This is a genomic window from Ereboglobus sp. PH5-10, assembly GCF_029504735.1.
Taxonomy (GTDB): Bacteria; Verrucomicrobiota; Verrucomicrobiia; order Opitutales; family Opitutaceae; genus Ereboglobus.
Genome location: NZ_JAQFIP010000005.1, coordinates 172,074 through 229,744 on the forward strand (window position 1 = coordinate 172,074; position 57,671 = coordinate 229,744).

The 57,671-nt window shown below is 62.3% G+C and carries 45 protein-coding genes and 1 tRNA gene (2 of these 46 cut by a window edge); 16 read left to right on the top strand and 30 right to left on the bottom strand.

The genetic code is table 11. From position 1 onward, the window contains the following. On the top strand, positions 1–591 hold the 3' portion of the coding sequence (locus M2447_RS06160) for a tRNA-dihydrouridine synthase family protein (RefSeq protein WP_343215378.1). 399 nt of this gene lie to the left of the window's left edge; 591 of the gene's 990 nt are visible here — the last part of the coding sequence; the start codon falls outside the window, past its left edge; the stop codon is at positions 589–591. An 18-nt stretch (positions 592–609) separates the two neighbouring features. On the opposite strand, the gene M2447_RS06165 is transcribed toward M2447_RS06160, so the two are convergent. Continuing rightward, a complete protein-coding gene (locus tag M2447_RS06165) occupies positions 610–1,134 on the bottom strand; it encodes a hypothetical protein (protein WP_277508867.1) in 525 nt (174 codons plus the stop codon). Positions 1,135–1,264: 130 nt separating this feature from the next. Here M2447_RS06165 and M2447_RS06170 point away from each other — a divergent pair, with 130 nt between their 5' ends. The 5 genes from M2447_RS06170 (at position 1,265) to M2447_RS06190 (ending at position 6,646) form a co-directional block, all read left to right on the top strand. Beyond that, on the top strand, positions 1,265–1,765 hold the full coding sequence (locus tag M2447_RS06170; protein WP_277557844.1) for a YhcH/YjgK/YiaL family protein: 501 nt from the start codon (positions 1,265–1,267) through the stop codon (positions 1,763–1,765). Positions 1,766–1,822: 57 nt separating this feature from the next. Next, the gene (gene rlmJ, locus M2447_RS06175) at positions 1,823–2,683 is read left to right on the top strand and encodes a 23S rRNA (adenine(2030)-N(6))-methyltransferase RlmJ (protein WP_277557845.1); all 861 of its coding nucleotides are present in this window, start codon (positions 1,823–1,825) and stop codon (positions 2,681–2,683) included. A 148-nt stretch (positions 2,684–2,831) separates the two neighbouring features. Then, on the top strand, positions 2,832–3,704 hold the full coding sequence (locus M2447_RS06180; RefSeq protein ID WP_277557846.1) for a hypothetical protein: 873 nt from the start codon (positions 2,832–2,834) through the stop codon (positions 3,702–3,704). A gap of 61 nt (positions 3,705–3,765) precedes the next feature. Next, positions 3,766–5,742, top strand: a complete 1,977-nt coding sequence (locus M2447_RS06185; RefSeq protein WP_277557847.1) for a metallophosphoesterase — start codon at positions 3,766–3,768, stop codon at positions 5,740–5,742. 97 nt (positions 5,743–5,839) lie between these two features. Beyond that, positions 5,840–6,646, top strand: coding sequence for a Cof-type HAD-IIB family hydrolase (locus M2447_RS06190; protein WP_277557848.1), 807 nt, complete (start codon positions 5,840–5,842; stop codon positions 6,644–6,646). 119 nt (positions 6,647–6,765) lie between these two features. Here M2447_RS06190 and M2447_RS06195 read toward each other — a convergent pair whose 3' ends face one another. Both M2447_RS06195 and M2447_RS06200 read right to left on the bottom strand, forming a co-directional pair. After that, the gene (locus M2447_RS06195) at positions 6,766–7,701 is read right to left on the bottom strand and encodes a DMT family transporter (protein WP_277557849.1); all 936 of its coding nucleotides are present in this window, start codon (positions 7,699–7,701) and stop codon (positions 6,766–6,768) included. A gap of 10 nt (positions 7,702–7,711) precedes the next feature. Beyond that, on the bottom strand, positions 7,712–9,487 hold the full coding sequence (locus M2447_RS06200; protein ID WP_277557850.1) for a proline--tRNA ligase: 1,776 nt from the start codon (positions 9,485–9,487) through the stop codon (positions 7,712–7,714). A 222-nt stretch (positions 9,488–9,709) separates the two neighbouring features. On the opposite strand from M2447_RS06200, the gene nrfH reads away from it, so the two are divergent. The 4 genes from nrfH to ccsA are packed head-to-tail and all read left to right on the top strand — an operon-like array spanning position 9,710 to position 13,973. Beyond that, entirely contained in the window at positions 9,710–10,366 is a 657-nt protein-coding gene (gene nrfH / locus M2447_RS06205) for a cytochrome c nitrite reductase small subunit (RefSeq protein ID WP_277508876.1), read from the top strand. A gap of 4 nt (positions 10,367–10,370) precedes the next feature. After that, positions 10,371–11,879 (top strand): ammonia-forming cytochrome c nitrite reductase, encoded by a 1,509-nt coding sequence (nrfA, locus tag M2447_RS06210; RefSeq protein ID WP_277557851.1) that lies wholly within the window; start codon positions 10,371–10,373, stop codon positions 11,877–11,879. A gap of 1 nt (position 11,880) precedes the next feature. Continuing rightward, positions 11,881–13,158, top strand: coding sequence for a cytochrome c biogenesis protein ResB (locus M2447_RS06215; RefSeq protein ID WP_277557852.1), 1,278 nt, complete (start codon positions 11,881–11,883; stop codon positions 13,156–13,158). Next, the gene (ccsA, locus tag M2447_RS06220) at positions 13,155–13,973 is read left to right on the top strand and encodes a cytochrome c biogenesis protein CcsA (RefSeq protein WP_277557853.1); all 819 of its coding nucleotides are present in this window, start codon (positions 13,155–13,157) and stop codon (positions 13,971–13,973) included. The genes M2447_RS06215 and ccsA overlap by 4 nt, the downstream gene beginning before the upstream one ends. A gap of 57 nt (positions 13,974–14,030) precedes the next feature. Here the strand turns inward: ccsA and M2447_RS06225 are convergent, their stop codons facing one another. Next, complete coding sequence (locus M2447_RS06225; protein ID WP_277557854.1) at positions 14,031–15,377, bottom strand: acetylxylan esterase; 1,347 nt, start codon at positions 15,375–15,377, stop codon at positions 14,031–14,033. A 268-nt stretch (positions 15,378–15,645) separates the two neighbouring features. Between M2447_RS06225 and M2447_RS06230 the strand changes: the two genes are divergently transcribed. The 4 genes from M2447_RS06230 to M2447_RS06245 all read left to right on the top strand — a co-directional run bounded on the left by M2447_RS06230 (position 15,646) and on the right by M2447_RS06245 (position 21,731). Continuing rightward, positions 15,646–17,622: a hypothetical protein gene (locus tag M2447_RS06230; RefSeq protein ID WP_277557855.1), complete on the top strand. Its 1,977-nt coding sequence runs from the start codon at positions 15,646–15,648 to the stop codon at positions 17,620–17,622. Positions 17,623–17,772: 150 nt separating this feature from the next. Further along, positions 17,773–18,348, top strand: a complete 576-nt coding sequence (locus M2447_RS06235) for an RsmD family RNA methyltransferase (protein WP_277557856.1) — start codon at positions 17,773–17,775, stop codon at positions 18,346–18,348. A 270-nt stretch (positions 18,349–18,618) separates the two neighbouring features. Next, positions 18,619–19,944 (top strand): class I SAM-dependent RNA methyltransferase, encoded by a 1,326-nt coding sequence (locus M2447_RS06240; RefSeq protein WP_277557857.1) that lies wholly within the window; start codon positions 18,619–18,621, stop codon positions 19,942–19,944. A gap of 146 nt (positions 19,945–20,090) precedes the next feature. Then, positions 20,091–21,731 (top strand): peptide chain release factor 3, encoded by a 1,641-nt coding sequence (locus M2447_RS06245; protein ID WP_277557858.1) that lies wholly within the window; start codon positions 20,091–20,093, stop codon positions 21,729–21,731. A 124-nt stretch (positions 21,732–21,855) separates the two neighbouring features. On the opposite strand, the gene M2447_RS06250 is transcribed toward M2447_RS06245, so the two are convergent. The 4 genes from M2447_RS06250 to M2447_RS06265 all read right to left on the bottom strand — a co-directional run bounded on the left by M2447_RS06250 (position 21,856) and on the right by M2447_RS06265 (position 25,455). Further along, complete coding sequence (locus tag M2447_RS06250; protein WP_277508895.1) at positions 21,856–22,392, bottom strand: bifunctional adenosylcobinamide kinase/adenosylcobinamide-phosphate guanylyltransferase; 537 nt, start codon at positions 22,390–22,392, stop codon at positions 21,856–21,858. A 127-nt stretch (positions 22,393–22,519) separates the two neighbouring features. Continuing rightward, positions 22,520–23,536 (bottom strand): adenosylcobinamide-phosphate synthase CbiB, encoded by a 1,017-nt coding sequence (gene cbiB, locus M2447_RS06255; protein ID WP_277557859.1) that lies wholly within the window; start codon positions 23,534–23,536, stop codon positions 22,520–22,522. A 115-nt stretch (positions 23,537–23,651) separates the two neighbouring features. After that, positions 23,652–24,677 carry an aminotransferase class I/II-fold pyridoxal phosphate-dependent enzyme gene (locus tag M2447_RS06260; protein WP_277508896.1) on the bottom strand — a complete coding sequence of 342 codons (1,026 nt, stop codon included), beginning with the start codon at positions 24,675–24,677 and terminating at the stop codon, positions 23,652–23,654. Positions 24,678–25,188: 511 nt separating this feature from the next. Next, complete coding sequence (locus tag M2447_RS06265; protein ID WP_277508897.1) at positions 25,189–25,455, bottom strand: GlsB/YeaQ/YmgE family stress response membrane protein; 267 nt, start codon at positions 25,453–25,455, stop codon at positions 25,189–25,191. A 209-nt stretch (positions 25,456–25,664) separates the two neighbouring features. Here M2447_RS06265 and M2447_RS06270 point away from each other — a divergent pair. Then, positions 25,665–25,754: transfer RNA gene (locus M2447_RS06270), tRNA-Ser, on the top strand. A gap of 161 nt (positions 25,755–25,915) precedes the next feature. After that, a complete protein-coding gene (locus tag M2447_RS06275; protein ID WP_277557860.1) occupies positions 25,916–26,983 on the top strand; it encodes a LacI family DNA-binding transcriptional regulator in 1,068 nt (355 codons plus the stop codon). A 108-nt stretch (positions 26,984–27,091) separates the two neighbouring features. Here M2447_RS06275 and M2447_RS06280 read toward each other — a convergent pair whose 3' ends face one another. The 22 genes from M2447_RS06280 to M2447_RS06385 form a co-directional block, all read right to left on the bottom strand. Then, positions 27,092–28,051, bottom strand: coding sequence for a hypothetical protein (locus M2447_RS06280; RefSeq protein WP_277557861.1), 960 nt, complete (start codon positions 28,049–28,051; stop codon positions 27,092–27,094). Continuing rightward, the gene (locus M2447_RS06285) at positions 27,933–29,330 is read right to left on the bottom strand and encodes a sialate O-acetylesterase (RefSeq protein ID WP_277557862.1); all 1,398 of its coding nucleotides are present in this window, start codon (positions 29,328–29,330) and stop codon (positions 27,933–27,935) included. Before M2447_RS06285 ends, M2447_RS06280 begins: the two co-directional genes overlap by 119 nt. 96 nt (positions 29,331–29,426) lie before the next feature. After that, positions 29,427–30,767, bottom strand: coding sequence for an exodeoxyribonuclease VII large subunit (gene xseA, locus M2447_RS06290; protein ID WP_277557863.1), 1,341 nt, complete (start codon positions 30,765–30,767; stop codon positions 29,427–29,429). Continuing rightward, positions 30,760–31,572, bottom strand: coding sequence for a VTT domain-containing protein (locus M2447_RS06295; protein WP_277557864.1), 813 nt, complete (start codon positions 31,570–31,572; stop codon positions 30,760–30,762). Before M2447_RS06295 ends, xseA begins: the two co-directional genes overlap by 8 nt. A 110-nt stretch (positions 31,573–31,682) precedes the next feature. Next, positions 31,683–32,396 (bottom strand): HAD family hydrolase, encoded by a 714-nt coding sequence (locus M2447_RS06300; protein ID WP_277557865.1) that lies wholly within the window; start codon positions 32,394–32,396, stop codon positions 31,683–31,685. Positions 32,397–32,488: 92 nt separating this feature from the next. Further along, positions 32,489–34,237, bottom strand: coding sequence for a YgiQ family radical SAM protein (locus M2447_RS06305; protein WP_343215379.1), 1,749 nt, complete (start codon positions 34,235–34,237; stop codon positions 32,489–32,491). A gap of 315 nt (positions 34,238–34,552) precedes the next feature. Beyond that, a complete protein-coding gene (locus M2447_RS06310) occupies positions 34,553–37,333 on the bottom strand; it encodes a TonB-dependent receptor (protein ID WP_277557867.1) in 2,781 nt (926 codons plus the stop codon). Between the two features lie 128 nt (positions 37,334–37,461). Then, the gene (locus tag M2447_RS06315; RefSeq protein WP_277508907.1) at positions 37,462–38,802 is read right to left on the bottom strand and encodes an MFS transporter; all 1,341 of its coding nucleotides are present in this window, start codon (positions 38,800–38,802) and stop codon (positions 37,462–37,464) included. Between the two features lie 191 nt (positions 38,803–38,993). Continuing rightward, entirely contained in the window at positions 38,994–39,860 is an 867-nt protein-coding gene (locus M2447_RS06320; protein WP_277557868.1) for a hypothetical protein, read from the bottom strand. Positions 39,861–39,964: 104 nt separating this feature from the next. After that, the gene (locus M2447_RS06325) at positions 39,965–40,825 is read right to left on the bottom strand and encodes a hypothetical protein (RefSeq protein ID WP_277557869.1); all 861 of its coding nucleotides are present in this window, start codon (positions 40,823–40,825) and stop codon (positions 39,965–39,967) included. Positions 40,826–41,211: 386 nt separating this feature from the next. Then, complete coding sequence (locus M2447_RS06330; RefSeq protein WP_277557870.1) at positions 41,212–42,549, bottom strand: sn-glycerol-1-phosphate dehydrogenase; 1,338 nt, start codon at positions 42,547–42,549, stop codon at positions 41,212–41,214. 331 nt (positions 42,550–42,880) lie between these two features. Further along, positions 42,881–44,134, bottom strand: coding sequence for an MBL fold metallo-hydrolase (locus tag M2447_RS06335; protein ID WP_277508913.1), 1,254 nt, complete (start codon positions 44,132–44,134; stop codon positions 42,881–42,883). 33 nt (positions 44,135–44,167) lie between these two features. Continuing rightward, entirely contained in the window at positions 44,168–45,385 is a 1,218-nt protein-coding gene (locus tag M2447_RS06340; RefSeq protein ID WP_277557871.1) for an MBL fold metallo-hydrolase, read from the bottom strand. A gap of 182 nt (positions 45,386–45,567) precedes the next feature. Next, a complete protein-coding gene (locus M2447_RS06345) occupies positions 45,568–46,821 on the bottom strand; it encodes an MBL fold metallo-hydrolase (RefSeq protein ID WP_277557872.1) in 1,254 nt (417 codons plus the stop codon). Positions 46,822–47,168: 347 nt separating this feature from the next. Then, positions 47,169–48,428, bottom strand: a complete 1,260-nt coding sequence (locus M2447_RS06350; protein WP_277557873.1) for an MBL fold metallo-hydrolase — start codon at positions 48,426–48,428, stop codon at positions 47,169–47,171. Positions 48,429–48,468: 40 nt separating this feature from the next. Next, the gene (locus tag M2447_RS06355; RefSeq protein WP_277557874.1) at positions 48,469–49,710 is read right to left on the bottom strand and encodes an MBL fold metallo-hydrolase; all 1,242 of its coding nucleotides are present in this window, start codon (positions 49,708–49,710) and stop codon (positions 48,469–48,471) included. 151 nt (positions 49,711–49,861) lie between these two features. Then, positions 49,862–51,823, bottom strand: a complete 1,962-nt coding sequence (locus M2447_RS06360) for an FAD-dependent oxidoreductase (RefSeq protein WP_277557875.1) — start codon at positions 51,821–51,823, stop codon at positions 49,862–49,864. A 42-nt stretch (positions 51,824–51,865) separates the two neighbouring features. Beyond that, complete coding sequence (locus M2447_RS06365; RefSeq protein WP_277557876.1) at positions 51,866–52,729, bottom strand: hypothetical protein; 864 nt, start codon at positions 52,727–52,729, stop codon at positions 51,866–51,868. Then, complete coding sequence (locus tag M2447_RS06370) at positions 52,726–54,159, bottom strand: FAD-dependent oxidoreductase (RefSeq protein WP_277557877.1); 1,434 nt, start codon at positions 54,157–54,159, stop codon at positions 52,726–52,728. The genes M2447_RS06365 and M2447_RS06370 overlap by 4 nt, the downstream gene beginning before the upstream one ends. 38 nt (positions 54,160–54,197) lie before the next feature. Next, positions 54,198–55,745, bottom strand: coding sequence for a calcineurin-like phosphoesterase family protein (locus M2447_RS06375; RefSeq protein WP_277557878.1), 1,548 nt, complete (start codon positions 55,743–55,745; stop codon positions 54,198–54,200). A gap of 49 nt (positions 55,746–55,794) precedes the next feature. Beyond that, positions 55,795–57,336 (bottom strand): calcineurin-like phosphoesterase family protein, encoded by a 1,542-nt coding sequence (locus M2447_RS06380; protein ID WP_277557879.1) that lies wholly within the window; start codon positions 57,334–57,336, stop codon positions 55,795–55,797. A 20-nt stretch (positions 57,337–57,356) separates the two neighbouring features. Continuing rightward, positions 57,357–57,671, bottom strand: the 3' end of a protein-coding gene (locus M2447_RS06385) for a calcineurin-like phosphoesterase family protein (protein ID WP_277508922.1). 1,242 nt of this gene lie beyond the right edge of the window; only the last 315 of its 1,557 coding nucleotides appear in the window; its start codon lies off the right edge, out of view — the gene reads right to left on this strand; the stop codon is at positions 57,357–57,359.

The following is a 57,671-nucleotide window of genomic DNA, read 5'->3' on the forward strand; positions in this document are numbered from 1 at the left end:
CACTACGAACAAATCCTCGACCTGATCAACGAGCACCGCGTGGACCTGCTCAGCGTGCACGGGCGCACCGTGCGCGAACTTTACCGCGGCGATGTGCACTACGACGAAATCGCGCGCGCCGTCGCCCGCGTGCGCTGCCCCGTGCTCGCCAACGGCAACATCACCTCCGCCGCAAAAGCCGTCTCCGTGCTCGGCGAAACCCGCGCCGCCGGCGTGATGATCGGCCGCCACGCCATCCGCAACCCGTGGATTTTTCGCCAATGCCGCGAACGCTTCGCGGGCAAACCCGTCGCGCCGGTCACGCTCGCCGACGTGCGCGACTACATCCAGCGCCTCTGCGAAGCCACGCAACGCGACGCCACGACCGACGCCCCCATTCCCGAAGCCGCGCATATTGGACGCATGAAAAAATTCCTCAATTTCATCGGCCCGTCCGTCGATCCCGAAGGCGCGTTCCTGCGCGACATGCGCCGCGCCATGACCGCCGCCGAGCTCTTCGGTGTTTGCGACCGCCACCTCCTCGCCGAGCCGACGCGCGTCTTTTCCGACGAACCCCACCCCGGCATCATCGCCCGCCCGAATTGCGAGTGAGCGGTTGAAACGGGATGTTTAAAACGGCCACGAAAACGACCTTTGCCGTCTTGCGCCGTAGCGTTTCGCATCGAACTCCGCCTGCTCGATTCGCACGATGTGCCACGACCACGGAAACGAATCGCCCTGCTTCAAGCGAAGCACAAACGGCTCGGTTAATCCATTAACCTGCCGCGCGGCGTCGCTCACGTAACCGTGGCCGCTCGCGGTCATTTTCACCCGCACCGAAACCTCCGCATCCCGCCCGGTGCGCGTGACCGAGACATCGTGCAGCGCGAGTTCGAGTTTTTCAAACGAAGCCATCATGCGCCGCAAATCCACCGACAGCGTTTGCTGCGTGTATCCCCACGAGTCGGAATAATCGTCGGCCAGGCAGTCCGCGGTCGAGCCCGCGTCGAGCGATTCGATGCTCGCGATGAAGCCCGTCCACGCGCTGTCGAGACGTTTGTCCGCATCGAGCAGGCCCCTGAACACAAGCCCGCCGACAATCAACAGCAACCCGACGCCCGCCCCGATCAATATGCGCTTGTGTGAGACTTTCATGATGGCGCCAATCTTGCGCGAATTCCGCGCGAATGGGGAGAACGAAAAACACGCCTCGCGCCACTGGCTCCCCGCGTCCACCGCATAAATAGCATTGCCCAACAACCCGCCGAAACACGAAACTTCGGGCATGGCAATTTTTGGCTCCCTAAAAACCGTCCGCGCCCAAACCTCGGGCCGAAACGAAAACTACAAGACCGCGTTCGACTACATCGACGACTGCCTCAAGCCCGGCACCGACGCGCACAAACTCATCCACAACCTTGCCGCCGGCGACAGCGACCGCGTGGAACTCGGCAACGGCGCCTTCGCACTCCCCCAAGCCTACCTGAGCAAGGCGCCGCGCGAGACCGGTTTTTTCGAATCACACCTCGCCTACGTCGATGTGCAGGCGATCATTTCCGGGGAGGAAATTGTCGAGGTCACCGATGTCGCCAACCTCAAGGTAAAGGAAGACCGCACTCCCGCGCAGGACGCCATCATTTACGAAATGCATGACGAAGCATCGCCCGTCCGCCTGCGCGCCGGCGAAGTCGCCGTGCTCGATCCGGTCGACGGCCACATGCCCTGCATCGCCATCAAGGAACCCGCGCTCATCCGCAAAATCGTGGTCAAAATTCCGGTCGCCTGAACCGCATCGAAATTGAATTACAGGCATCATTACCACGCGGGCAATTTTGCCGATGTCATGAAGCACGCCGTGCTCGTGCAGCTCGTGCGCGGCATGCAGCGAAAGGAAAAGGGATTCCTCTACCTCGACACGCACGCCGGGCGCGGCGCGTATGACCTCGCCGCCGCCGACCACGGCGACACCCTCGAACGCAAACCCGAACACCCCGACGGCATCGGACGCCTGCTCGGCGAAAAAACCGACGCGCAAAACAACCCGTCCGGCGACGCCACACAGGAAACCGATCCGCTTCGCGAATACATCCAACTCGTCCGCGCCTTCGACCGCCGCTGTGGAAATCTCGAACCGGACGTCCTTCGTTTTTATCCCGGCTCGCCCTCGCTCGTTCGCGCCCTGATGCGTCCGCGGGATCGCATGGCGCTCTGCGAAAAACATCCCGACGAGTTTGCATCCCTGCGCGGCAAATTTCAAAGGGAGCCCCGCGTCTCCGTGCACGAAATCGACGGCTACACGGCCATCCGCGCCATGCTTCCCCCGCCCGAAAAACGCGCGCTCGTCCTGATCGACCCTCCTTTTGAAGCGCAGGATGAATACGAGGCAATCACCCGCGCCCTTCGCGAAGGCCTGCGCCGCATGCCCGCTGCGACCTTCGCCGTTTGGTATCCGCTCACCGAGCGCGCCCGCGCGGACGATTTTTTGAACCGGCTCGCCATGCTCGGCCCGCCGCCAACCTTTGCCGCCGAGCTCACAATCGCCGGCGAAACGTCGTCATTAAAAATGCGCGGTTGCGGCATGGCAGTCATAAACCCGCCGTGGCAAATCGACCAAACACTCGCGCCCATGCTCGACACGCTTTCTCAAACCCTCGCCCAATCCCCCGGCGGCAAAGCCACTCTCGACTGGATCGTGCGCGAGTAGTTTCTCCCGTTTCAAAACGCGCTTCCGAAAAAGATTTAACATTGTCCTGACGCCCTTTCTTGCGACATCACTTGGGGCGTGATTTTCGAGTCCCGTCGGACGCCCCTCCCCCACCCTGCCAAATATCAAAAGCCCTGCCACGTTTTCCATGAGCCTCCACCGCATACGCATTCTCCTTTCGATTCTCCTCATCTGCCTGTGCGCCGACCTCCCCGCGCAAACCAAAACCGTCCAGACCGCCGTGCTCACATACGACTTTCCCGGCAGATACGAAAGGCAGGCCGCGCAGGGCATGGCCATCCATGACGAGCTCGCCCTCTTGTTTAACAACGGCGGCCGCTGCCGAATCTACAACTTAAAAACAAAAAAGAAGCTCATCGAGTTCGACCTCGCGTGCGCGGCCGAAACCACCCACGCCAACAGCGCCAGCTTCGGCATTGAGCAACCGAAGGGCGCCTATTTTCCGGCGCTCTATGTTTCCGAGTGCTTCGGCGAAGGCAACCGGCGCTGCTTCGTCGAAAGCATCACCCCGCGCGGCTCGCGCATCATCCAAACATTGGAAATCAAAACCGGCGGCACCGAGGAGCGCAGCAACAACTGGATGGTCGATCGCGAAAACAAAGTCATCTACTCGATCGCCTCGTTCAGGAAAGACTCAAAGCTATACGGCCTGCTCACCAAGTGGCCGCTGCCCCCGCTCGGCAAAAAGAAAATCGTCTTCAAAAAATCCGACATCCTCGACCAGTTCACAGTCCCCTTCCCGAATGTTTACGTCCAGGACACATGCATCCGCAACGGCTACCTCTACCATGCGTTCGGCAATCGCGCCGCCGCCGAAGGATCGGACGAGCACAAGAGCCGGGAAATCCACATCATCAACCTGAAAACCAAAAAGACCGAAAAGATAATAGACATCAACGACAGCTGCCCGCTCGAGCCGGAGGGGCTCGATTTTTACGGCAACACCCTGTTTTTATTTTGCAACGGCAACGGCGGCCTCTGGCGAATCCCCGGTGTCTGAACCGCGCGCCTGCTTTTTGCAAACGATGCCAAACCCAACTTTAATCCCGCCCATAACATCCATGAAAAAATCGCTCCTCGCCTTCCGCATTCTTCCGGCCCTCGCCCTTCTGGCTTTCATTTTTTCCACCGCCGTCCAGGCCGGCATCATCGTCAATGCCGATTTCGAAAACGGCGTTCCGCCCGAAATCAAAAGCTTCCAATCCAGCGTCGAGATCGACACCACCCGGGCTCGTTCCGGAAACGCCTCCCTGCGCGTCACCAAGAAAGACAAGACGACTTGGGGCACCGCCTTTTTCAACCTCGACGGCCTCATGAACTTCCCCGACGGCTGCGAGTTCTCACTCTGGGTTTATGGCGAGCGCGGCTCCAAGATTTCCGCCTACATCTCCGCCGCTGATCCCGGAAAATCCGGCCGCTACACCGCCGTCAGCGCCATCGGCACAATCAAAAACGGCCAATGGAGCAAACTCAGGGGGAAAATCTACCCCGGCGATCTCGACCGTGGTGAGCGCGACGTGCGCCTCATCATCCGCACACATGGCACATGCTGGATTGACGACGTCAGGCTCACCTCCGGTTCCAGCACTGCCTCGCCCGCCCAAGCCTGGCCGGAAGTCGAGACCGCCATGCACAAGACCGCCAGCCGCCGCGTCACCGCAATCAAGCCCGGCGACGCCATCACGCTCGATGCGCGCAACGCCGCGCTCGTCCCCGACACCGCCCTCGCCCAAACCACACTCCCCAAGGATACCGCCGTGGCCATTCCCGCTGAGGGCATCCTCGTTTTCGCCATCGACGCCAAGGACGACATTACCCTCGCCGGCACTCTCCAGCTTGAGCCCGATGCCGACCTGCGCCCCGGTCTCCGCGCAACAGTTCTCGCCAACAACACCGTCATCGCCGCCCCCGCCGTGAAAGCCGACGCCCCGTGGCGGGATGTCCGCACCGAGGATCGCCCCGGCGCGCTTCCCGACATCACCGGCCAGCGCCCGTCCCCCGCCGTCACCCTCGCGCCCGTCCACCTCCCCAAGGGTCGCCACTATATCACCGTGGCCGGTCCGCACATCCGCCCCGGCGGCACGCTCACCCGTCTCGAACTCACCGCCAAATCCGCCGAAAAACCGCTCTACGCCTTCGGCTTTTTCTCCGACACCCACCTCGGCTACGGACGCCCCGTGTGGATGAACACCAAACTCAACACCCGCGCCGCCAGCGCGCTCGAAACCGCGCTCCGCCAGCTCAAGCAGGAAAAAGCCTCCTTCGCCATCATCGGAGGCGACATGACCGACGGCGGCAGACCCAGCCAGTATGAGGCGCTCGCCGGCGCCGTCCGTCGCGCAGGGCTCCCCGTTTACGGTTGCCTCGGCAACCACGACACTCTCGTTGACGCCCGCAAGTCCATAGCCGCCACCATCCCCGAGCTCTTTCCCAAGGGCGCCGAAAACACCGACTACGACTTCACCCGTTCTCCTGTGCGTTTCATCGTCCTCAACGGCTCCAACTGGCTCGGCAAAGGCGGCGTCATTCAATCCTACCGGGGCAATAAAGACGACCGGATCACTTATCGCGCAAACATCACCGATTGGCTTCGCAACACCCTCGCCAAGGACACCGCCACTCCCACCATCGTCGTCTCCCACTATCAGTTTTATCTCAAACGCGGCGTCTCCGACACCACCGGCTACAACCTCGGCGACGGCCCGGCGATGGACAAAAAGATCATGCCTGTCCTCGACGCCGCGCCCAACGTCGTCGCCACCCTGAACGGCCACCTGCACCACAACACTGTTTCCAACTACCACGGCATCACCACCATTCAAAACCCCGCCTTCGCCGAGTGGCCCAACGCCTACCGCGTGTGCCGCGTTTATCCCGACCGCATGGAATGGGAAGTGCGCCAGTTCTCCAATCGCGGGCTCATCCGCGAAGGCGTTGTCCACGAAAAAGCCCTCCTCTGGATGCTCTCCACCAGCGAAGGCGACCTCTCCGGCACCGTCAACTTCGCCCGCCGCCAAACGGAGCGCGACCAGCCGTGACAGATTAATGCCGGACCGCCGGCGCCGCCATTTTCAGGCCCGACAGTATTTAAAACATTGTCCTGCCCTCCCACTTTGCGGCATCACTTGACGCGCAATGCCAAGAAAATTTCGCCTCGCAGCAATCGACATCGACGGGACGCTCATCCACAATCCCTCGCTCATCATCAGCGAAGCCAATCGCAACGCCATCGCCCGCATGCAGGACGCAGGCATCGAAATCGCGCTCGCCTCCGGACGCCATCACGCATCGATGCTCCCCTTCGTCGCCCAGCTCTCCGGCCTCCGCTGGATGGTCTCGTCGCAAGGCTGCGAAGTCTCCGACATCTCCCGTCGCGAAGTGCTCGAAAAAGTCTTCATCCCCGCGTCCGTCGCGCAACAAGCCATCACTCTCGGACGCTCCCTTGGTTACGCCATCGCCGTGTATGCCAACGATGGAATCTACCGGCTCGACGCCCCGGAAAAAATCGAGGCCTACGCCGGGCTCGACGGCGGCAAAATCACTGAAATCACCGACGCCCAAGCCCTCGAAAAACCACTCCTGAAAGTCATGTGGACGGGCGACGAAAACAGCATGACCGGCATCGAAACCATACCCGAACTCGCCACGCTCGACGCCACCCACGTGCGCACGCACACCTACCTTTACGAATTCCTCCCCAGCGGCGTCACCAAGGGAACGGGCGTGGCGCGGCTTGCAGCCCACCTCGGCATCAGCGCCGACGAAACAATCGCCTTCGGCGACGCCGAAAACGACATCCCCCTCTTCCAATGGGCGGGCTTTTCCGTGGCCATGCCGAGCCGGTGGCCCGCCGCACGCGCCGCCGCCACCATCACCGCCCCCGACGGCCCGCCCGAAACCGCCTTCGCCCGCAGCGTGGAGAAGGCAGTCGATTTTTCGTGACGCCAAATCGAAGCCGCGTCGCGTCGCTCGCCGCCCATTGAACACGCCAAAAAAACCCGCGCCAAAAGTGTAGCCGAAAAGGTTACACTTTTCAGAACCGGGCGCGATTGCGGCGTGTGTCAGGATTTCTTTTTTGGCTCCCTCACATACGTCACCAGAAAAATCCCCGCGCACACGCAAACCAGCGCCACGAGGTTTTTCCACTCCAGCAATTTTTCTCCCAAAAACATGGCTGAAAGCGCCGCGCCGAAAATTGGCACCGTGAACTGGAAAATCGAAAACAGGCTCACCGGATTATGCTTCAGCAATGTCGCCATGATCGCAAACGCGGCCGACGAAAGCAGCGCCATGTAACAAAGCAACGCCGTCGATGCCGGCGTGAACCCCGTCAGCGATCCGCCCATCGCGTAACCGAGCACGATGAGCAACACGCCGCCGATGCTCAGCTGCCACGCGGTCATCACCACGCTGTCCATCCCTTGCGAAATGACCTTTCCGTAGATGCTCGACACCGCCAGCACCAGCGCGGCGATCACCAGAAAGCCCTCGCCCGTGAACGTGAAATGCAGATCGAGCAAATCGCGGCTGAAATTGACAAAAATCACACCAAGAAACCCAATCACGCACCCGGCCACCACGCGCGCGGTCAACCGCTCGGCCTTGAAGACAAAATGCGCGGCGATCACGCTGAAAAACGTCGTCGTGCCGTTCATGATCGCGCCTTTCACGCCCGTCGTGTGGGAAAGCCCGATATAAAAAAAGATATACTGCAACGTCGTCATCCCCACCCCGAGCAAGGCGAGCCGCCCGAACAAACCCGCGCCGATGTCGAATGCCTTCCGCCCCGTCGCCGCGCAAAATCCAATCAAAAACAAACCCGCCGCGAAAAAGCGGTAGCCCGCGAAAAGAAATTTTCCAGCGGTGTCATCCGGCCCGATCGAGAACAACGAATAACCGGTTTTGATCGCCGGATACGCGCTGCCCCAAAGCAGGCACGCCAGCAACGACAAGCCGCAAACCACGCGCTTGTCCGTGATCCATGCCTTGGTTTTCACGCCGAAAACCTCACGCCTTCGGCGCGGCGTCGTTTGCCGCTTTCACCGCCGCCGAAACACGCTCCAGCGCTTCGGCGACAGGAATCTTCGCAACGTCTTTTTCATGGCGCCACTTCATTTCGATCACGCCCTCCTTGAGGCCTTTTCCGCCGATCGTTATGCGCAACGGCACGCCGATCAAGTCGGCGTCCTTGAACTTCACGCCCGGACGCTCGGCGCGGTCGTCAACAAGCACATCCGCGCCCGCTTGCTCGGCGGCCTCCGCAACCTTGCGCGCCATTTCGGCGGCATCGGCGGCTTGCGGGTCGAGCAGGCAAACGAGCACTTGGAACGGCGCCACCGGCCACGGCCAGATGATGCCGTCGGCATCGTGCCCCTGTTCGATGATCGCCTGCATCGTGCGGCTAATGCCGATGCCGTAGCTGCCCATCACCATAAGGTGCTGCTGCTTTTGGTCGTCGGTGTAAACCGCGCCGTATTTTTCCGAATACTTCGTGCCGAGCTTAAAAATGTGGCCGACTTCGATGCCCCGGCGCACCTTCAGCGGCTTGCCCGAGACCGGGCACGGCTCGCCCGGACGCACGCGGCGGAAATCGCCAAACTTCGTGATCGCGAGATCGCGCGCCACGTTGACATTGCGCAAATGGAAACCGTCCTTGTTCGCCCCCGTGGTTCCGTTGCCGACGAGCTGGATCGCCCGGTCGGCAAAAACACCCGCGAGCGCGCCGGGATTTTTGATCGTGCCCTTGACCGCGCCAAGACTGCCGGGCTTCGCGCCGAGCACCGGCTCGATTTCCTCGGGCGTGGCGGGGCGGCACAACTCAAAGCCGAGCGAGCCGAGCTTCGCCTCCTCAAGCTCGTCATTGCCGCGCAAAATCACGATGAACGGTTTTCCGTCGCCGATGTAGACGAGCGTCTTGAATTGTTTGTCGGCGGCCACGTTGTAAGGCGCGGCCTCGAGCTGCGCGATGGTCGTCACGCCCGGCGTCGCGAATTCCTCAACCGTTCCGGCAGGCGCGGCCCCGGCCAGGTCCTTCGGCACAATGGCGCTGGTGGCTTTTTCACGATTGGCCGCGTAGCCGCTTTCCTCGCAGTAAATGATGTCGTCGTCGCCCACCTCGGCGGGCACCATGAACTCGTGCGAAAAACTGCCGCCCATCACGCCCGTGTCGGCCTCGACTGCAATCGCCTGCACGCCGAGCCTGCGGAAAAACGCCTCGTAGGCGGCCTTCATTGCCAGGTAGCTCCTGGTCGCGCTCTCGTCGTTCGCATCAAACGAATACGCGTCCATCATGATGAACTCGCGCGCGCGCATGAGCCCGTAGCGGGGACGGATCTCGTTGCGAAATTTCGTGGCGATTTGATAAAAGTTTTTCGGCAGGTCGCGATAGCTTGTGATCTCGGCCTTGACGATGGGCGTGATGATTTCCTCGTGCGTGGGCCCGAGCACGAACTCCGGCTCCTTGGCCGCGCCCTGTGTCGCGCTCGCGCTGTCGGCGCGGAACATGATTTCACGCGCCGCCGCCCAACGCGGGCCGTTTGTCCAGCTCTCGGCGGGATGCACATGGGGCATCCAAAGCTCGATGCCGCCGCCACGGTCGATTTCCTCGCGGCAGATTTGCGTGATCTTGTGAATGGCCCGCAGCCCGAACGGCATGTAGGTGTAAAGGCCGCCGCCCAATTTGCGCACGATGCCCGCGCGCACGAGCAGTTTGTGCGAGGGGATTTCAGCGTCGGCGGGGCTTTCCTTGAGTGTCGGGATGAAGAACTTGGACCAGTATTTCATAAAAATTAAGCCGCACAGGGAAACAGCGCCCGCGCCATGAGACAAGTGGCAAAGTGAAATTTCAGGGACGGCGCGCCTCCAAAAATTTTGCGGAGGCGCCTCACCGCCGCGAACTCATCGCCGGGCGCCGGCCCAATTGCTCAAATTTTGTTTTTTCACCGCAAAAACGCTCTTGGGCATTGCGTGCGCGGCGCCGTTCACTTTCATACCCCCGAAAATGTGATGAGCCCCGAGCCGCGACAAAACCCCGTTGACTCCAAAATCCGACGCTTGCTGGCGCGCGTCAAAATCCCGCCGTGCATCGCCGCGATTCTCGGGGTGTTTTGCGGACTGGGCCTGTTCGTCACCGTGAAATCCAACGCGCTTTCCTACATGTCCGACGATCCGGGGGCGTGCGTGAACTGCCACATCATGGGCTCGTATTACGCCAGCCACGCGCACAGTTCGCACGCGCGCGTCGCCACGTGCAACGACTGCCATGTGCCGCATCAGAACTTCGTCGCGAAATACGCATTCAAGGCGCAGGACGGGCTTTACCACGCGAGCGTTTTCACCCTGCGAGGCGAGCCGCAGGCCATGCGAATCAAGGAGGCCGGCGCCAACGTCGTCCAGGCCAACTGCGTGCGCTGCCACGGCCAGCTCAACGAAATCGTGCAGCCCTCGACGATCACCCTCGTCGGCAAGGAGCACGGCGAGGGCCACCTTTGCTGGGACTGCCATCGCGACGTCCCGCACGGCACGCGCCGCAGCATTTCCTCCGCGCCCAACGCCCTCGTCCCGTATCCCGACACGACCGGCGCCGCCGACCTCATGCCCGCGTGGTTGAAGGCGCAAACGCACCCGGAAAACATTTCTCAAAAGGACACTTCCAAAAAATAACGCCATGAAATCCAAGACTCCCATCGTCTTTCTCATCGCCCTCGCCGCCACGTTTGCGCTCGGCCTGCTCGCCTCGTCCATCATGGAGCGGCGCGCCGAGGCGCGTCATGTCAACGCCACCGTCGCCCCGCGCCCGACCTCCGGCTACGAGTCGCGCAACTCCCAATGGGCCGCCGCCTACCCGCGCCAATACGAAACGCTGCGCGACACGCGGGACATGAGCTTCACGCCCCCGCTCGTCGGCGCGCACGGCCTCGACGCGCTCCGGGAAAATCCGCGCCAGGTCATCCTCTGGGCCGGCTACGCGTTTTCGAAGGATTACAACCACCCGCGCGGCCACGCCTACGCGGTCGAGGACGTCCGCGCCACGCTCCGCACCGGCGCGCCGATGAAAGCCGGCGAGGGTCCGCAACCCGCCAGTTGCTGGGTGTGCAAGTCGCCCGACGTGCCCCGCCTCATGAGCGCGATGGGCGTGGACGAGTTTTATAAAAAACAATGGTCCGACCTCGGCGGCGAAATCACCAACCACATCGGTTGCGCCGATTGCCACGAGCCGAAAACCATGCAGCTCACCATCACGCGCCCGCACCTCGTCGCCGCCTACAAGGCCGCCACGGGCCGCGACATCACCACCGCCTCGCACCAGGAAATGCGCTCGCTCGTCTGCGCGCAGTGCCACGTCGAATATTATTTCGACAAGAAAACCGTGCCCGGCGGCCAGGTCGTCACGCTGCCGTGGAAACACGGATTCTCCATCGAGGACGCCGAAAAATATTACGACGGCATCGGGTTCACCGACTACGTGAACACCATCAGCAAAACGCCCATCCTCAAGGCGCAGCATCCCGACTACGAACTCTGGCGCATGGGCATCCACGGGCAGCGCGGCGTCTCGTGCGCCGACTGCCACATGCCCTACACCGCCGACGGCTCGCAAAAATTCTCCAGCCACCACGTGCAAAGCCCGCTCGCCGACACCAGCAAATCCTGCCAGGTCTGCCACCGGCAAAACGCCGACGAGCTCGTCAAAAACGTGACCGACCGCCAGCGCGCCATCCTCGGCATGATGGAGCGCATCGAAACCGAGCTCGTCCACGCGCACTTCGAGGCCAGGGCCGCGTGGGACGCCGGCGCGAGCGAATCCGAAATGGCGCCCATCCTTCAGCTCATCCGCCAGGCGCAATGGCGCTGGGATTACGTCGCCGCCTCGCACGGCGCCGGCTTCCACGCCCCGCTCGAATGCGCGCGCATCCTCGACGCCGGGCTCGGCCGCGCCGCGAGCGCGCGCCTGCAACTCGCCCGCGTGCTCGCCGCGCACGGCAAAAACGCGCCCGTCGCCCTGCCCGATATTTCGACAAAGGAATCCGCGCAAAAATACCTCGGCATCGACATCGCGAAAGAGCGCGCCGCCAAGGCGGAGTTCATGAAAAACGCCGTCCCCCAGTGGCTCGAAAACGCGCGCGCCAAGGGCACGCTCGACGAGGCGCCCCCGGCGCAAAACAAAACATTCTGACGTGGGGGCGCACCTCGCGTGCGCCCTCGCTCACGCCCGCGTCATGGATGCGCACGCCGACAGTCTTCCGCCCGCGAGGGCGCACGCCAGGTGCGCCCCTACATTCGCCAGCGCCTTCGCCGCCGCGCTCGGCGTCTACACCGCTGGCGTCGCCGTGCAACTCGCCGGCGGCGCGCGCGCCGTTCCCGAACCCGCGTGGCCCGCCAATATCCTCCTCCTCGCCGCGTTTGTGATTCTGCTGACCGCCGCGCACGTCTTCGCCGGAAAAACCGCGCCCGTCCGATTCCTCCGTTCCGTGCCCGTCGCCATCAGCGCCATCGCGCTCGTCCTCGCGCAAGCCGTGTTCATGGGCTCAATACGCCAGTCGCCGGGCGCGGGACTTTTCGGCGACATCCTGCATAGCTGGCCGTTCGCGCTGACGATGCTGTATTTCCTCACCAACCTCGGGCTCGCCACACTCGGCCGCGTTTATCCCTTTCGCGCCGGAAACATCGGCTTCCTGCTCAACCACCTCGGCCTCTGGATCGCGCTCGCCGCGGGGCTGCTCGGCTCGGGCGACCTCGCGCGCCTGCGCATGCAACTCACGCCAGGCCACCCCGAGTGGCGCGCGCTCGATTCCTCGCACGGCGACCACGCGCACGTCGTCGAAATGCCCTTCGCGTTTGAACTGAAACAATTCGAGATGGACGTTTTCTCCGCAAAAATCGCCCTGCTCGACACCGCCACAAACAAGCTCGCATCTCCCGTGGAAATCCCCGCGCCCGGCGTCACGTTCACGCTCGGCGACTGGAACGTCACGATTGAGCAAAATCTTCCTGAGGCCTCATATTTTGCCGACGCCTACCACGCCATGCCCGGCGAAACCGGCACCGTGCCCGCCGCGCGCGTCTCCGCAAAACATCTTTACTCAAAAGAACAGATTAAACGCGGCTGGATCAGTTGCGGCAATTTCGCCAATCCGCCCGCGATCCTCGAACTCGGCGAAGGCCTCGCGCTCGCCATGCCCGAGCCCGAGGCGAAACGCTACGCCTCGCGCGTCGAGGTTTTCACCGACGAGCAGGAACGCTTTTCCGCAACCGTCGAGGTCAACAAACCGCTCTCGTTGCGCGGCTGGAAAATCTACCAGCTCAGCTACGACGAGCGCCGCGGACGCTGGTCGCAAATCAGCATCGTCGAGCTTGTCCGCGACCCGTGGCTGCCCGCCGTTTACACCGGCGTCTTCATGATGATGGCGGGCGCGATTTTCACGATGGCGCGCATGAGAAAGGCAAACGCATGAACGCCGCGCTTTCCGCCTCGCCCTGGCTCCAGTTTCCGCTTTTTGCGGGCGCCGCGCTCGCGTGCTGGGCGCTCGCGATCGCGCTGCAACTCATCCCCGCCACGCGCAACCGCGCGCCGCTCCAATCCGCGCTCGCCGCGCTCGGCGCGTGCGCGCTCCTTGCCTTCGCCGGCGCGCTCTGGCACGCGCTCGAACGCCCGCCGATGCGCACGCTCGGCGAGACGCGCCTCTGGTATGCGATCTTCACGCCGCTCATCGGCGCGTGCGCGCACGCCGCGTTTCGCCAGCGCTGGCTGCTCGCGTATTCGCTCGGCATGGGCGCGCTCTTTGTCGTCATCAACCTGCTGCGTCCGGAAACCCACAACAAGGCGCTCATGCCCGCGCTGCAAAGCATCTGGTTCGTGCCGCACGTGCTTGTTTATATTTTTGCCTACGCAATCTTCGCCGCCTCCTCGGCCGTCGCCGTGCGCGGATTGTGGCTGGCCTATCGAACACCCGCCCGCGACACCGGCGTCGCGCTCGCGAGCCGGCTTGTTTATCTCGGTTTCGGATTCCTCACGCTCGGCCTCCTCTTCGGCGCGCTCTGGGCGAAGGAGGCGTGGGGACACTACTGGACGTGGGACCCGAAGGAAACCTGGGCGCTGCTCACCTGGCTCGGTTACCTCGCCTACATGCACATCCGCTATCGCCATCCCGAGGCGGTGCGCTCCGCGCTTTGGGTGCTCGCGCTGTCATTCGTGCTGCTGCTCATCTGCTGGTTCGGCGTCAACTACCTCCCCTCCGCCGCGCAAAGCGTGCACACTTACACTCGATAAAAAAAACGCGGGGACGCCGCAAACGACGACCCCGCGTGCTTTGCGCGATATCAATTATTAAAGATTTGCCGCCGGCAGTTTCAGAAAATCAACAATCCACGCGTTCACCGCGTCGGTGGCCTCGGGGATGATCGGGTGGCCCGCGATCAACGCCAGGTCGAGCACCTTCGGAGCCTTGATCTGGTTGTAGGCCGCGTGCATCGACGTGGGCGGGCAGGTCTCGTCGTTGTAACCCCAATAATAATGGCCCGGCGCCTTGATGCGCTTGGCGAAATTCACCGCGTCGTAATAACTCGTCGTCTCGATCTTGAGCGGATTTTCGGCGTGGAAGTTTTTGCCCGTTTCCGAGTCCGGCCTGAACATGTGCGGCCAGCCGCCGGCGCGTCCGTGCAGGTAACCGGTCACGTCGCAATACGCGGGGAATTGCGCGGCGCAGCCCGTCACGCGCGGATCGAGCCCCGACGTCACGATCGTGAGTTGTCCGCCTTGCGAGCCGCCCGTCACGACGAGGTCCTTGCCGTTCCAGTTGGGCAGCGATGTCAGGTAGTCGTTCGCGCGCACGCAGCTCAGGTAAACACGGCGGTAATAATACGCGTTCTTGTCGTCCAGGTTATACAGATGATAACCGCGAAGCGTGCTGCTGCGCATCTGGTCGTAGGCTTCCGGAATCAGGTTCACGGGAAAGCCGTGGATGCCCACGTTGAGCGTGATCGCGCCGCGCTCGGCGAGGCTCGTGTTCACCGGCACGTAGGGCCGCACGCCCGCGCCCGGCACGCGCAAAATCGCGGGATATTTGCCCGGCGCCTTCGGCTCGCAAAGAATCCCGTAGAAGCGGCTCTGGTAACGCCCGCCCGCCGAGCCCACCGTGCGAAAACTCACATGGTAAACATTCACCGTCGAGGTGCAGTATTCCGGCAGCAGCGTGCGCTTCGCATCGAGCGGAATCTTTGCGAGCTCGGCCTTGCCCTCGTTCCAAAACGCGTCGAAGTCCTCCGGCTCGGTCTGGGTCGGCTTGATTTTTTCCGGCTCAAACCCCGCCGTCGCCAAACCGCGGTAGTTTTTCCCGCCCACGTTTGCCGTCACCACGCAACGCAAAAAGCCCGGCGTCCTCATCGTGCCGCCGTCGATCACGAGGCCGCTCGCGGGCACGACCGCCGTCACCGCCTCGGCGGGCATCATGTCGGGAGCCACGCGATACGCGACGCGCACGCCCTCCAGCAGCTCGTTGTCAGCCATCACCCTCACGGTGAATTTCACCTTCTCGCCGACCTTGTAGGACCAATCCTGATGATCGGGCGAAACGATAATCTGCACGCTCGCCACGCGCTTCTGCGCCACGGCGGGCACCGGCGCGATCGCATTCGTGTCCGGCGCGGGGAGCGCGCGCGTCTCGCGTGCGGACAACGCCGTCCCCGACGTTGCCAAAATCAGCGCCGCGCAAGAACCAATAAAACGGGTAAACCTATTTTTAGTAAGCATAGTGCCGCCCCTTTTAGCCGTGAGCGCCGTGGAAACAAGCGCGTAAAAATTCGTCCCGTAAAATCTCCAAGAAATAAGTCTCGGCAAACCCCGCGCGATTTGGGATGCCTTGCGCGTCGTCAGTTTTACAAATTTAGCAAACGACCCAGCCAATTTCACTCCGCACCCGTCACTCTTCACACTTTTCACACACATGGCCCTCTGGGAATACAAAGTCATCACAAGCGGCATCCACGGATTCGCCACGCCCGCGCTCCTCGAAACCTATCTCAACAACCTCGGCAAGGACGAATGGGAAATCGTCAACTACCAGCCCTCGCCGACCAACTCGCTCGCCTTCACCGGCCTCGTCCGCCGCCCCACGCAACGCGACTGGACACCGCCCGCCGCGCTCGTCCCGGTCACGCCGCCCGCCCCCGCTCCGGAAAAAACCGCCTCCCCCGCCGACGTAACGCAGACTGCCAAGTCTGCCCCAACCGCCCCCGCCGCCGAGGCGTCGCAAGCGACGCCCGACACGCCTCCTGCAACCGACGCGGCGACCGACACCGCGCCTACTCCCGCCGCCACCCTCCGCCCCGTCCGCGACACCGAGCGCGACCACGACCCCGAGGCCCTCGCCGAGGATGACGCCGCCGACACGGACGACGAATGGGACGACCTCGACTTCGACGACGACCTCCCGACCTTCTTCGACGCGCTCAAGCCCCACATGCGCAACAACCAAAAAGGCCCCGGCCAGTCCGTCGCAGTCGATTACCTCGTCAAACGCTGGCAACTCCCCGAGCGCGACATCGTAGGCGCGCTCAAGGAATGCGGACTCACCATCCCCGAGACCGAGGACGCCGAGCCCGAGTATTTCGAATTCGAGGACGACCTCTACTGGGTGAACCGCAACAACCGCGGACAACTCTTCATCAACACCCGCGAAAAACCGCAGCCCAAGTTCCGCACCGTCCCCGCCACCCCGCTCTCGCCCGACGATCCCGCCTACGCGGAACTCGCCGCCGAGCGCGCCGAGGAAAAAGCCCGCGTCGAAAAACGAAACGCCGAGCGCGCCGCCCGCGCCGAGGAAGCCGCCAAACGCCGCGCCGAACGGCAGGAAGCATCCGCAAAAGCAGCCTCCTCGGATGAAACCGCCCCTGACGACGAGGGGACCGCACGCGTCTCGCGTGCTGACAGCGTCGTCCCCGACGCCGCCCAAACCATCCTCGACCGCATCCGCCCAAAAATGCGCCGCAACCGTCACGGCCCTGGCATCTCCGGCAGCGTCGGCTTCCTGGCTCGCGCGCTCGAAACCACCGACGAGGAACTCACCGCCGCGCTCACCGGCCTCGGCCTCCAAGTCCCCGCCACGCCCAACGAAAAACCCACCTTCGTCGAAATCGGCGCCTCGCTCTACTGGCTCAACAAGGACAACCGCGGCAACATCTGGATCAACGCCCGCGACAACAAAAACGGCGCCAAAAAAACCACCCCTCCCGCCGACGCCGACGGTGCGCAAACTGCCAAGTCCGCCTCAACTGATCCCGTAGGGGCGTCGCGTGCGACGCCCGACGCGCCCCCCCCCGCACCGGACGCACCGACTGACGAAGACGTCGCAAGCGACGCCCCCACACTCGCCCCCGACGAGGGGACCGCACGCGTCCCGCGTGCCGACAGCGTCGTCCCCGACGAAGGGACCGCACGCGTCCCGCGTGCCGACAGCGTCGTCCCCGACGAGGGGACCGCACGCGTCCCGCGCGCCGACAGCGTCGTCCCCGGCGAGGGGACCGCACGCGTCCCGCGTGCCGACAGCGTCGTCCCCGACGCTGCCCCCATTCCGCATTCGCCCCTCGACGCGGTCCGCCCGCTGCTCAAACCCAACAAACGCGGCAGCGGCGTATCCGGCGAAGTCGGCTACCTGGCGCGCGCGCTAGACCAGGGCGAAACCGAGTTTGTCGCCGGGCTGACCGACGCCGGGCTGGTCGTGCCGCCCGACGCCGACACGAAGCCCACCTTTGTCGAGCACAACGGCGAAATATTCTGGTTCGGCCTCTTTGAAAAAGCCGGCGAAACCTCGGTCTGGCTCAACGCCAAACCCGCCAAGGCAAAACGCAAAACCGCCGGAGCCCCCCGCGCCCGCAAACCCAAGGCCAAAGCCAAGCCGGACGCCGACCAACCCGCCGAGTGAGAATGCAATCACCGCAAATTCGAAAAAACGCCCCCGTAGGGGCGCACCTTGCGTGCGCCCTCGCTTGCGAAGCTCTGTTTGCATGTGCATCCCCAAAACGGGCGCAACCAAGGGCGCACGCGAGGTGCGCCCCTACAACCTGAAACCGTCATGCGCATAAGCGGAGGCAAAGCACGAGGAATCCCGCTCACCGTCCCCAAAGGCGACGCCGTCCGGCCCGCGACCGACGGACTCCGCCAATCCGTTTTCTCCAGCATCGCCTCGCGCATTCCCGGCGCGCATTTCCTCGACCTCTGCGCCGGCAGCGGCTCCTACGGACTCGAAGCCATCAGCCGCGGCGCGGCGAGCGGTTGCTTTGTCGAAAAAAACGCAAAAGCCGCGTCCTGCCTCCGCGCCAACATTGCCGCCGTCTGTAAAAGCGCCGCGCACGACCCGCGCGCGCTCCACGTCTCCCAATGCGACCTCGCCGCCTGGGCGCCCCCCGCCGGCACGCCCCCGCCCGAACTCGTCTTCATCGACCCGCCCTACGAAATAATAGGCAACCTCGCCCCCGTCTTCTTTGCCAAAACCGCCGAATGGCTCGCCGCGAGCATCGACCCCGTGATCGTCTTCGAAATGCCCGGCGAACTCACGCTCACCACGCCTCCCGCTTGGACCCTCGCCAAACGCCTCGGCGGCAAAAGCCCCCGCCAACCCACCGTCTGCTTCTACCTGCGCACAAAGTAGAGCGAGCCGGGAAGAAGTATATTCACCACGGAGAACACGGAGGATCACGGAGTCCGGAGGAAGAAGAAAAAGAATCCAGAACACAGGAGTCAGCGCATCAGTCATTCTGATCAACTGGCACTCTCGTTCTCTGGCTTTCTGGCCCTCTGATCTTCTGATCTCCGTGCCTCTCCGTGTCCTCCGTGGTTAATAATCTTCTGATCCCCTCGCGACCGCACCCCGGGCCTTTTTGCACTTGAGGCTCAAGCCCCCACACGGCCTTCTTCACCCGTGGCCAAAAAACGCTTCAACGACCATCCCTTTCCCTATCACGCGGAAATCGAACTCGAAATCCACACGCTGACCAACCGCGGCGTCGGACTCGGACGCGTCGCGCTGCCAGCCGAGGACTCCCCCACCCCGCCCGACGCGGCCGCGCCGGCATCCTCCGGATGGGTCGTGATGGTTCCCTTTGCCCTGCCCGGCGAACGCGTTCGCGCGCGCGTCTTTCGCAACCACAAAAACTACTCCGAGGCCGATCTCCTCGAAGTCCTCACCCAGTCCCCGCACCGCATCACGCCCCGCTGCCCCCTCTTCGGACGCTGCGGCGGATGCCAGTATCAGAATTTTGAATACAGCGAGCAGCTCGCATGGAAACGCCGCCAAGTCGAGGAACTGCTCCGGCACATGGCCGGCATCGAGTTCCCCGTCTCGCCGGTCATCGCCTCCCCGCAACAATACGGCTACCGCTCCAAAATCACGCCTCACTTCAATAATCCGTTGACGCGGGGAGCGCACGCGTCCCGCGTGCTGACAGCGTCGTCCCCGACGCTGCCCCAAGATTCTGGATTTCCCATCGGCTTTCTCCGCCAGGGCACGCGCCACGAACTGCTCGACGTCCCGCGCTGCGACATCGCAACCGACGCCATCAACGCCCGCCTCCCCGAGCTCCGCGCCGACATCCGCGCCCGCGCCGCCGCGGGTGAGTTCAAGCGCGGAGCCACGCTTCTCCTCCGCGACGCCGGCGGCGAAGTCACCACCGATTACGACCGCATCATCAACGAGCGCGTCGGCGACATCACGCTGCACTTTCTCGCGCGCGATTTTTTCCAGAACAACCCGTTCATTCTTTCCGCGTTCACCGGCTACGTCCGCGAGCAGGCGGCGGCCTCGGGCGCGCGCCATCTCGTCGACGCGTATTGCGGCAGCGGGCTCTTCGCGCTCACCGCCGCGCGCGCGTTTGAACGCGTCACCGGCATCGAGATCAGTGAAAGCTCCGTTCAATTCGCCAGGGAAAACGCCGCGGCCAACAACATCGCCAACGCCACCTTCCGGGCGGGCGACGCCTCGGCGATTTTTGCCGGACTCGATTTTCCGCCGGGCGACACCGTTGTGATCATCGACCCGCCGCGCAAAGGCTGCGACGAGAACTTCCTCTCGCAACTCTTCGCCTACGCGCCGCGCGCGGTGGTTTACGTGAGCTGCGACCCCGCCACGCAAATGCGCGACCTCGCCCACTTCACCGCCCGCGGCTACAAACTCACCGCCGTCCAGCCCTTCGACCTCTTCCCCCAAACGCGCCACCTGGAATGCGTGATCACGCTGCAAGCGCCATAGAGGACGGAGTGACACGATAAGAGCAATCCGCCGCGAGGAGAATTCCCGCCCCGCAAAGATTTTCCTTGTTGGCACCCGCACCCGCCCCGCTACGTTTGGCGGCTTTCTCATTCCGCACTCCGCATTCCGAACTCCGCATTCACACGATGTCTCCCGCCGCTGAAATCGCACGCCGACGCACCTTTGCCATCATCTCGCATCCCGACGCGGGCAAAACCACGCTCACCGAAAAATTCCTCCTCTACGGAAACGCCATCCACCTCGCCGGCACCGTCACCGCGCGCAAAAACCAGCGCGCCACCACCTCCGACTGGATGGCGCTCGAAAAACAGCGCGGCATTTCCGTCTCCTCGACCGTCCTCCAATTCGACTACAACGGCTGCGCCGTCAACCTCCTCGACACCCCCGGACACAAGGACTTTTCCGAGGACACCTACCGCGTGCTCACCGCCGTTGACGCCGCGCTCATGGTCATCGACGCGGGCAAGGGCGTTGAGCCGCAAACCCGCAAGCTCTTCGAGGTGTGCCGCCGCCGAGGCATCCCCATCTTCACCTTCATGAACAAGTGCGACCGGCCCACGCTCGACCCGCTCGCGCTCATCGACGAACTCGAAAGCGTGCTCGGCATCGCCGCCTCGCCCGTCGTCTGGCCGCTCGGCAACGGCCCCTCGTTTCGCGGCGTGTTCGACCGCACCGAACGCGCCGTTCACCTCTTCGAGCGCGTGCCCAACGGCGCCTACGAGGCGCCCGTCAACATCACCGGCCTCGACGACCCCGCCGTGCGCGGCAAGCTCGACGACCACACCTTCAACGAGTCCACCGAGCAACTCGCCATGCTCGACGGCGCCGGGCATCCGTTCGACCTCGCCGCCATCCACGCCGGACAGCAAACGCCCGTCTATTTCGGCAGCGCGATCAACAACTTCGGCATCCAGCTCCTCCTCGACGGCTTCCTCAAGCACTCCGTGCCGCCCGCCCCGCGCCGCTCCGTCTCGGTCACCGTGCCCGGCGCGCCCGCGCCCACCGAGGCGCGCGAAGTCCCCGTCGATTACGAAAAGTTCTCCGGCTTCATTTTCAAAATCCAGGCCAACATGGACCCGAAGCACCGCGACCGCATCGCATTCCTGCGCGTGTGCTCGGGCCGGTTCACGCGCGACATGGTCGTCGCGCACCAGCGCACCGGCAAACAAGTGCGCCTCTCCTCCTCGCACAAACTCTTCGGCCAGGAACGCGAAACCGTTGACGAAGCCTGGCCCGGCGACGTGATCGGCCTCGTCGGCCACGACGCCTTCGGCATCGGCGACACGCTCACCGAGGACCGCGCCATCGCCTACGACGAAATCCCGCGCTTCCCGCCCGAAGTGTTCGCCTACCTCTCGAACCCGACCAGCTCCGACGCGAAAAAATACCGCGCCGGCCTTGAGCAACTCCTGCAGGAAGGCGTCGTGCAATCCTTCACCCCGCGCAACGCCCCGCCCGGCGCGACGCTCCTCGCCGCCGTCGGCCCGCTGCAATTTGAAGTCGTGCAATGGCGCCTGAAAAGCGAATACAACGCCGAGTCGCGCCTGGAGCCGACCAACTGGACGCTGCTCAAATGGCTGGAGCCGCACCCCTCGCTCGCAAACCCGTCCGCGCTCGTCGTGGCGAGCGGTGTGAGTTTCGGCGCCGACAAATTCGACAACCCCGTCATGCTCTTCCCGAACGACTGGACGATGCGCTACTTCATGGAAAAAAATCCCGACCTAAAACTGCACGACATGCCGATAGAGCAGGTAAACGCGAAATAGAGCATTTTTATAAATAGTGCGGCCATTTGCTTGAAACGCCGTTCCGCGCGCAAGGAGATTACGCCAACCGCCGCGTTTGTCTTTCGCAATTCTCTGCGCGCGCCGGACGCGCCCCTGCTTCGCTTTATTTGAGCCGGAGCGCCTGGCCCACGGCGCAGAGGTAAGCCTCGTCGGCGGCTTCCGCGGTGAGTTGGCCAAGCGTGCCGATAAGGTCGCGAAAGCGGCGCATGATCGGCTGCGCGGGCACGGGCGCCCAACCGATTTCATTGCTCACGATGACAACCGGATACGCGGCCTCGCGAAAGTGCGAGAGCAGCTTCTCCCAGTCGGCGATAATCTCGCCATCCTCGCGATCCAACCGGTCCGAAACCCAAAGCGTCAGGCAATCGAGCACAACACCCGCTGGCGGCGGCGCGAGCGCATCTAGGGCGGCGGCGATGTCTTGCGGCGCTTCCAGCACGCGCCACGCGGGGCGGTCATCACGATGACGCCGGATGCGCTCGGCCATTTCGGAATCGAGCGGCGCGCCGTCAGCCCCGCGCACCGGCGGGCGACAGGTGGCGACGAAAACGGTCCCCATCCCCCATCCGGTTGCGAGCGCAACCGCTCGACGACTTTTGCCGCTGCGAACGGGGCCTGTGAAAAATGTTATTTTAGCCATGAGGTTTGATGATTTTTTTGAACCGCGAATGGACGCGAATAGACGCGAAAAAAATCGCCGCAACCGAAGCATTCGCGTTCACTGGCGTCCATTCGCGGTTCATATTTATTTGAAAGAGCATCGGAATTCAGAGGGAAAACGGGGGCGGCGGGAAAACGCGCGCCGCGATTACCAGCGCGACTGTGAACGCGAGCACGACATGGCTAAGGCGAATGGCGTGTGTGATTTCATCGGCGCGGATGGCGCGGGGATTCTCGCCGATGAAAGGTTTTTCGATGCGCTCGCCGTCGTAGTCGTGCGGGCCGCCGAAGCGCGCATCGAGCGCGCCCGCGAGCGCGGCCTCGGGATAACCGGAGTTGGGGCTGGCGTGCGCGCGTCCGTAGCGGACGATGAAACGAAAAGCGCGCGCGCTGCGAGAGGCGGCGGCGAGCAGGAGCGCGGTGAGCCGCGCCGGAAAGTAGTTGGCGGCGTCATCAAGGCGCGCGGCGGCTTTGCCGAAAAATTCATAACGCCCGTCGCGGTGGCCGATCATCGAGTCGAGCGTGTTGACCATTTTGCACGCCATCATCGCGGGCACGCCGCCGAGCGCATACCAGAAGAGCGGCGCGACCACGCCGTCGGAGAGATTCTCGGAAAGCGTCTCGAGCGTTGCCGTGCGGATTTGTTGCGCGTCGAGGCGCGCGGTGTCGCGCCCGACGATGCGCGAGAGCTGGCGGCGCGCGGCGGCGAGGCGCCCGGCATCGTTGTCGCGCGAGCCGTCGCCGAGCGCGCGAAACACCGCGCGGCATTCCGCGACGAGCGTCCGGTGCGAGAGCGCCGTGAAAACACCAAGCGTCGCAATCGTCACTGCGACGGCGCCATGCCAGCGCGCGGCGAGCGCGAGAATCGCGGCCCACGCGAGCCAAGTCGCGGAAACAAGCGCGAGAGCGAGCGTCGCGCCCTTGAGAAAACGCGCGCGGTGCGAGCCGCGATTGAGGCGGCGCTCGCCCGCCGCGATGGCGCGCCCGTATCCAACAATTGGATGCGGAAGCCAGCGCGGATCGCCGAGCGCGAGGTCAAGCGCGACACCGGCGACAAGCGGAAAAAGGATGATTTGAAGCGACGGGTTGATAATGAAAAAAAGGGGCTGGCGGTTGGGGGGCACGGCGGGTTGCCACCGTTTTGTCCGGCGGGGTTCAGCCCGCCGGATGTTGAAGGATTTTATAAATGCGGAGTGCGGATTTCGGAATGCGGAATGAACGGACGCAAACGGCGGACTGTCACGGCCGCCATGCGCGCAACGCCTCGGCGAGCCGGTGGTTTTGCCACGGCGTGCGCGTTGCGATGCGGATGTGTTGCGGCGTGAGTCCGCGGAAGTTCGAGGCGTCGCGGATGAGTATGCCGTGGCCCTTGACGAGGTGTTGCTTGAGCGCCTTGGCGTTGCCCTTGGCGAGCTCGACCAGGAAAAAATTGGTGGCGGTGGGCTTTGGCGCGCAGCAGGGGATTTCCGAGATGGATTTGGAGAGGGCGCGGGTGTTTGCGAGGAGGTCGTCGAGCGGCAGGGCGAACTCGTGCGCGCGCGCCGCGTAGTAGGCGCCGGCCTCGAGCGCGAGCGCGTTGACCGACCACGGTTGCATGCCGCCGGCGATTCGTGAAATCAATTTGGGCGACGACAAAATCGCGCCGAGTCGCAAGCCGGGAATGCCGAGGATTTTTGTGAACGAATGGAGGAGGATCAGGTTTTCGCGACCGGCGATGTCGGAGGCGCGGAGTTGCGGCGCGGCGCAAAACCCGGCGTAGGATTGGTCGATGACAAAAACGGTTTCGGGGCGCGCGTCGATGAGCGCGAGGAGTTGTTCGCGAGGGAGGATTTCCCCGGAGGGATTGTTGGGTTCGCAGAGCCAGACAAGATCGGCCGCGAAGGAGCCGTCCCCGGTTTGCCGGAGCTCCGCGCGCGGCGCGAAATCGAGCGCGTGCTCATGGATGCGCGCGGCGTCCTCGTATTCGGAAAACGTCGGCGTGACGATGAGCGAGCGTTTGCGGCGAAACGTCTGCGCGACGAGGTAAATGCCCGCGGTGGCCCCGGCGGTGACGAGCAGTTGTCCGGGCGCGATGCGGTTGATCGCGGCGAGTTTGGCGGCGAGCTCGCGCGCGCCGGCGTCGGGATAATGCGCGACCGCGTCGATGCGCGTGCGCAGGTGGCCGAGAAGCCCGGCGGGCGGGCCGTCGGGGCGGATGTTGGAACTGAAGTCGTCGCCGATGGGGCGCGACTGGAAACGGGCGTCGTCGCCGTGTCCGTATAGCATGATTTGGATGTCTCTCTTGTTAATGGTAAGAGCAGACGGGCCTCCATCACGCGGGTTTTCGTTTGGGAATGAAAACCGCCCGATTCGATGCGTCACACTGCTCCCACGCTTCATTTTTGCGATGAAGTTTTTCGTGCATGGCGCGCGCAAAAGTTTCGCGCCACACGCGTGAGCGTCCCGGGTCGGATATTCGGACTCCGCATGTGTCGCGGCGCGCAAAAAAGAGCGAGCCGCCGCCTGGCCTTCTCCTTCGCCGGCGAGTGGACGCCGACTGGATTTTTCGCGCGGCCGTTGGAATGGACGCGCGAACCGAAGGTTTGGACTGATGCGTTACCGCAGCGCAACTGTAGCCGGTTTTCACGGCTTTTCCCGTTGCCTGGGACTATGCTGCAAAGAACGCCGGAACTGTGAGTCGCCGAAACGCGAAAGGGCAACGATTATTTGAAATTTATCGGGAGCCCATGGCTGCGCGCAAAAACGCGCCGGGCGCAAACGCATCCGCCGACCGGGCTCACTTAATTATTTTGCGGAAAATTCCGAGCACAACGAGCAAGATGATCGCGCCAACCATGGCGTAAATGACAAGATCGACGAGCGGGGAAACGATATTTTGAATTTTGAGAACGCTGGCAAAAAGCCATGTGCCGATGAACGCGCCGGCTACGCCGACAATGATATTGCCGATAATGCCAAACCCGAAACCGCGAATGATAACGCCCGCAAGCCATCCGACAAACGCGCCGACCATGATGAAGATGATGAGAGAGGTGGTGTCCATGAGTTTGCCAGTAAACAGGGATGCGCCATGAAATCAAGCGGCACGATGTCCTATTGCGCGCCTATTGGCGGAGCCTCCCCCCTCCGGGAATCAAGGTCGGATGGGCGCTCGAAAACCTTTTTCGCCACCCTAAAATTTCAAAACCGGAAACTTTCTGCTTCCGTTTTGCGAATCAACCCGTAGCGTCGCGTGTTTCGTCATAAAGTCACGGAGAGGTGGCAGAGTGGTCGAATGCGCCTGACTCGAAATCAGGTGAGCCGGCAACGGTTCCGGGGGTTCGAATCCCTCCCTCTCCGCCAGTTCACCCCGGCTGTCTTTCATGGCGCCGCATCGTCCGATCCGGCTTGAAAACAATTCCGGCGACCCGCGCAAACGGACAATTGTCTTTTTTTTAAACACAGATGACCGGGTTTGACATGAGGGACGTGTCATTGATCATGCGGCGAACCTTTTTGTTACAGTGAAAAGCAAACACACCGAACCCAAAACCGTCACCCGCCCCATTCGCTCCACGACAGAATTTGCCCGCCATGTCGGGCTTGCGCGCACCACCGTCTCCCGCGTGCTTAACGGACAGCCCGGACTCAAAAAAAAGACGATTGACCGCGTGAACCGGGCGATCGAGGAAACCGGTTTTGTGCCCAACGCCTACGCGCTGCATCTGAAGGGCAAGCGCACGCAAACCGTCGGCGTGTGCGTGCAAAATCTTTCGTTCCCAATTCTCGTGAACAAGCTCGCCTCGTTGCAGGCCAAGCTCCGCGACAGGGAAATCACCACATTCATCGAGGTGGTCGATGGCGACAGCTGCGAGGGCGCGGTGCGCAATTTTCTTTCGCTGAGAGTGGAGGCGATGGTGTTTCTGGGCTATTTCGACGAGAAAAAAATCGAGCGCCAGCTCCAGGGACTCGCGAACAATGGCACGCCGAGCCTGGTGATCGACCATTTTGGCATCAAGGGCGCCAACACGGTGACGCTTGACCGCGCGCGCGGCATGGTGGCGATCACGGAGCACCTGCTCGATCTCGGGCACCGGCGTTTCGGGCTGCTCGGCTACTCGGAAAGTTTCCGCAGCACGCACGAGCGCACACGGGGCATCCGCGAGGCGCTTGAGGAGCGCGGGCTCGACTTCGACAAATGCACGGAAAACATCGACGACCAGATTGTCCGCACGAGCGATTTTGAATTCGGACGCGCGCTGGTGCGCGCATTTATCGAGCGAGGCCGGCCGCCAACCGCGTTCATCGCGCTCAACGACGTCCTGGCCGCCGGCGCGATCCACGGAGTGAGGGACATGGGCTTTCGAGTGCCCGAGGATTTTTCGGTGAGCGGCTTCAACAACCAGGATATTTGCTCGATGGTCGTGCCCAACATCACGAGCGTCGACCAGCGCGTGGACAAGACGGTCCAGGTCGCGGTTGATTTTGTGATCGCCCAGATGGGAAAACCGCTGCGCGCAAAACCCGTCGTAAAAATGATCGACCCATTGCTCATTGTGCGCGGATCAACCGGTCCCGCGCGGAGCCGGTGACCCTGCGCATAAAAAACGGCCCGCTGTCTTAAAGCGGGCCGCGTGCGAAGTGGTTGACGGGATTGAGCGCGGGCAATTTGCCCCAAATCACCCGGCGACAAAAGGCGCTCACTCGGCCAGGACGAGCACCAGCAGGCGGGCTGACTGGAGGCGGCTGCCGGATTTGGAAAAGGTCCAGTCGGGGTTTTTATTGCCGCCGCCGGGCTGGTTGCCGATGCCGATGTCGCAGTTCTTGCCCTCGCTCCACTTGTTGTAGGCGATGATGGTTTGTTTTTCGGCGGTGTTGTGGATTTGCATGGAGCCGTAGCCGGGCGAGCGTCCGGTGCTCATGGCGTCGCCGAAATCATAGAGCTGGTCGCTGGCGCCGGAAACCTTGGCGGCGTTGGCGCCGGAGTAGTTGCAGTCCCAGAACTCGATGTTGCCGCGGGCGAAGCTGCCGGTTTTCACGCCGCGGACGTTGGAGCGCACGACGAGGTTGGTGACGTTTTGCTGGAAGCGCGCGCCGGAGTTTTTGGTGGGCACGCCGAGTTTTTTCGCGTCCTGCGAAAAGGCGTCGAGGGAGACGAAGGCGTGGGTGTTTCTGTCGTTCTGGTCGGTGAGGGAAAGGAAGTAGGCGACGCGCTTGATTTTTTTGCCGGCAAACTTGGGCGCGTTGTTGACGTTGTAGGCGACCTCGTGGCCCTTGGAGGCGAGGGGGTTGAGGTCGTAGAGGACTTGGAAGCCCTTGGCGTCGTCGCCGAGTTTGGCGATTTCGGCGGGCGGGGGGATTTCGCCATGGGTGAACGCGCCGACTTGGAGGCCGGTGGCGGCGTCGCGGAGGTTGGGCTCGGCGGTGCCGGACCAGGCGTAGCGAACGGCGGCGGGCTGCGTGACGCCCTCGGCGCGAACGGTGACGGTGTTGCCCTTGATCGTGGCGTCGGCCTTGCGCCAGCCGGAGGCGTCGGCGATTTCAAACCAGTCGGGCGCGGCGTTGTCGCGCGTGGAGAGTTTGTCGGTGTTGCCAAAGGTGATGACGGCGGAGTCGCGCTCGAAGCGGATTTCCGACGGCGACGGCGAGTCGCATTTCACCTGGGTGATGCCGTAGGTTTTGTTGAGGGCGAGGCGCGCCGACAGTGAGTTTGTTTATCGGGTGGATGTCCTGAATGTTGCCAATGTCGTTGATGATGGCGATGCCGGAGTGTTTGTCGTCGCGGGCGAAGCGCTCTTGGGCGGCCCAGATTTTGGGCAGGGTGACGGTGTCGTTGTATTTGTAGGGAGCGAGCTGGACAATGTGCAGGGGCAGCCTGGGGTTTTCAAACTCCGCGCGCCAGGAGGCGATGAGGGCGTTGAGTTTGTCGTAGTAGAGGGCGCCGTCGGCGCGGTTGGCCTCGCCCTGATACCAGATGGCGCCCTGGATGGCGAAGGGGACGAAGGGCGCGATCATGGCGTTGTAGAGGACGGTGGGGTTTTGATGGCGGCTGGCCATGTCGGCGCTCAAGGGGCGAAGCGCCTTGGGAAACTCGGGCGGCGGCGCGACGACTTTGCCGGCGGCGGTGGCGGCGCGGGCGGCGGAGAGCCAGGCTTCCTGCGCGTCGAGGGCTTGCGCGGTGAGGGTCTTGTTGGCCTCGGTGCCGGGCTGGACGGATTGCACGCGGGTGTTTATTTCGGCGAGCGCGGGGATGGCGGCGAAACCGGCGGGGCTGGTCCACGGCTCAATGCGCGTGCCGCCCCAACTGGCGTTGATGAGGCCGACGGGGATGTTGTTCTTGAAGGCGTTCAGGAGGGCGCGTCCGAAGTAGTAGCCGACGGCGGAAAACTTCGGCGTGGTTTCGGGCGCGGCGGCGGCCCAGGCCCAGGCGTTTTCGAGGGGCACGTCGTCGCGCGGCGTGTCGCTCCAGGTTTTCTTGACGTGGAAGAGGCGGAGGTTGGGGTGGTTGGATTCGGCGATGGCTGCGTCGCCGTTTTCCGATTTTTGAAGCGTCCATTCCATGTTGGACTGGCCGGAGCAGAGCCACACGACGCCGATGAGCACGTTGTTAAAACGCAGGGTGCTTTTGCCGGCGATGGTGAGTTCGCGGGGCGTGGGTTTCGGGTCGGCATGAAGCGGGTCGAGATTCACGCGCCACTTGCCGCCGGCATCGGCGACGGCGGTCTTGGTCTGGCCGGCGAAGGTGACGGTGACTTTTTCACCGGGCGCGGCGCGGCCCCAAACGGGAACGGGACGGCCAAGCTGGATCACCATGTTGTCGCCAAAAATGGCGGGAACCTTGACGTCGGCGTTGAGCGCGATGCCGGCGACGGCAAACACGAGCGCCAGGAGGAGGGTTCGAAGATTGCGGAATGAGCGGGTGTGTGTTTTGAACTCCATGGGATTGTGATTTGTGGTTTTGGGTTACGGAATGCGCAGTTCAGCCGTTTGCCCGGCGGATTGCGAGATTGTCTTTCGACGGCGGGTGAGATTGCCCTAACGACCGAGCTCCGGCTCCGTCGCACTCATGCGCACTTCCCCGTCGGCAAATTCCGCGACCATTGGCCGGCCGGCCTTCACTTCCGCGCGGCGCGCGAGCGGCCGCCCCTCATCATCGCGCATGATAACAAAACCGCGATTCAACACCGATCCGGGACTCGCCGCCTGCAAACGCTTCCAAAGGCCGAGCAATTGTTGCGACGCCATCTGCACACGCGTCTCCGGCGAGCGCGCCGCAAAGGTCGATCGCGCGGCGGTGAGTTGCTGCCGCTTCAACAATGTCGCGTGTTGAAACGCGGACGCAAGCCGTCCGGCCATGTCATCGAGCCGCAAATGCCCCTGCTCGATCCGGGCCGACGGCGAGAGCAGCCGCAAGTGCGCGCGAAGACTGTCGAGTTGGTCGCGCGCGCGTTCGATGCGCTCGCCCAACAATTTTCCGAGCGCTTCTGCCGCGCGCGTCATGCGTTCCGCGCAATGCACAAACTGGCTCGAAATCAGTTCCGCCGCGCCGCTCGGTGTTTCCGCGCGCAAATCCGCCGCGAAATCGCACAGTGTAAAATCAATCTCGTGCCCCACCGCCGAAATGACGGGCACCCGGCACGCCGCGACCGCGCGGACAAGCGTTTCCTCGTTGAACGCCCACAAATCCTCCAGGCTCCCGCCGCCGCGGCCAATCACGAGCAGGTCGAAAATTCCCAGTGTTTCGGCGGCGCGCAGCATCACGGCCATTTCCTCCGCAGCGCCCTCGCCCTGCACTTTGGCCGGCAGCACGACGAGCCGTCCGCGCCAGCCGCGCCGCTTGAGTATCCGGATGAAATCCTGCACCGCCGCGCCCGTTGGCGAAGTCACAAAACCAAGCGTCGCCGGCATCGGCGGGATGGAGGTTTTGCGCGCATTGTCGAAAAGTCCCTCGTCGGCGAGCCGCCGCTTGAGCGCCTCGAACTCCCGCTGCAACCGCCCCACCCCGTCCTCGACCACAGCGCGCACGATAATCTGATACTGCCCGCGCGCCTCGTAAACGCTCACCTGCCCGAACACGAGCACCTGCAATCCATCGCGCAAGGCGACGGACTGGCGCGCCGCGTCACCGCGGAAAAGCACCGCGGCAACCTGCGCCCCCGCGTCTTTCAGGACGAAATACACATGGCCGCTTGCCTGCGCGCGCAAATTGGAAATCTCCCCGCGCACCCAGCACGGGCGGATTGATTGCGCGAGCGCGTCCTTCACGCGGCGCGTGAACTCCGTCACACTGAACGCGCGCTGGGTTTCGTCCGCGGACGGATTGCCGTGCTCGATGGCGCGCCGTCCGAACAAGCCCCCGTCACCCTCGTCACTCATGACTGCCGCCTTCCCCGGCACCAGCGGACTTGTCGCTTTTCATCGCCGTTTTTTTTGTGATTCGCCTGCGCACGACACGGGTGGCGACGATCAGCAGGGCAATAAAAACCACAGCAACAAAAATCCCCTTGAAGGAACCGCTCTCCTTGAAGGTGTCGAAATTCTTCCCGAGAAAAATCATGGCGAAGGCCCACCCGTATTGTCCTAGAAACGAGACGACCATGTAGGGCAAAAAGCGCACCTTCGCGAGCCCCAGAATGTAGGATTGTATGACATACGGCGGCCCCGGAACAACACGCAGAAACAAGCATGCCGTGATGTGCTCGTCACTCGGAATCACGGGCAGTTTGTAGCCGAGTTTTTTGATCAGCCGCTCAATCACGGGACGCATCGCATACCGGGCCAGCCAGTAGGAAATCGCATTGGCGCACATCAGGCTCAGCGCGGCAAAAAGACTCGTCCAGAAAATGCCCAGCTTGGGAACGAAAACCAGGCCGGCGGTAATGTTAAAAAGCGATATGGGCATGCCAATCGCGGGGCCAATTCCATACGCGGCAAAAAACCAACCGCTGCCGGCGGCGCCAATCGTCTCCACAAAATCAGCAAGGAATGCGCCCGTTTGCTGCATCAGCACCTTCACCTGCGGCCAGAACCCGACGGCCAATGCGCCACCGCCCAGGGCGCACGCAACAAACGCAATGATGAGTTCGCGTTTATAACGCTTGTGCAAGGGCCGCGGCTGGGAATCGGTATTGTCGGACATCAGTTGAAAATTCGCAAAAGTCTTGGTGAAAAAGCCAAGCAACCACCCCGGCCATCCCGTGGCAAGTGGGTTTATGAAAAGGGCTGAAAGGCTGAAGGACTGAAGGACTGAAAATGAGGAAGCCGGAGAGTCAGAAACTAGGGAACCGAATTTCAGAATCCCGCCTTTTTGGCCAGCTCGGGCAAATCCGCACACACTTCGATCGCGCCCGCCTCGCGCAACGCCTCCGCCGTGTGCGTGCCGGTTGTCACGCAATAGCACGGGAAACCGCCGTTCACCCCCGTCTGCGCGTCGTAAATCGAATCGCCGACCAGGCACACGCCCGGCACGCCGCCGGCATTTCCCACGCGCGCGGCGGCATCGGATTTTCCGAGCGCGTTGAGCGCGTGCGCGGTGAACTCGTTTTGCGGCTTGAGCCATGGGGTGTCCGCCGCGCCGAAAATCCCCTTGAGCAAATGCGCCACGCCCAGGTGCTCGCACACCTTGCGCGACGACGGGCCGTGCTTGTTGGTCAGCACCGCGCAACAAACGCCGGCGCGGTTCAACGTCTCAAGCAATTCGCGCGCGCCCGCCAGCAAACGCACGCCGTCGAGCATGTTTTCGTCCCAAAATTCCTTGTAAACCGGCAGCGCCTGCGAAACCAAATCCGGCCTGTCGTGCGCAAAAATTCGCGTCACCGCCACATCCACACCCGCCCCCACCGCGCGATGCACCTCGTCCATCGACGGCTCGCTCAAGCCAAAATGCTTCCGCGTATGACAATGCGCGCGGTGGATCGCCTCAAAATGATCCAGCAGCGTGCCGTCCAAATCGAAAAAAATTGTGTGAAAACGCATCATGTCGCCGGACAGCATTATGAATCGCATCACCCGAGAACAGATGAAAGTGCGCCTTTTTTCACCAGCCGGGCCGTCCCTCCCGCCGGACAAGGCTCCGGCGGAATCGCGAAGGCGTCCCCCTATCTCCGTTTTGCGCCCGGCCTTTTCCACGCGGGGCCCTGTTTGCGGGCGTCGAAAAAATACGACCGCTGTTTCAATTTTTCCTCCGGCGCGCGCGCCACGTAGGCGGGCTTGCCGGTGTGGGGATCGAAGCCGCTGTAATAAATCGCCGAGTCGAGCGTCATCGGTGTCGGCGTGAAATCCTGCACCTGCTCCAGGCGGAAACCGAGCCGCTTCAAATCGCCTTGCAGCGCGCGCATGTCGCCCTCCTCGCAATACGGCAGGCTCGAAATAAAATACGGCACCAATTGCTCGCGCAATCCCTCGCGCTCGTTGAGCTCGTCGAACGCCTCCTTGAAAACCTCGAACAACTTGAACGATGGTTTTCGAATGTGGTCGAGCACCCGCGGCGCGCTGTGCTCCGGCGCGACTTTCAGGCGTCCCGACACATGATGCCGCACCAGTTGCCCGAAATACTCCCCGCCGTCCTTCGAGCGGAATCCGTTTTCATCGAGAAAAATATCGTAGCGAATCCCGCTGCCCACAAACGCGCGCTTCACCTTCGGATGCTCGAGCACCTTGCGATAGAGCGCGGTCAGGCGCGACAAATCCGTGTTCAAATTGCGGCACACGCGCGGATGCAAGCACGACGCGCGACGGCATTGCTCGCAAATTGACCCATCCTTCCCGCGCAATCCATACATGTTTGCCGACGGTCCGCCGAGATCGCTGATGTTGCCCGCGAAATCGGGCATCCGCGCGACCTTTTCCACCTCGCGCAAAATCGACGCCTCCGTGCGCTCCGAAATAAATTTTCCCTGATGCGCCGAAATCGTGCAAAAACTGCATCCGCCAAAACACCCGCGGTGCATCGTGATCGAATGCCTGATCATCTCGTAGGCGGGAATGCGCTTTCCGCGATAACGCGGATGCGGCAGCCGCGTGTAAGGCAGGTCGAACGACGCGTCCGTCTCCGCCGTCGTCAGGCACGGCCAGGGCGGATTCGCCACGATCGCGCGCTCATCGCCGCCCCCCATCGGCTCGACAATCGTCGCCGCGCGCACGCGATTCGACTCCTCCTCGATCACACGGAAATTCTCCGCGAACTTGCGCCGGTCCGCCACGCATTCCGCAAACGAATGGAGCGCGCGGACCCCTGTGGCGCCGGGCTCCCGCCCGCAATTCTCACCGCGCTCCACCCGCGCCGTCTGCCGGACATCCCGCAACTCCCCCGCCCTCTCGCCCCGCGCGAGCCGCTCCGCGATTTCCACAATCGGCTTCTCTCCCAGCCCATACACGAGCAAATCCGCGCCGCTTTCCATCAGCACGCCCGGCTTCAGCGCATCCGACCAATAATCATAATGCGCAAACCGTCGCAGCGACGCCTCGATTCCGCCGAGCACCACGGGCACATCCGGCCAGAGTTGTTTTAAAATTTTTGAATAAACCGTGACCGCGTAATCGGGCCGCTGCCCCGCGCGCCCGTCCGCCGTGTAGGCGTCGTCGCTGCGCAGACGCTTGTTCGCCGTGTAGTGGTTGACCATGCTGTCCATGCAACCGCCCGACACGCCGAAAAACAAGCGGGGGCGCCCCAGCTTTTTGAAATCGCGCAAATCGTCGCGCCAGTTTGGCTGCGGCACGATCGCCACGCGATACCCGCGCGCCTCCAAAACCCGCCCGATCACCGCCGCGCCAAACGACGGATGATCCACATAGGCATCACCGCTGAACACAATAACATCCGCGCAATCCCATCCGCGCGCCTCCATTTCCTTCCGCGAAGTCGGCAGCCACACGTCGGGTTTGAACTGCGATTGCAGATTGGGAACCCGTCGCGGTTGCTGCTGCGAATGTTGAGTGTGCGAAGTCATTGATGTTTGTCAGCCGCGACAAGGCGGGCATGCGGCCAATCAAACGCAAAATGCGGCGCCTTGAGAAGCATTTATGGATCGCGCAAATGCAGGGCGAAGGGGGGCCGGCGGCGGCGCGAAAAACTTTAATATTTTGGCCGGGCAAAATCCGTCTGATGCGCTGTTGGGGGTGCTCCTCTTTTTGCGCCGGCCCGATGTGCGCGAGATCGCCCGTCACATCGGCAGCGTGAGGGAGCAGGTATACATGCGGCCGAGCGGGGAGCCGGTGCGGTAGCCGGAGACGGTGTCGGCGTAGAGCGGCTCGACGTCGAAGCAGTTCGCTATGCCCACGCCAATGCGGAGGCGTCGGCCAAATTTTCCGATGATCGGTTTTTGGAACTGATAGCTCAGGTCGAAGTTCATCGTCGTGTAACTGGGGTTGCCCGGGTCGTCGATGGGCGCGTTCATGCGCGGGCCGGTGTGGTTCACACGAATAACCGTGTTCCAGCCTTTGTGGTTCCACGAGGCCTGGCCCTGAAATGTCCATTCGGGCGGGTTGTTGCCGCTGGTGCTCCGGTAGGTGTAGTCAACGCCGGGGAACACTTGGTAGTCCGAGTCGATCACGTGCGTGGCGTAGGCGCGCAGCATGATGCGTCCGTATTGCTGCCTGGGCAGGCGGTATTCGAGCGAGAAGCGCAGGTCGCGAACCTCGGCCTCGCCGGTGTTGCCGGGCGTGGTGTCGATCCGGGTGATGCGGCCGGGGTGGCCATTCGCGATGTCCGCCGGCGTGGGGTCGTCGCGGATGACGCGGCCGGGGAACGAGCTTTCGTTGTTGATGATTTCCTGCGCGCTGAAACTGCTTTGGTAGATGCGGTGGCGCTGGCGGATGTTGTGCGTGGCGGAAAAGCGCAGGCCTTTCAGGAAGGTCGGCTCAAGGGTGAATCCGAGGGTTTGCGTTTCGCTTTTCGAGGTCACGGCGGAGATGGAGCCGCGCGTGAAAACGGTGACGTCGGTGACGGTTTCGTCGTCGCGGGCGCGGTCGATGAAGGTCTCGGTGACGAGCGACTCGGAGCCGGCGAAGGTCGAGGTGGCGGGTTTGTTTTCGTAAACCGAGTAGCGGGCGCGGAGGAGCAGCGAGCGCGCCGGCGACCAGACGAGGCCGCCGGCGTAGCTGCGGCGGCGGTTGCCCTGGCTTTGCATGTTTTGCCAGTAGGAGGCGCTGGTTTCGAGGCGGCGCAGGAGGGGCGCGGAGTTTGTCCTTCCGAAAAAGGGCACGTTGAGCGAGGCGGAGCCGGCGCCGGAGTCGTTGGTTTTTTCCGTCCTGGCGGGGTTGCCGGAGGTCGCGTTTGTGTTTTCGCGGTCGCGGTCCTGGTGGTGATAGGCGGCGGCGAGCGCGAGGCGGAGCGGGCCGCCGGGGAGGATGGCGAGCGGGCCGTTGGCGGCGGCGTTGTAGCGGACGTTGGTGATGTCGTCCAGGCGCGTGCGATAGACGGTGAGGCCGGGATAAAGGTGCGCGTTGACGGGGCCGAGGGAGGGATCGCCGAAGGGGTTGAAGCGCAGGGCGGGATCGTCGGACGCGAGCGAGGCGGTGAACGCGTCCTTGTCGAGGTCGGTGGCGATGGTGCGCGAGCGGTAGCGTTGATAACCGATGCTGCTGCTCCAGTTCCACGCGGTGCTGTGCCGGCCGGGAGCCGGCGGGGTGATGTCGCCGATTTTGCCGCTCATCTTGAGTCCGAATTGCGCGTTGCGGGTGCGCGCGGTTTGGCGCGTGGGGCCGAACTCCGTGTGGACGAGGCCGACATAGACGTCCTGCCCGAAGGGGTTGTGGGCGGCGGGCACGAGCGTCTTGGAGGACGCGGCGGTGACGGGCGGCGCGCCGATGCGCTCGACCTTGGTCTCGGTGTAGTTTCCGCTGAGGCTGATGCGGAAGCGGTCGCCGCGCTTGTAGGTGACGGAGCCGTTCAGGTTGTGGCGCCGCGTGGGCGCGATGAGCATGCGATACTCGGATGTGTTGAAGCGGCGTTGTCCGTAGGCGGTGGCGGAGAGGTCGATGTCGCCGGCCAGAAAATCGGAGGCGGTGAGGGAGAGGCCGTTTTGGTTTTCAGGCACGAGCGCGGAGGCGACGGGGTTGCCGCCGGAATCGACGATGCCGGCGAGGTTGCCGCTGGCGGCCTGCACGACGGCGGGGGTGCCCCAGGCGAGGCGCATGTCGGTGCCGTCGCGATAGGTGTGGTCCTGGTTGCGCGAGAGTTCGCGGCTGGAGGCGAGCAGTTCGTTGGTCTTCCAATAGACGCCACTGATGAAATAGCTCCAGCGGCGCTTGGTGACGTTCATGGAGAATTTTGTGTATTGGTGAAATCCGCCGCCTGCCGCCGCGACGCGGATGCGTTCGCCGATGTCGCCGCCGACGTAGTCTTTTTTGAGGATGATGTTGATGACCTTGCCTTGCGCGTAGGCGCCGATCTCGGGGATGGAGCCGTAGAGGCTGACTTGCACGCGCTCGATCATGTCGAGCGGAATGGTTTCGGGGTCGATGTGCGCGGGCTGGCCGTCGATGAGGATGAGCACTTCGTCGCCGTCCTCGGCGGGCGGCAGGTCCTCAAGAAAGTCCTCCATGCTGAACGCGCCGGAATCGCTGATTTGCGCGGAGTCGTAGGTTTGGACGGGTTGCGGGCCCTCGGTGACGACGCCGCCCTCGCGCGAGGCTTTCACGGTGTAGGTGTCGAGCACGATGGTGTTTTCCGCGGCGGCGGCGGGAGTCGAGGAGGAGGTGGAGGAGGAGTTGTCACCCGAGCCTTTTTTCCCCTGGTTGGAGGTTTCCGTGGCGGCAGCGAGCGTGACGGGGACGGTCTTGCCGTTGGTCTCGGCGGGGGTCTCGGTGGACGTGCCCGCTTTTTGTCCGAAGCCGTGGGAGGCGCCGCCCAAAAAAAGCACCAGCAACAAGATTTTGCCTGAACGGTGGAATTGCGAAAAGGGGGAGCGGCGGGCTTTGTCGGGAAATAAGAACACGGACACGATTTTTGAGAGTGAAAAGAGGGCGGGCTTTGGATTTTTGCGAGACGGTGATACCGGGCAAAAGTTGCGGGCATTTTTAGTCAGGCAAAAACCCGACAAAAATGCCCGCCTAAAGTTTCCTTTTTCGGTTATTGTTTTTCGGCGCTTTCCTCCTCGTAGGCGTCGCGTTTCGTGTTCCACAGGCAGAGGAAGGCGATGAGGCCGATGACGCCCGCGCCGCACAGCACGCCGATGGCGGGCGCCCAGCCGTAGTTTTGCGCCACCAGGCCGAGTCCCCAGCCGGAGAGCACCGTGCTGGCGTAGGAGAACAGCGAGGTGAAGCCGATCGCCGTCGCCGCGCCGCGACGCGTGACGATGTTGGCCGTGATCACGCCGGTGAGCGCCTGCGGGCCGTAGATGAAAAATCCCGCGGCCATGAGCACCGGAACCAGCGCCAGGGTCGGCAGCGGCACCAGCCAGAAAATGACCAGGATGACCGTCACGAACGCCATGCAGAGCACGCACACGCGTGCGGCGCGTCCCTTGAAGAAGCGGTCGGTCGCCCAGCCCGCGACGAGCATGCCGGCGATGGCGGCGATCTCGAAGCCGGCGACCATCCACGTGGATTTTGTGATCGAGATGTGCTTCCACTCGCCGAGCATGGTCGGGCCCCAGTCGAGGATGGCGTAGCGGATGGTGTAGATGAAAAAGTTGGCGAAGCCGCAGAGCCAGACGATCGGGTTGAGGAAGACTTTTTTGCGGAGGAATTTTTTGAACTCGGCGCGGTCGGCCTCGGTGTCCGTTGTTTCGGATTTCTTTTCGGTGCCCGGCAATTCCGGCAGTCCGACGGACGAGGGCGTGTCGCGCAGCGTGAGCCAGAGCAAGCCCGCGCCGACGATGGTGATCATGGAGGGAACCCAGAAGCACCAGCGCCAGCCGAGCATCACGAGGTAGCCGCAGAGCACGACGACGAAGCCGGCGCCGATGGAGTGCGAGGCGTTCCAGATGGACATCTTGAACGCGAGCTCGGAGGGCGGCACCCAGTGGGTGATGAGCCGCGCGCAGGGAGGAAATCCGGTGCCCTGGAAAAAGCCGTTGAGCATCCAGATCACGCCGAGCGTGACGACGAGTATGGCGGTGAATTTCTCGCCCGTGTTCGAGCCGGCGAAGAACGCGGCGATTGTCGGGCCGGAGGCGAAGGCGAGGCCGCACAACGAAACGGCGAGCAACCCGAAGACCATGAAGGCGCGCGCGTTCACGCGGTCGCCGATGATGCCGTTGACGAATTTAGACACGCCGTAGATGAGGCCGTGCGCGGTGAGGAAGATGCCGAGCTGGGCCTTCGTAATGCCGAACTCCGCCTGCAGGCCGGGCATGGCCACGCTGAGGTTTTTTCGGATGAAATAAAACAGCGAGTAGCCGACCATCGTCGCGATGATGGTGCGCCATTGCCAGTAGTGAAAGCTCTTGGTGGTTTTTTGTTTTTCCATGTTGTTTCGTGTGTGTGTTTCCGTGTGAAAGTGTTGTTTGGGAGTTAGCTCGATTTAGGATTTTTTTGATTTTTATTAACCACGGATTACACGGATTTACACGGATGCGGACTCCGTCGCTTTTGTATTTATCCGTGTAAATCCGTGTAATCCGTGGTCATGTATTATTCAGAAATAAGTCATCGGGATGTTTAGAGTCCGTTGACGCGCCACAGGCCGCCTGTTTGTCCGCAATACACCAGCAGCGTGTCGCCGTGGAAGGCGGCGTCCTCCGGCTCGACATGGATGTCGTCGCTGAGGTCGATGGTTTTCTCGATTTGTTTTGTCCGCAGGTTGACGACCATCACGGCGCGGTCGCGCGTGTCTTTTTTCTTTCCGTGGGGCTTGTGGCGGCCGAGCGGCAGGTAGAGGCGCTCGCCGCGAATCGTGCCGCCCTGGTGCAGGTTGCGGAAGCGGATGGTGAACTGCTCGATGATGTCCTTCTTTGCAAAAATGACGTTGCCCTCGCCCAGCGCGGGCAGGCGGAGTTTTGTGACAAGGGCCTCCTTCATGCCGCCCGCATCCGAGACGAGCGTGATGGCGTAGAGGAATTTTTTCTCGCGATCCACGATCCAGTCGTAGGGCAGTTCCTCGGGGCCGCCGGATTTAAGCTCCAGCGTTTGCAGCAATTTCGAGCCGGCCTCGTTGATGCTTTCCACAAGGCAGCGGCGTTTTCCAAAACACTCGGAGATATAAATCGCCGGGTAGGTGTCGTTGTCAGCGGGATACTCCACGCCGAAATCGGCGCAGTTGGCATGGTTCTCCGGCGCGGCGCCGGCGAGTTTGAACGCGTTGAGGAGCGCGCCCGTCTTGAGGTTATACACGCGGCAGCCTCCCGTGTTGTTGAACAGGAAGGCGGTGTCCTTGTGAATGGTCATGCCTTGCGCGGACTCCCCCTTGTATTGGCCCGGGAAGGGATGCTCGAGCGTGGCGCCCGCGCAAAATGCGGTGGAGGCGGCGGCTAAAAACGCGGCTGCCGCAAACGCGCGCCGGACGCCGGCAATGACGGTGTTTTTCATGAGGGTTGTTTTTTGTGATTTTGATGGGGCGGCTTTGGTAGGGCGAACCCTCCGGGTGAGCCGTTCGCAATTCCGGCTCACCCGGAGGGTTCGCCCTACCTTAATCAGAATCCCGTGATGTGCCACAGGCCGCCGGACTGGCCGCAATACATCAGCAGTTTGTCGCCGTGGAACGCGATGTCCTCCGGCTCGACGGCGAGCTGGTTGAGCTCAAGCGTTTTTTCGATTTGTTTCGTCTTCAGGTTCACGACGAGCAGGCCGCGATCCTTCCGGTCTTTCTTGGGGTCGGAGGGTTTCGGATGGCCGACGGGCATGTAGAGATAATCGCCGCGGATGGTGCCGCCCTGGCTCAACTGGGAGAACTTGATGGTGAACTGCTCGATAACGTCGGCCTTGGTGAAGTTGACATCACCGGCGCTCAACGCGGGCAGGCGGTATTTTGAGAGGCGATACTCCCTCATGCCTTTGTCGTCCGCGACGATGGCGATTGAATACAGGAATTTTTTCTCGCGATCCACATACCAGTCAAACGGACGGTCGTCCTTGCCGCCGGTTTTTACCGCCAGGGTTTGTATCAACTTCGCGCCGGACGCGTTGATGCTCTCCACGAAGCAGCGCCTTTTTCCGTAGCACTCGGAAACGTAGATCGCCGGATAGGAGTGGTTGCCCGCGGGATACTCCACGCCAAAGTCGGCGCAGTTGGAATGGTTTTCCGGCGCGAGCGTGTCGAGTTCGAACGAGGTGATGAACTCGCCGGTCTTGAGATTATACATGCGGCAGATGCCCGTGTTGTTGAACAGGAACGCGGTGTCCTTGTGGATGGCCATGCCTTGCGCGGCCTCGCGTTTGTAGGTGCCGACAAAGGGATATTCGAGCGTGGCGTTTCCGCAAAAAGCGGTCGCGGCGGCGAGGAACAAGGTGCCCGCGAGCAGGCGACGGATTGAGGTGACGAGGTTTGTTTTCATGATGTGTTTGTTGTTTTTGGGTTAATAATCTTCTCAAAATAAAAGGGCCGTTGAATGAAGCCCAACGGGCTTCCGTCCCATGGCCCAGGGTTGCGAGCGCAGTGAGCTACCCTGGGAATGATAAACACAATAAACAACCCCAACGGGGTTGTGGCCTGTTTGTCCGCCGTGCGTTTTCAGAGGACGCAACCCTTTCAGGGTTGTGCGTTCCCTTTCATCGCACCCGAGGTAGGCGCTCGCAACTCGCGCCAACCCCGGGCTATGGGACGCATCCCCGTTGGGGATGGGCGGGCGACCTTTTCGTGTTTTCATGCCAGTATTATTTTTCACTCCTTAATAATGTGCGAATGTGTGATTAATTTTCCCGAAACGCGGCGCGGCGCGGGTCAGATTTCCCAGCGCCCGCCCTTTCCGAAAAGGCCGTCGATGCAGGCGTCGAACAGCCCGGTGTAGTGGGCGAGGTCGAGCACGGTGACGCGGTTGCGCAACATCGGGGCGACGGTCAGCGCGCGGCGTAATTGCGCGCGGCTCGCGCCGACATCCTCCGGCTCCGCGGGCGCGCCCGCAAGCCGCAGCAGACGCTGCGCCTCGGCAACGGGAAGCAGTTGTTTTTCCAGGCGCGGCTTGAGCGCGGCCCAGTTTTGCTTCACCAGGGCGAGCTTGGCGGCGAGCTGCTCCTTGTTGATGTATTTCGCACGGCTCTCGGAAAGCACGCGATCTCGAAACACCGTGCCGCCAAACTCGGCCATCGCGTCCGACTCCACCTTGGCGAGCTCCGGCCACGCTGCGCAACAGCGCTCGATGTCGAGCGCGGCGAGATCGTGCTTAAAGAGCTGCTCGTAAAACGCGAGGATGGCGACGGTGCCGACGGCGACTTGAAAACCGTGCGACACGCCGTGGCCGCGATAACGGTGCCCCTCCATGTCCCAGAGGTGGCTGATGTAATGCTCCGCGCCGGACGCGGGACGGCTGATGCGCGAGTATTGCATGGCGAAGCCGGCGAGCATCAAGCCCTCGACGAGTTTTCCGAGAGCGACGGCATCGCCCGAGCGCACGCCGGCGGGATCGCCGAGCGCGTCGGCGAGGCCGCCCTGCACGATGTCCCACGCGCGCGGAATGATCGGCTCCACGGCGAGCATGTCGGCCACGAGCCAGTCGCCGCCGGCGGTGACTTTTGAAAACAAATCGGCGTATCCGGCGGCGGTCATGTCAGCCGGCGCGCGCGCAAAAATGTCGAGGTCGGCAAGCACGGCGCGCGGCGCGGGGCAGTTGAAGGTTTGCTTCGCGCCGTCGGCGGTGATGGACGCGCCGAACGAGGTGTAGCCGTCCATCGAGGCGGCGGTGCCGACGATCATGTAGGGCCGCTCCACGAGGTGCGCGGCGAGTTTGCAAAGGTCGTTCACGGTGCCGGAGCCGACGGCGACGGGAATCGCGTCGGTGGCGCGCAGGCGCTCCGCGAGCGCCTCGACGTGGCGGTATTCGGCGTGCATTTCCGGTTCGGAAAACACAAACGCCTCGTCCTGCGGCACGCCGCCCTGGCGCAAAAACTCCGCCACATCGCGCCCGGCGATGCCGAACGTGGTGGTGTCGGCGACAATGAGCGCGCGCTTGTCGCCGAACTGTTCCTTGAACAGCGGCGCGGCCTCGCGCAGAACACCGCGCCCGACCAAGAGCGCCTTGGTGTCGGTTGCGGCCTTTAGTGCATTTTCAACATTGGGTGTCATGGGAAAGTAATAAATTAATGCTCTTTAAATAAAAGAGCCGTGGAATGAAGCCCAACGGGCTTCCGTCCTTTAGCCCGGGGTTGCGAGCGTGGCGAGCTACCCCGGGAATAATGAATATAACAACCAACCCCAACGGGGTTGCGGCCTGTTTGTTTTGTTTGCGAGTCTTGCGCCATCAGAGGACACAACCCCTTCAGGGTTGTGTTTTCTTTTTTACCATACCCGGGGTAGGCGCTCGCAGATCGCGCCAACCCCGGGCTAAAGGACTCATCCCCTTTGGGGATGCGCGCGCGCTCGTTTTGAAATTTCATGCCGGTGCGGTGTTTGTTTCTCAGCGCGATTTGTAGGGACCGTAAACGGCCTTCACGCGGCCGCTCTCGTTGGTCTCGTCGAGAACATACACGTTATACTCGGCCCCGCCCGGCTTGACGCGGATGACGACATGGCCGGGAGGCGGCACTTTCGGGTCAAGCCGCTTGGACAGTTGCATGGCCTCCGGCTGGTTGGTGATAAAAATGTCGCGCGCGCCGGGCCAGATCGCCTTGGACTGCATACGGCGATAGGTGCCGAGCGCCACATGCGAGGTGAACCAAGTGGCCACGACAATCACCCTCGGACGCAGCGAGCCGAGGAAAAACGCGCTGTTCGCATCGTAGTAGGCGTGATGGTTGGCCTTCATCACATCGACGGGGCCGGTGACGAGCGCGACGGGCCGCTCGATGTCCTTCCAGCGGTCGGCTTCCGAGGCGGTGTCCGTTCCGTTCACGCTGAGGTCGCCGCCGGAAAAATAGTCGAACGCGCCGTAGGACAAACGAAAGGCGATGCTGCACGCGTTCTCGATAATCGCGCCCGGCGGCACGTCCTTCGGATCGGGGAAATGGTTTTGCGTGTCCGAGCCGAAACCCGTCCAGACAACGCCGTTGGCGGCGAGGTTGCGTATCTCGAAGTTCGGATACTTCGCGGGGTTGTTGCGCATCACGAGCTGGTCGTTCACGCCGGCGTTGAACCGCTCGGCCTTCACGCCTTTGTTCGCAATTTGCCAGTCCAGAAATTTCCGGTAGTTGGCGACCACGGCGCCTTTTTGCGGCGCGGGAAAGTCGTAATCGGGCCAGCCGCGGTCGAGTATTTTTTCAAACGAAACATGCTCGGCAAGCTCGGTGAGGCCGATGCGCTTGTAGGCGCCGGAGGCGGCAAGCGGCGTGTGTTTTTTGGGGCTTCCGATGTGGTCGCCGTGCAGGTGCGAAACCAGCACGTAATTGAGCGCGTCGCCCGGCGCATTCTTCGTCGCGCGCTTGACGTAGCGCGCGATCCACTCGCCCGCCTGGCGCGTGCCGTCGGGCAGTGTGGCGAGGCGGTTGGCGTCCGGGTTGCCATGGTCGCCGGCGTCCACGAGCAGCGTCGTGCCGTCGGGCATGATGATGAGTGACGACTCGCCGGCGCCGATGTTGATGTAGTGGATGTCGAGATGGCCCTCGCTCCACAAGGGCAGTTGGTCGCCAACCTTGGCGTCCGCCGCGCGGGCGGCGGGGATGATGGCGGCGGAAAAAACGAGGAGCGCGACGATGCTGCGGGTAAATGTTTTCATGATCTTTTTTGGGTATGAAATTTTATTTTTTCCTTAGCGCGATTTGTAGGGGCCGCGGACGGATTTCACGCGGCCGCTTTCGTTGGTTTCCTCAAGGACATAAACATAATACTCGTCGCCGCCCGGCTTCACGCGAATGACGACATGCCCCGGGGGCGGGCCTTTCGGGTCGAGGCGCGAGGCCAGTTTCATGGCCTCGGGCTGGTTGGTGATGAAGATGTCGCGCGCGCCGGGCCAGATCGCCTTGGACTGCATCCGGCGGTAGGTGCCGAGATCCACATGGGAGGTGAACCAAGTGGCCACGACGATCACGCGCGGGCGCAGCGACTTGAGGAAAAACGCGCTGTTCGCGTCGTAATAGGCGTGGTGGTTGGCCTTCATCACATCAACCGGTCCGGTGACGAGCGCGACGGGCCGCTCGATGTCCTTCCACATGTCGCCGACCGAGCCGGTGTCGGTTCCATTCACGCTGAGATCGCCGCCGGAAAAATAATCAAACGCGCCATAGGACAGGCGAAATGCGATGCTGCAATTGTTCTCGATAATCGCGCCCTTTGCCACGTCCTTCGGATCGGGCAAATGGTTGCGCGTATTCGCGCCGACGCCCGTCCAGACAACGCCGTTGGAGGCAAGGTTGCGAATCTCGAAGTTCGGATATTTCGCGGGGTTGTTGCGCATCACGAGCTGGTCGTTCACGCCGACGTTGAAGCGCTCGGCCTTCACGCCCTTGTTTGCAATCTGCCAGTCGAGGAACTTGCGGTAGTTTGTGACCACGCCGGTTTTCACCGGCGCGGGAAAATCGTAATCGGGCCAGCCGCGGTCGAGTATTTTTTCAAACGAAACATGCTCCGCAAGCTCGGTGAGGCCGATGCGCTTGTAGGCGCCGGAGGCGGCAAGCGGCGTGTGTTTTTTGGGGCTTCCGATGTGGTCGCCGTGCAGGTGCGAAACCAGCACGTAATTGAGCGCGTCGCCCGGCGCGTTCTTCGTCGCGCGCTTGACGTAGCGCGCGATCCACTCGCCCGCCTGGCGCGTGCCGTCGGGCAGCGTGGCGAGATGGTAGGCGTCCTTGTTGCCGTGGTCGCCGGCGTCCACGAGCAGCGTCGTGCCGTCGGGCATGATGATGAGCGACGATTCACCCGAGCCGATGTTGATGAAGTGGATGTCGAGATGACCCTCGCTCCACAACGGCAGTTGGTCGCCAACCTTGGCGTCCGCCGCGTGAGCGGAGGAAATCCCAAATCCCAAAATCACAAATCCCAAAAAAATCCCAAATTTCGAAATCACGAAATTCCAAAGGGCGAGGCTGCGCCTCGTCGGGCAGACTTGGCAGTCTGCGTTACGTCCGGCATCGTATGCTGCTTGTATTTTTTGAGATTTTGTCATTTGGATTTTCGGGATTTTTTTGGGATTTGTGATTTTGTAATTTGGGATTTTTACCGCGATTTGTAGGGGCCGTGGACGGATTTCACGCGGCCGCTCTCGTTGGTTTCCTCCAGGACATAAACGTAATACTCGTCGCCGCCCGGTTTCACGCGGATGACTATGTGGCCGGGGGGCGGGCCTTTTTTGTCAATTTGCGTGACCAGCCTGGTGGCCTCGGGCTGGTTGGTGATGAAAATATCGCGCGGGCCGGGCCAAGTTTTTCCGGACTTCATGAGGCGGTAGATGTTGATGGACGGCTGGGCGATGTGCCACGTATCAATGACGATCACCCGGGGGCGCAGCGTGCCGAGGAAGAACGCGCTGCCCGCGTCGCGGTAGCCGTGGTGGCCGGCTTTCATCACATCGACGGGGCCGGTGACAAGCGCGACCGGACGCTCAATATCCATCCACGGCTCGGCGCTTGAGGGAAATTCCATTCCGGCCACGCTGAGGTCGCCGCCTGAAAAATAGTCGAACTCCCCGTAGGAAAGACGGAAGGCAATGCTGCAATTGTTTTCAATGATCGCGCCCTTAGCCACGTCCTTCGGGTCGGGAAAATGATTGCGCGTGTTCGTGCCCGCGCCCGTCCAGACAACGCCGTTGGCCGCGATGTTGCGGATTTCAAAGCTGGGATATTTCGCGGGATTCTTGCGCAACACAATCTGGTCTTTCACGCCGACGTTGAAGCGCTCCGCTTTCGCGCCCTTGTTCGCGATCTGCCAGTCCACGAACTTGCGGTAGTTTGCCATCATCGCGCCCTTGAGCGGCTCGGGGAAATTGTAATCGGGCCAGCCGCGGTCGATTATTTTTTCAAACGCGACATGCTCGGCGACCTCGGTGAGCCCGGCGAGTTTGTAGTCCCCGGCGGATGAATCCCTGGAGGTTTTCGTCAGTTTGCCCATGTGGTCGGAATGAAAATGGGTGAGCAGCACGTAATTGAGCGCGCGTCCCGGCGTGCCGGCGGTCGCGCGGCTGATGTAGCGGGCGATCCACTCGCCCGGCAGGCGCGAGTCATCGGGCAGCGCGTCAAGGAGGCTGCCGCCCTTGGCGGCGATGTCGCCGGCGTCCACAAGCATCGTCGTGCCGTCGGGCATGATGATGAGCGACGACTCGCCCTTGCCGGTGTTGATGTGATGAATGTCGAGGCAGCCCTCGCTCCACAACGGAAGCGTGTCGCCAGCCTTGACGGCGCCGGCGCGCGCGGCGGGGATTGAGACGGCGGCAAAAGTGAAAAGCGCGATGATGCTGCGAGTGAGTGTTCTCATGATTTTTTTGGGGATGAAATTTTTGTTTTAATTAAGGCGTGTGAAATAAAAGGGACATTGAATGAAGCCCAACGGGCTTCTGTCCATTAGCCCAGGGTTGCGAGCTTCGCGAGCTACCCTGGGAATAACGAACACAACAAACAACCCCAACGGGGTTGTGGCCTGTGTGTCCGGCATGCGTTTTCAGAGGATGCAACCCTTTCAGGGTTGTGGGTTCTTTTTTACAAAACCCGGGGTAGGCGCTCGCAGCTCGCGCCAACCCCGGGCTAATGGATGCATCCCCGTTGGGGATGGGAAAACGGCAATTCCGTGTTTTCATGTCGGTATTATTATGCACTCCCTAATAATTACCGTGACTTGTAGGGGCCGTGGACGGATTTTACGCGGCCGCTCTCGTTGGTTTCCTCGATGACATAAACGCTGTATTCGGCACCGCCCGGTTTCACGCGGATGACGACGTGGCCGGGGGGCGGGCCTTTTTTGTCGAGGCGCGTGGCCAGTTGAGCGGCCTCGGGCTGACTGAGGAGAAACAAGTCGCGCGCGCCGGGCCACGTCTTCTTTGACTGCATTCGGCGGTAGGTGTTGATGGAGGGCTGCGCGACGTTCCAGATGGGGATGACGACCACGCGCGGGCGCAGCACGCTGAGGAAAAACGGGCTGTTCGAATCGCGGTAGGCGTGGTGGTTGGCCTTCATCACATCGACGGGGCCGGTGACGAGCGCGACGGGACGCTCGATGTCGATCCACTGATCGGCGGTCGAGGCGGTTTCCAAGTCGAGCACGCTGAGGTCGCCCCCGGAAAAATAATCAAACGCGCCGTAGGAAAGGCGGAAGGCGGCGCTGCAATTGTTCTCGATGATCGCGCCCTTCGCCACGTCCTTCGGGTCGGGAAAATGGTTGCGCGTGTTTGTGCCGACGCCCGTCCAGACGACGCCGTTGACGGCGAGGTTGCGGATCTCGAAGTTCGGGTATTTCGATGGATTGTGGCGCGGCGCGAGCTGGTCGGTCACGCCGGCGTTGAAGCGCTCCACTTTCACGCTCTTGTTCGCTATCTGCCAGTCAAGGAACTTGCGGTAGTTGGCGACCATCGCGCCCGGCGCGCCTTTCTGTGGCGCGGGGAAATCGTATTCGGGCCAGCCGCGGTCGATAATTTTTTCGATCGCCACATGCTCGGCGACCTCGGTGACGCCGGCGAGTTTGTAGCCGCCGGGCTCGGTGATTTTTGAGTTCTTCGACGGGTCGCCCAAGTGGTCGGAGTGAAAATGCGTGACGAGCATGTAATTGAGCGCGCGCGACGGCGTGCCCGCGCCCGCCCGCTTGATGTAACGCGCGATCCATTCGCCGGGCTCGCGCGTCTCGTCGGGCAGCGTGCCGATGATGTAGGGTTTCTTCGCGTTGCTCACGCCGGCATCCACGAGCAGCGTCGTGCCGTCGGGCATGATGATAAACGACGACTCGCCGCGTCCGGTGTTGATGTGGTGGATGTCGAGGCAGCCCTCGCTCCACGGCGGCAGGGTGCCGCCGGCCTTGACGGCGTCGGCGCGGGCGGGGAAAAAACAAGCTGTGAAAACGAAGAGTGTGATGATGCTGCGCAACTGTGTCTTCATGGTTTTGGGGAATGTGGTGATACCAGTGTGATGCTATTTTCTATCGTGATGTGTAGGGGCCGTGGACGGACTGGACGCGGCCGCTCTCGTCGGTGTCGGTCACGCGATAAACAAAATATTTTTCGCCGCCGGGGCTGACGCGGACGACGACATGGCTGTGGACGCTTACCTTTTCGGGCTTTTCGTTCATGGCCAGCGCGGTCGCCTCCATGAGGTTTGTCGCAAAGACATCCGGGCGTTCGGGAAAGAGAGCCTTGTCGCGCAGGCGGCGCCACACGTTCATGGACGGCTGGCTGGCGCCGAGGGTGTCGATGATTACCACCCGAGGGCTGAGGGCGCGCATGAAGTCGGGGCCGTTGGCGTCGTAATTGCCGTGATGGTTTGCCTTGATGACATCCACGCGGCCTGAGGCCCTGGCGACTTCCGCCTCGATGTTGACGCCGCCGGTTTCTGCGCCCCTGCAATCGAGGTCGCCGCCGCTGAAATACTTAAACTTTCCGTAGGCCAGGCGAAAGGCGATGCTGCATTTGTTTCCGCTGGTCGTGTGCTCACCGAGGGCGTCGCGCGTTTCCGCGCCCGTGCCCGTCCAGACAATGCCGTCGTTGGAGAGGTTGCGGATTTCGAAGTTGGGATATTTCGCGGGGTTGTTGCCGAGGGTGATCTGGTTGTTGACGCCGACCTTGAAACGCTCCGCCTTCATGCCCTTGTTCGCGATCTGCCAGTCCACGAACTTGCGGTAGTTTTTCATTTTCGCGTCATTCCACGGGCCGCCGCGCCCCTTGTAGTCGGGCCATGCGCGGTCGATGATTTTTTCAAAAGGAACGAAGTCCGCGACCTCGGTGATGCCGCTGGCCTTGTAGGGGCCGATGCGCGAGTCGGGCGTGTTTTTTGACAGCGCGCCCATGTGGTCGATATGGAAGTGCGAAAGCATCGCGTAGCTGACGGTTTTTTTCGGGGTCGCGCGCATGGCGCGCGCGATGTAGCGGGCGATCCACTCGCCGGGTGCGCGCGAGGCGTCGGGACGAGCCTCGGGGCTCCAGCGCGGTTTCTCGGCGACGGCGCCGGCGTCCACGAGCATCGTCGTGCCGTCGGGCATGATGATAAACGAGGATTCGCCGCGTCCGGTGTTGATGTGGTGGATGTCGAGGCAGCCTTCGCTCCACGGCGGCAGCGGGTCGCCGACCTTGACGGACTCGGCGCGCGCGAAAGGGATGGCGGTGACGGAAAAAACGAGAAGGGCGAGAACGCGGGGAAGCAGTGTGTTTTGGGCGTTGGGTTTCATTGGGGGAATGGGTTTGTGGGGGCGCGCCTTGCGCGCGCCCTCGTTTGCGAAAGACTGCTTGCGCACGAAGCCCCAAAGCGGGCGGACGCGAGGGCGCACGCAAGGTGCGCCCCTACATTGGTTGTTTCATGCGCGCGCGCGGTTTTCATAATCACGCAACCTCGAAGCTGAAGACGTGCGCGTCGGTTTTCGCGTCCCAGGTGGAGATGATTTTCAGGCGGGCGGCGGTGCCGTTGACCGCGGGGAATTTCACGCGCCAGAAGCGCCGACGGTTGTCCTTTTCACGGGCGACTTCCACCCATTGGCCGTCCTTGAGGATTTCGAGCGCGAACTCCCTGGCGAGCATCGCGGGCAGTTCCTTGTAATCGGTCGTCCCCTCCAGTTTTCGCATGCGTTTGCCGCGGAATGAAAGCTCGGTGTCGAACACGGCGCGGGCGGAGGAAATCCTCACGGGCGCGGGCCATTCGTAGCGGGCGGTCTCGCCTTGCTTGAGCCAGACGCCGGTCTCGATTTGCTTGTCCTGCCACTTGTATTTGGTGCCGCCGGTGCCGCTGCCGGCCCCGGTGCCCCACTCGCCTTTTTCAATGTTGCGGTCGTGCCCGGCGCGCAGCGCCTCGAATTGCGCCGTCGCTTGCAAGGTCAGCGGGGCGACTTTGCGGCGCAGGTGCGGAATCATCTGGTCGTCGTCGAGGAGGGTCGCCTGCAGTTCGGCGATGTGGTTTTTATAAATGTCGCGCGGCATGCAGCCGTGTTTTCGCGTCAGCGCCGCGGCGGTGCCGACGGCCTGGCCCATGACGGCGCAGGTGGCCATGACGCGTATCGTGCTCAGCGCGGCGTGCGTGCAGGAGACGTTTCTTCCCGCGAAAAACAGGTTGTCGATGTTTTTGGAATACAGGCTGCGGTAGGGAATGCCGAAGGGCACGGGCGGGTAGTCGAACTTGGACGGCTCGCCGTCGTGATGAATGCCGCCGGGATGATGGTCGTCGAGCACCCAGCCGCCGTGGGCGACGCTGTCGGGGAAGCGCCCGGCGTCCATGACGTGGCACTGGTTGAGGATGACATCGCCGACGAGGCGCGCGCTCTCGCGTTTGCCGGGAAGCGAGCCGACCCAGTCCAGCTCGTAATTTTTGCAGCGCCCGTCGGGGTGGTTTTTCATGTAGGCCCAGAGGCCGTAGACGACGCGCTTGAGTTCGAATTGGATTTCGTTGGCGTCGCCGATGGTGTCGATCAATCCGCCGTATTCGATGAACCAAAAGTTATTGTCGTCGGCGCGCAGCTTGCGGTGCTTCGGGGCGTTTGCGTCGGTGTAATGATGCGCCCATGCCGGCGGGATGAAGGGGCGGTGCTCCTTGCATTCGCGCAACTGCATGAGGATGGAGTTGCCCATTGTGTGCGCGTCGGCCCGGGGCTGCGCAAAGCTCTCGTCGAATTCGTCCGTCGCCTCGCGCCCCGTGCGAAACTCCGCGCCGGAGAGCCGCAGGACGCTGTCGCCCGAGCAGTCCGCAAACACGCGCCCGCTCACGGTGTATTCGCAATACTCGTGAAGATTCCAGCCGGTGACGCTTTTGATAACATTGTTCCGCGTCTCGACCGAGTGGACGCTCGTGTTGAGCAGCAGTGTGATTTTTTCGGCGAGGACGGCGGAGAGCATGATGTCGTCCCAGAGCGTGTAGCGCATCAGCGGGTTTCGATAAATGTTCTCAAGCTGCAACTCCTCAAGGATTCCGGTTTCCTTGTTGTTGTGGCCGTGCGCGCCCATGATGCCCATGCGGATTTCGCTGGAGGCGTTGCCGCCGAGCATGGGGCGGTCCTGCATCAACACGACCGACGCGCCGTGCCGCGCCGCCGCGATGGCCGCGCACACGCCGGAGAGTCCGCCGCCGACGACGACAAGGTCGGCGGAGAGCTCGCGGCGTATGATCACCGGGCTGTTCCCGTGCGTGCGCATGCCCTTGCGAGGACGGCGGGGCTTGGACGCGACGGGCGGGGGCGGTTTCAGGACGGCGGGAGCCGCGCCGAGGATTCCGGAGGGCATCGCGAGGAGGAGGCCGGTGGCGGACGCGCCTTTGAGAAAATCGCGGCGCGTGGTGCGTGTTTTTTTGGGGAGTGGCATGGTAGGGAGGTGTTGGAGATCGGCTAAGTTTTTTTCTGAAATTTATTCCATAACGATGCGGTAAACGCCGCCTTTTTTCGCGGTGAGAATGTTGAGGCGTCCGCCAATGCGCAGCACCTGAAGGCCCTCGGACTCGCCAAAAGTGTCAAACACTACCACTTCCTCGACCATGGATTGCGCGAGGTTCAGCTTGCGAAATTTCGAGCACGGACGCGCGCCGTTGTTGGTTGTGACGTAGAGATGTTTGCCGTCGAGCGCACAACCCTGAACGTAATACTGATCGAGCGGAAAATACCATTCCTGCAGGACTTTTTTTGCGGCGCGGTCGTATTTGCGAACGAGGAAGCGTTTGCGCGTGGTCTTGTCGATTGCCTCCACTTGGCAGCAATAAAGAACGGTGTCGGACTCGAAGGCCACCGAGGCCGTGCGCCAGCCGGGTTTGTTGATGATGAGCGTTTCGACGACGGACATCGTCGCGATGTCCACTCGCTTGATGCTTGGCGGCTCGTCGGTGTCACCCGTGTCGCAAATCCAGAGTTGGTCGTTGTGAAAACAGGCGTCATTGGGATGAAAGAGCCTGCCGTTTTTGATTTTGTATTCGCGCTTAAACGCCCCGCCGGCGAATTCCTGAACGATTGAGCCGTGATGAAAAACGTAATACTTTTCCCCGTAAAAACCGACGCTTTGCACGTTGTTTTTTCCGATGGCGGGCTCCGGTATGTCCAGAACCTTATACATGGGGCGCGGCGCCTTTTCGGAACGTCCGGTCATAAACACGCCCCCGTCCGCGATAGCGGCGCCCTGCCCTTTCAAAAAGACGGCGGGCATTGCGAACAACAGGCTCGCCGCGACTCCTTTTTTCAGAAAAGCACGGCGCGTGGTTGGGTTGATTGCGCTCGTTTTCATGAGGAGAGTGAAACGCCCTGAGCCTTGAGCGCGGCGCGGACTTTTGCGCTGGAAAGCTCGTCGGGGCGCGCGTTGCCCTTGACGCACAGCGAGGCGGCGGTGCCGGCGGCCTGCCCGATGGCCATGCAAATGCCCATCACGCGATAGGAGGCGTGCGCGCGGTGCGTGCCGGAAATGCATCGTCCGGCAATGAGCAGGTTGCCGACTTTCGGCGGGATGAGGCAGCGCAGCGGAATGTCGTAGGGCTTCGCGATTTTGGAGCGTCCCTCGGCCTGGCCGCCGCCGGATGGGTTGTGAATGTCGATCAGGAACCAGGCGTTGTGGACAACGGCGTCGTCGAATTTCGAGCCGACCTCGACATCGTTGTCGCTCAGGATGTATTGCCCCGTGACGCGACGCGTTTCACGAACGCCGAGGGCCGAGCCGGATGTTTTTAGGATGCAGTTTTCATAGCCGGGAATGTATTTTTTCAGAAAGCGCACGCACTGGTCGATTTGGTTTCGCAGATCGTGCATCGCCGTGAAAATGTCGACGGGCTTGAGCGAGTTGATGTAGTTTTTCTGCGTGGCGTTGACGTGGCGCTCGCCCTTGCGGGCGGTGCGGTGGAGCCGCACGATGGCGACGTTTTCGGGAAGCTCGCCGCGGGCATTGGCCTCCTTGCAAAACTCCGAATAGCGCTGCCCGCTTGGCAGTTTCACCGGGTCGCTGCCGCCCCAGGCGGTGATGGCGCGGCTTTCGTCCACGTTGGAGAGCGTGAACTCGAGCGTCACGGGCTGCACGCGCCCGTCGCTGTCGCGCCCCATTCCGTAATCGGCACCCGCGAGCATGGCGACTTGCCCGTCGCCCGTGGCATCAATGATGATTTTTCCCGAGACTGTCTTGATGCCCTCCGGCGTTCCGACAAGGAGCCGGTTGATGGTGTCGCCTCCGCTGTCGCGAACAACGTCCACGACGAGCGATTGCATCCAGCATTCGACGTTGTTTTCGGCGACGAAGTTGAACATCAGCGTCTTCGCCTTTTCCACGTCGATGTAGACTTCGCGCCCGTTGCGCGTGGTCTCGATCTCGGTCTCGTTTTCGGCGGTGAGGCGGCTGACGATTTCGTCGTAGATTGTGCCCTTGCTGACGGTGCCGAGGATGGGATTGACGTGGCCCGCGGTAAGCATCCCCCCGAGCAATCCGCTGCGCTCGAGGATGAGCGTTTTCGCGCCCTGACGCGCGGCGGTCACGGCGGCGCAAACCCCGGCGACGCCGCCACCGACAACCACAACGTCGGCGTCGGGCTGCATGGGGATGTCCGTTTCGAGTTTTGTTTTTCCTGAGGAGCCGCCGCGCAAGGCGGCCACCGGCAGCATGAACAAGCCGGTGGCGGCGGCAGTGCCCTTCAGAAAATCGCGGCGCGTGGTGCGTGTTTTTTTGGGGAGTGGCATGGCGGGGATGCGGGTGAGTCGGTGCAGGTGCGCGAATGTTAGCGCGGATATTTTCCGGCGCGGGAGAGGTCGGTGGTCATTTCACGCACGACGTAGGTGACGCCAAAGCGGTCGGTCGCGCGGATTTCGACGCGGGCGCTGGGATTGTTTTTCGTGTGCACGTAGAGGTGCTGGTTCGCTTTTGTGGCGTAGTTACTGCTTTTCGCACCGAGCTCGCCTACGTGGTAACCGGCGGCGTAAGCGTCAACCATGCGGGGAAGTTTCCGCAGCGGACCAACCGCGACGCCGTTTTCGTAGGCGATGATTTTCCAGTCGGGGTCGGCGTTCCATACATCGACGACGACATCGTTCGGCCCTTGCTTATAGGAATATTCGCCGCCAAAGGTAACATCGCCTGGATACATCCGCATCTGGTAACCGCGTCCGTAACCGGTGGCCTTGAAATACCAGTCCGCGACCTTGTTTCCGTTGAAGGTATAGACGCCGTAGCCGTTTGGCGCGCCGTCCTTGTTGAGTGTCGAGCGCCACCATGCGCCGCAGGCGGTGCCGTGGATGTGCTCGTAGGCTTCGATGGGGTTTTTGACGATGTAGTTTCGGTGGTCGTGCGTGTGACCCGCCATGAGGTGAACTTCGGCGTAACCCTCAAAAAGCTTCATCAACTTCGCGCGATTCTTGGCCTCGCTCTCGTAAAGCGGGGCGTGGTAGGCGAGGACGATGATTTTGTCCTTCGGCACAAAGCTCAGGCTCTGGCGCAACCACTCAACCTGCTCGTCGGTGAATCCACTTTTGTAATCTTCCCTGCCGTTGTAGAGGATGTTGTCCATGCCGATGATGTGAACGCCGCCGCGGTTGAATGAAAAATTGACCGGGCCGAAAACATCCTCGAAAGGCGCCGCGGATTTGTAATCGTCGGTGATGGCCTGCTCGTGGTCGTGGTTTCCGATGACGGCGAAATAAGGTATTTCGGTGAGGCCGGTGTAATCGCGCATGGTGCGATGGTATTGAGGGGCGTCGCTGCAAATGTCACCGAGCAGAATCGCGTAGCAGGGCAGCTTGGAGGTTTTGCCGAATGTGTAGAGATCGACGACGGTCTCGTTCCGGTAGCGCACGATATTCGTGTCGTTCGAGGTCTGCGGGTCGCCGACGCAGATGAGCGTGAACAGCTTCTCGGGCGCGGGGAGTTTCCTGAGGTCGAAGTTAAAGCGTTTCTGTTTTCCGCGCCTGTCGAACTTCGCGTAAAACACCGCCGAGGAGCCCTTGCCTTTTTTGACGGAGGTGGCCTGCGTGTTGATCGCGTATTCCGAGGGCGTGGAGTAATACACCATGCGCGCCTTCGGGTTGCGCTTCATCTGGTAAACGCCCTTCGCGTCGGTGGCGACGCATTGGAAGCCGTCGCTCACGACAACACCGGCGACGGGCGCGCCGGTTTCGTCGAGGATGCTGCCGTAGAGGTCGATGCCGGCGGCGGGCTTGATGTCGGGATGCGTGACTTTCGCGAAGGCCGTGCCAACGGCCAGAACGAGAAATGCGGCGACGATGCGAGCAAGGAAACGCGCGCGCGGAAATGTCGGATGATGTGTGTGCATGTCGTGTTTTGGGTTGAGGCTCGATTAAATAGGGGAAGCGGCGCGCGCGTCAACGCGGCGGCGCGGCGTCGGAGAGGTCGGTGGTGTATTTGTCCAGCGTGTAGGTTTTCCCGAAACGATCGGTCGCGCGGATTTCGACGCGGGCGTCGGGATCCTTTTTGGTGTGCAGGTAGAGGTGCTGGTTCGTGCCGGGGGGAATGTGCCCATAGCCCGGCCTTTGGTTGTTGAGCACGCCCGCGTGATAGCCGGCGGCGTAGGCGTCAACCATGCGGGGGAGTTTTTTCAGCGCGCCGGCTTTGACGCCGTTTTCGTAGGCGACGAGTTTCCACTTGCGGTCGGCGTTCCAGACATCGACGACGACGTCGTTCGCGGTTTTGCCGTAGGAGAACATGCCGCCGGGGCCGCCAAAGCTCGCGTCGCCGCGATACATCCGCATCTGGTAATCGCGCCCGCGTCCGTTGGCCTTGTAGAACCAGTCGGCGACTTTGTTTCCGTTGAAGGTGAAGACGCCGTAGCCGTTGGGCGTGCCGTCGGTGTTGAGCACCGAGCGCCACCACGCGCCGCACGCGGTGCCGGTGACGTGCTCGTAGGCGGAGATTGGTTTTTTAATGATGGTGTTTCTGTGGTTGTGCGAATGGCCGGCCATGAGGTGGACCTCGGCGTAACCCTCGAAGAGTTTCATGAGGTTCTCGCGGTTTTGCGCGTTGCCGTGTCCGAGCGGGGCGTGATAGGCGAGGACAATGATTTTGTCCTTCGGCACAAAGCTCAGGTTCTGGCGCAGCCATTCGACCTGCTCGTCGGTGAAGCCGCTTTTGTAGTTTTTGCTGCCGTTGTAGAGAATGTTGTCCATGCCGATGATGTGGACGCCGCCGCGGTTGAGGGAAAAGTTGAGCGGGCCGAAAACCGACTCGAAGGGCGCGCCGGCATTGTGGTCGTCGTTCTTGATTGACGCGTCGTGATCGTGATTTCCGATGACGGCGAAAAACGGGATGCCGGCCCCGGCGGTGGCGTCGCGCATGGGGAGGTGCAGGTCCATGGCGTCGCCGCAAACATCGCCGAGGAGGATGGCGTAGCAGGGCGAACTGGAGGCGCGGGCGAACGCGCGGAGGTCGTCGATGGTTTCCTTTTTGTAGCGCACGATCTGCTCGTCCCGTTTCGTTTGCGGATCGCCGATGCAGACAAGCGTGAACTCCCCCTCGGGCGCGGGAAGGCGCGCGAGGTCGAAGTTGTGGCGTTGTTGCCCGTCGCGCTTGTCGAGCTTCGCGTAAAACGCGGCCGGGCCGCCTTTGTCGCCGGGCTTGGCGAGCGTGTTGACAACGTAATCGGCCGGCGTGGAGTAATACACCATGCGCGCCCCCGGATTGCGTTTCATTTGATAAACGCCCTTCGCGTCCGTGGCGACGCACTGGTAGCCGTCGCTCACGACAACGCCCACGACGGGCGCGCCGGTTTCGTCGAGGATGCTGCCGTAAAGGTCGATGCCCGCGGCGGGCTTGATGTCGGGGTGCGCGACCTTCGCGAAGGCCGTGCCAGCGACCAGAATGAGAAAGGCGGCGGCGATGCGCGTGAATGTGTGCATTGTGCGTTGCATGGTCATCGGGAGGGTGCGCCTCAGCGCGCCGCGGGCGGCGCGGCGTCGGCGACGTCGGTGGTGAGTTCGCTCTCGGCGTAGGTTTTTCCGAAGCGGTCCGTCGCGCGGATTTCGACGCGGGCGTTTGGATCCTTTTTGGTGTGGAGATAGAGGTGCCGGTTCGTGCCCTTGCCGTCGCCGCCGGCGCCATAGCTTTTGAGCGAGCGCTGGACCACGCCCACATGGTAGCCGGCCGAGTAGGCGTCGATCATGCGCGGGAGTTTTTTCAACGGACCGACCTCGACGCCGTTTTCGTAGGCGACGATTTTCCACGCGGGATCGGCGTTCCAGACATC

Excerpts from the sequence above, each read along its gene's own strand:
- M2447_RS06165 (WP_277508867.1), bottom strand. The coding sequence starts at position 1,134 with ATGAAAGTCTCACACAAGCGCATATTGATCGGGGCGGGCGTCGGGTTG.
- M2447_RS06170 (WP_277557844.1), top strand. The coding sequence starts at position 1,265 with ATGGCAATTTTTGGCTCCCTAAAAACCGTCCGCGCCCAAACCTCGGGC.
- rlmJ (WP_277557845.1), top strand. The coding sequence starts at position 1,823 with ATGAAGCACGCCGTGCTCGTGCAGCTCGTGCGCGGCATGCAGCGAAAG.
- M2447_RS06180 (WP_277557846.1), top strand. The coding sequence starts at position 2,832 with ATGAGCCTCCACCGCATACGCATTCTCCTTTCGATTCTCCTCATCTGC.
- M2447_RS06185 (WP_277557847.1), top strand. The coding sequence starts at position 3,766 with ATGAAAAAATCGCTCCTCGCCTTCCGCATTCTTCCGGCCCTCGCCCTT.
- M2447_RS06190 (WP_277557848.1), top strand. The coding sequence starts at position 5,840 with ATGCCAAGAAAATTTCGCCTCGCAGCAATCGACATCGACGGGACGCTC.
- M2447_RS06200 (WP_277557850.1), bottom strand. The coding sequence starts at position 9,487 with ATGAAATACTGGTCCAAGTTCTTCATCCCGACACTCAAGGAAAGCCCC.
- nrfH (WP_277508876.1), top strand. The coding sequence starts at position 9,710 with ATGAGCCCCGAGCCGCGACAAAACCCCGTTGACTCCAAAATCCGACGC.
- nrfA (WP_277557851.1), top strand. The coding sequence starts at position 10,371 with ATGAAATCCAAGACTCCCATCGTCTTTCTCATCGCCCTCGCCGCCACG.
- ccsA (WP_277557853.1), top strand. The coding sequence starts at position 13,155 with ATGAACGCCGCGCTTTCCGCCTCGCCCTGGCTCCAGTTTCCGCTTTTT.
- M2447_RS06230 (WP_277557855.1), top strand. The coding sequence starts at position 15,646 with ATGGCCCTCTGGGAATACAAAGTCATCACAAGCGGCATCCACGGATTC.
- M2447_RS06235 (WP_277557856.1), top strand. The coding sequence starts at position 17,773 with ATGCGCATAAGCGGAGGCAAAGCACGAGGAATCCCGCTCACCGTCCCC.
- M2447_RS06245 (WP_277557858.1), top strand. The coding sequence starts at position 20,091 with ATGTCTCCCGCCGCTGAAATCGCACGCCGACGCACCTTTGCCATCATC.
- M2447_RS06250 (WP_277508895.1), bottom strand. The coding sequence starts at position 22,392 with ATGGCTAAAATAACATTTTTCACAGGCCCCGTTCGCAGCGGCAAAAGT.
- M2447_RS06260 (WP_277508896.1), bottom strand. The coding sequence starts at position 24,677 with ATGCTATACGGACACGGCGACGACGCCCGTTTCCAGTCGCGCCCCATC.
- M2447_RS06265 (WP_277508897.1), bottom strand. The coding sequence starts at position 25,455 with ATGGACACCACCTCTCTCATCATCTTCATCATGGTCGGCGCGTTTGTC.
- M2447_RS06285 (WP_277557862.1), bottom strand. The coding sequence starts at position 29,330 with ATGGAGTTCAAAACACACACCCGCTCATTCCGCAATCTTCGAACCCTC.
- xseA (WP_277557863.1), bottom strand. The coding sequence starts at position 30,767 with ATGAGTGACGAGGGTGACGGGGGCTTGTTCGGACGGCGCGCCATCGAG.
- M2447_RS06300 (WP_277557865.1), bottom strand. The coding sequence starts at position 32,396 with ATGCGATTCATAATGCTGTCCGGCGACATGATGCGTTTTCACACAATT.
- M2447_RS06305 (WP_343215379.1), bottom strand. The coding sequence starts at position 34,237 with ATGGAGGCGCGCGGATGGGATTGCGCGGATGTTATTGTGTTCAGCGGT.
- M2447_RS06315 (WP_277508907.1), bottom strand. The coding sequence starts at position 38,802 with ATGGAAAAACAAAAAACCACCAAGAGCTTTCACTACTGGCAATGGCGC.
- M2447_RS06320 (WP_277557868.1), bottom strand. The coding sequence starts at position 39,860 with ATGAAAAACACCGTCATTGCCGGCGTCCGGCGCGCGTTTGCGGCAGCC.
- M2447_RS06325 (WP_277557869.1), bottom strand. The coding sequence starts at position 40,825 with ATGAAAACAAACCTCGTCACCTCAATCCGTCGCCTGCTCGCGGGCACC.
- M2447_RS06330 (WP_277557870.1), bottom strand. The coding sequence starts at position 42,549 with ATGACACCCAATGTTGAAAATGCACTAAAGGCCGCAACCGACACCAAG.
- M2447_RS06335 (WP_277508913.1), bottom strand. The coding sequence starts at position 44,134 with ATGAAAACATTTACCCGCAGCATCGTCGCGCTCCTCGTTTTTTCCGCC.
- M2447_RS06345 (WP_277557872.1), bottom strand. The coding sequence starts at position 46,821 with ATGAGAACACTCACTCGCAGCATCATCGCGCTTTTCACTTTTGCCGCC.
- M2447_RS06350 (WP_277557873.1), bottom strand. The coding sequence starts at position 48,428 with ATGAAGACACAGTTGCGCAGCATCATCACACTCTTCGTTTTCACAGCT.
- M2447_RS06355 (WP_277557874.1), bottom strand. The coding sequence starts at position 49,710 with ATGAAACCCAACGCCCAAAACACACTGCTTCCCCGCGTTCTCGCCCTT.
- M2447_RS06360 (WP_277557875.1), bottom strand. The coding sequence starts at position 51,823 with ATGCCACTCCCCAAAAAAACACGCACCACGCGCCGCGATTTTCTCAAA.
- M2447_RS06365 (WP_277557876.1), bottom strand. The coding sequence starts at position 52,729 with ATGAAAACGAGCGCAATCAACCCAACCACGCGCCGTGCTTTTCTGAAA.
- M2447_RS06370 (WP_277557877.1), bottom strand. The coding sequence starts at position 54,159 with ATGCCACTCCCCAAAAAAACACGCACCACGCGCCGCGATTTTCTGAAG.
- M2447_RS06375 (WP_277557878.1), bottom strand. The coding sequence starts at position 55,745 with ATGCACACACATCATCCGACATTTCCGCGCGCGCGTTTCCTTGCTCGC.
- M2447_RS06380 (WP_277557879.1), bottom strand. The coding sequence starts at position 57,336 with ATGCAACGCACAATGCACACATTCACGCGCATCGCCGCCGCCTTTCTC.